Consider the following 56,768-nt stretch of genomic DNA (forward strand, 5'->3'; position numbering starts at 1 on the left):
CCCTGCTGCAGGTGTGTGTCGTCATCACCGCCGCGGCGCTCCTCGGCGCTCTCTTCGGCATCCTTCTGGTTCCGATCGGCGGGCTGCTCGGATGGGCCGGCTGCCGCCTCTTCCTCTCGATCCGACGTTCCCGACGCGAAGCGAAGTTCCTGGAGCAGATCCCCGACACCCTGCAGCTCATTGCCGGCTCATTGCGCGCCGGGTTCTCGTTGCCTCAGGCTTTGGGCACCGTGGTCCGCGAGGGCACCGAACCGACGTCGAGCGAGCTCAGCCGCGCACTCACCGAAGCCCGTCTCGGCGCCACCCTCGAGGACTCGCTCGACGGAGTCGCCACGCGGATGAACTGCATGGACCTCGCGTGGGTCGTCATCGGAGTGCGCATCTCGCGCGAAGTGGGCGGCAATCTTGCTGAGATCATGGGTACGACGGTGACGACGATGCGCGAACGCGCCGAGCTTCGAGGGACCGTGCGGGTCCTTTCGGCTGAGGGCCGCCTCTCGGCGTGGATCCTGAGTGGCCTGCCGTTCCTGGTGGCGGGATTCCTGGTCGTGACTCGGCCGGGATACTTCGACCCCATGACGCACTCGCTGACCGGCTGGATCATGTTCGCCGCGGGCGGGCTGCTTCTCGCGTTCGGCATCTTCTGGCTCAGCAAGCTCGTGAAGATCAAGGTGTGAACCGATGACGATTCTGCTGATAGGTGCCTCGGCCATCGGGCTGGCCATAGCCCTGGCGGTCTACCTCGTGACAGCGCGCGTACCGGCTTCCCCGGCGACATCGACCGCTCCCGCGCCCGCTCCGACCAAGAGCTCGCTGGGTCCGCAGGAGATCCCGCCGCTGTATGAGCGATTCGCCTCGATCGCGCGCCGACTCACGCCCGCCGACTACACACGGCGCCTGCAACGTCGCCTCGACATCGCCGGCAACCCGGCAGGTTGGCTTCCCGAGAGGGTCCTGGCCCTGAAGGGCATCGGACTGACGGCCGGCATTCTGCTGGGCTTCTACCTAGGGTTGCAATACGGACCTCTCAGCACGTTGTTCTTTCCTGTCGTCGGAGCGGCTGCGGGCTTCTACCTGCCCGACATCTGGATTCGCAACCTGGGCGAGCGGCGCCAGGTCGAGATGCGCTCTGATCTGCCCGACGCCATCGACATGCTGACCGTGTGCGTGGAGGCCGGGCTCGGGTTTGACGCCGCGCTCGGGCGAGTGGCACAGACCATGGACGGCCCCGCCGCAACGGAGTTCGCGCGCGTGATCCAGGAGATGCAGTTCGGCAGCTCCCGCGTCGACGCGCTGCGCGCGGCCGCCGACCGCACCGACATCCCGGAGCTGCGCACCTTCATCTCCTCGATCGTCCAGTCGACCGAGCTTGGCATCTCGATCGGTGACGTCCTTCGCGCGCAGTCCGGTCAGATGCGGGTGGTGAGACGGCAACGCGCCGAGGAACAGGCACAGCGGCTGCCGGTCAAGATCCTTCTCCCGCTGATCTTCTGCATCCTGCCGGCTCTGTTCGTCGTCGTCCTCGGGCCGGCAGTCTTGAACATCATGGACCTGTTCTCCGGGTTCTAGTGCCCTGTGGCTGGATCTGTCGGGTCAGCTCGGGCGCTACTGTCGAGGCACGATGTCAAGGACCTCGAGCAGCGATCCGGCAAACCGTGCGCGATGGCGTACGGCGTGGGACAAGCAGGCGTCAACGTACGACCGGCAGATGCGCTTCTTCGACCGCAAGCTGTTCAAGGACAGCCGTCACTGGGTGTGCAGCCAGGCCGGCGGAGACGTCCTCGAAGTTGCGATCGGCACGGGCCTCAACCTCGAGCACTACCCGGCCGACGTACGCCTCACCGGCATCGAGCTCAGCCCCGCGATGCTCGACCTGGCGCGCACGCGGGCGATCGACCTCCCCCGCGAGGTCGACCTGCGCGAGGGAGATGCGCACCGGCTCGACTTCGCCGACGCGTCGTTCGACACCGTGGTCGCGACGTTCTCGATGTGCGCGATCCCCGATGACCGTCAGGCCGTGGCGGAGATGCACCGCGTGCTGCGGCCGGGAGGGCTCCTGCTCCTCGCCGACCACGTGGCCAGCCCGAACGTCGTCGGGCGCGCCATCCAACGTCTGGCCGAAGCGGTGACGGTCCGCGTGGCCGGCGAGCACTTCCGCCGTCGACCACTGACCAACGTGCTCGAGCTCGGCATGGTGATCGAGCGGCGCGAGCGGTTCGGCATGGGGCTCGTCGAGCGGTTGGCTGCGCGCAAGACCAACTGACCGTAGCGTTGTCGCACCATGGTCCGCCTGCGTCGTACGTCCCCCGGCTCAGCTGGCTGGTCACGCATCAAGCACGGGCGCGGTTTCCGCTATCTGGACCAGGACGGCGTACCGCTCGACGAGATCGATGTCGAGCGCTGCAAGAGGCTGGGGATCCCGCCCGCGTGGACCGCGGTGTGGATCTGCCCGGTGGAGAACGGTCATCTGCAGGCTGTGGGCACCGACGCGGCGGGGCGCCGGCAGTACCTGTATCACCCCGAGTGGCGCATCAGGAGAGACCTCGAGAAGTTCGAAAAGATGGAGGGCTTCGCCGCCTCCCTGCTCAAGCATCGAGCCGAGTCGCGTCGCGACCTGCGCGAGGATGACATGACTCGTGAGCGGGTGGTCGCGACTGCGTTCAGCCTGCTCGACCTGGGCATGTTCCGGATCGGCTCGGACAGATATGCCGAGGAGAACGGCAGCTACGGACTCACCACGCTGGAGAAGCAGCACGTGCACCTCGACGGCTCGGCGGTGTCGTTCGCGTACGCGGCCAAGTCCGGCCAGGAGGTCGAGGTCACGGTGCGCGATGAGGTCGTCTGCGGCGTGCTACGCGAGCTGCGCCAGCGCCGCAGCGGCGGCACCCGGCTGCTGGCGTACAAGGACGGCGGCAGGTGGAAGGAGATCGGCGCCGACGACGTCAACAGCTACATCAAGGAGTTGCTCGGCGAGGACTACTCCGCCAAGGACTTCCGTACGTGGCGCGGCACCGCGATCGCCGCGCTGGCACTGGCTCGCGCGAAGGCGGACACACCCACCGCGCGCAAGCGTGCCGTCACCCGGGCCATGGAGACGGTGTCACAACACCTCGGCAACACCGCAGCGATCGCCCGTACGTCCTACGTCGACCCGCGCGTCGTTGACCTGTTCCACGACGGTGTGACGGTGAAGGCAGGCCACAGCAGGGCCGCGCCGGGAGCGACGATCAGCCGAACGCTCGAGCGTCAGGTGCTGAGGATGCTGAAGCGCGCCTAGACACCCGTGATCGAGATGCTGGCGTGTGTCTTGTAGCGACGGTTGATCGCGATCAGGTTGGCGGTCAGCGCCTCGACCTGGAACGCGTTGCGCAGGCGTCCGCCGAACACACCTCGTGCACCGGCGATCCGCGCGGTCAGGGCGATGATCGTGTCGACCGCTTCACGATCCTCACCGAGCACCAGCACATCGGAGCCGACCGACTCGATCGACTCGTCGAGCAGGATGACCGCCGAGACATTGTGGAACGCGCCGACCACGGTGCTCTCGGTCAGGATCGCGGCGGCCTCTTCGCAGGCGCTGCGGTCGGGCACCCGAATCGGGAACGGGCCCTGCTTGTCGAAGCCGAGCGGGTTGACGCAGTCGACGACGATCTTGCCCCGAAGCTGCGGCTCCAGCTCGGCGAGCAGCTCGCGGTGACCTTCGTACGGCACGGCAACGATCACGATCGTGGCCTGTTCGGCGCAGGAGGCGTTGTCCGTGCCGGTCACCGCTGGGTGCAGTGCCGCCGCAGCTTCGCCGGCACGGCCCGCATCGCGGGAGCCGAGCACCACGGACATCCCACCCTGGGCCAGTCTCAGGGCAAGGCCGCGGCCTTGTGCGCCGGTGCCGCCGAGCACGCCGATGACCTGGTCGTCGAGGCCGTCTGTAGTCATGTCACCTCAGAATGGAAGGGGAAACGAGAGTGAAGCACGGTCACGGTAGCGGAGCACGGCAGTGTGACGCACAGCACGTCGATGAACGGCGCAAGGACCCATCAGGCAAAATCATCGTGTGCCCAATGACGGTGTGCCCAACGAGCGGGAGATCGCCCGAGCAGTTCGACGCGCCACGGCCGGCAAGTCGATCGACGCGAGAGAGGCCGCCGGCCTGCTGAGCGCGCGCGGCGACATGTTGCGCGAGCTGATGACCGCAGCCGTACGCGTACGGGATGCCGGCCTCGAGGCAGCCGGTCGGCCCGGTGTCGTGACGTACAGCAAGAAGGTCTTCATCCCGCTGACCCGGCTGTGCCGCGACCGGTGCCACTACTGCACTTTTGCGACGACACCCAACCGGCTGCCGGCACCGTTCCTGTCGCCCGACGAGGTGCTCGACATCGCCCGCAAGGGCGCCGCGATGGGCTGCAAGGAAGCGCTCTTCACCCTCGGCGACCGTCCCGAGGACCGCTGGGACGACGCGAAAGAGTGGCTCGAGGCTGCTGGCTACGACAGCACGCTCGAGTACGTCCGGGCGATGGCGATTCGGGTGCTGGAGGAGACCGGGCTGCTGCCGCACCTCAACCCGGGCGTGATGAGCTGGAAGGAGATGTCACGGCTCAAGCCCGTCGCTCCTTCCATGGGCATGATGCTCGAGACCACGAGCCGCCGGCTGTTCGAGGAGAAGGGCCAGGCGCACTACGCCAGCCCCGACAAGGATCCCGCCGTACGCCTGCGCGTGCTCGAGGACGCCGGTCGCCTCAACATCCCGTTCACGACGGGGCTGTTGATCGGCATCGGCGAGACGCTGGAGGACCGCGTCGAGAGCATCTTCGAGCTGCGCCGCATCGCCCGTACGTACGGCTCTATCCAGGAAGTCATCATCCAGAACTTCGTGTCCAAGGACGACACGGCGATGCGCAAGACCCCCGACCTGCAGGTCGACGAATACCTCGCAGCGATTGCCACGACCCGCATCCTGATGGGTCCGTCGATGCGGGTGCAGGCGCCGCCCAACCTCGTCGACCTCGACGACTGTCGCTCCCTGCTGGACGCCGGCGTCGACGACTTCGGCGGCATCAGCCCGCTGACCCCCGACCACGTCAACCCCGAACGCCCGTGGCCTGAGCTCACGGCCCTGGCCGAGCTGTGCGCGTCTCACGGGTTCACGCTGACCGAGCGCCTCACGGCCCACCCGCCGTACCTGTCCGAGCCATGGCTCGACCCCCGCCTGCTGCCGCACGTCGATGCGCTGGTCGGGCCCGATGGCCTGGCGCGTCCGGGCGCGCGTGCCGAGGGGCTGCCGTGGCAGGAGCCGGACGGCGGCTGGTCGCCGGCGGGCTGGTTGTCGCAGGGTCGTACCGAACTGCACAGCGAGATCGACACGGTGGGCCGTACGACCGACCGGCGCTCCGACTTCGAGGACGTCTACGGCGACTGGTCGGTGCTCCGCGACGGTCAGGTGCTGCGTGAGTCTGCTGGTGTCGTGGGCGTCGGCGACGGCGGTTTCAGCGCCGCGATGAAGGCGGCTGAGCGCGATCCGGCCGGCCTGTCGGACGCCGATGCGCTGGTGCTGATGACGGCCGAAGGCTCGAACCTCGACGCCCTGGCGGCCTACGCCGACGAGCTCCGCAAGCAGGCGGTGGGCGACGAGATCACCTACATCGTCAACCGCAACATCAACTTCACCAATGTCTGCTACACCGGCTGCCGGTTCTGCGCCTTCGCCCAACGACGAACCGACGCCGACGCCTACACGCTCTCGCTCGACGAGATCGGCAAGCGCGCGACCGAGGCCGTCGAGCTCGGCGCGACCGAGGTCTGCATGCAGGGCGGCATCCATCCCGACCTGCCCGGCACGGCGTACTTCGACATCGCCGCCGAGGTGAAGCGTGTCGAGCCGAGCCTCCACGTCCACGCGTTCAGCCCGATGGAGATCATGAACGGCGTCACCCGTACGGGCCTGTCGGTCCGCGACTTCCTGATCAAGGCCAAGGAGTCGGGAGTCGACTCGCTCCCCGGCACCGCCGCCGAGATCCTCGACGACGACGTCCGCTGGATCCTCACCAAGGGCAAGCTGCCGACGTCGGAGTGGATCGACGTCATCCGTACCGCTCACGACGTGGGCCTGCCCACGACGTCGACGATGATGTACGGCCACGTCGACCACCCCGGCCACTGGGTCGCCCACCTGCGCACTTTGGCCAACCTGCAGCGCGAGACCGGCGGGTTCACCGAGTTCGTGCCGCTGCCCTTCGTGCACCAGTCGTCGCCGATCTACCTCGCCGGCGTCGCCCGCCCCGGACCGTCCGTGCGCGACAACCGCGCCGTCCACGCGATGTCGCGCATCATGCTGCACGGGCTGATCGACAACATCCAGTGCTCATGGGTCAAGCTCGGCCCCGAGACGTGCACCGACGTCCTCAACGGCGGCGTCAACGACCTCGGCGGCACGTTGATGGAGGAGACCATCAGCCGCATGGCCGGCAGCACCAACGGATCGCGCAAGTCGATCGAGGAGCTCGAGCAGATGGCGGCCCTCGCCGGTCGTCCCGCCGTGCAACGCACCACGTTGTATGGGCGCGTGTCAGCGGTGCCGGCATGAGCGAGCGCCAGCGAGCTCACGACGGGGTCGCCTGGACGGTGATCATGCCGATCAAGCCGTGGGACGGCGCCAAGTCGCGCCTTCACGTCGATGCCTCTGCCCGTCGCTCCCTCGCGAGAGCCTTCGCACAGGACGCACTCGACGCGGTGCTGGCTTGCGCTGACGTCGCCGACGTCGTTGTCGTGACTCGCAGTGCCGAGGTCGCCGACCTCGTACGCCGAGCAGGCGCACACGTCGTCGACGAGCCCGCTCACTCCGGACCGGACCCGCTCGGCGCCGCCGTCCGTCAGGGCACGGATTGGGCGATCGCGCATCGTCCGGACAACCCTCTCGCGGTCGTCCCGTCGGACCTGCCAGTGCTCACCGCTGATGAGCTGGGCACCGTGCTCCGAGATGCTGCGACGCACGAGCTCTCGTTCGTGCCGGATGCCAACGGCGACGGCACCACGATCCTGATGAGCCGTCGACCTGATCTCCTTCGAGCCGGCTACGGCGTTGGCTCGGCCGAACGCCACCGCTCGTACGGCGGCGTCGAGATGCAGGCACCGGCTGGTCTGCGCCGCGATGTCGACGAGTTCGACGAGCTGCTCGAAGCGCAAGCGATCGGCCTCGGTCCCAACAGCGCAGCCACCTTCACCCAGCTCAGCACCCGCGCCACCGCCTAAGCGTTCGGCTTGCACGTCTGGTCCTTTGCTGGGCACAGAAGACCGCACGTGATTCGAGTCGCTGGAAGACCTTGAGCGGCCTACCCTTCGTGGTTCCACAGCTCCGATGCGACCTGCGAGTTATCCACAGGTTTTCGCTCCAATTTCAGGAAAATAGTCGAAACATCCTCTTGTGTCGGGTGGTCGTTTCTGGGTAGAATCGAACATACGTTCCAAGGATTGACCGGGGGGTCGAAGATGCTGATCGAGCAGCTTGAGTCGTTGACCGACGACCTCGCCGCGTTCGATGCCTGGCGGCTTCCCAGCAATGAGCTGCGTGAGGCCGCGATGGCCTTTCAGAAGGCCCGGACCACCATGGACGCGGCCCTGGCCCGTATCGCTGGTGCCGCCGACGACATGGGGCTGGCCAAGGATGACGGTGCGACCTCGACCACCGCATGGTTGGCCAACCTCACCGGCATCCACAAAGGTGAAGCAGCCAAGCTCGTCGGCCTTGCCCGTGTCACCACCGACGTGACCGGTAAGGCGTGGATGCGTGGCGACGTCACCACCGATCAGGCGTCGGTGATCATGAAAGCCATCCACGGCTTGCCCGACTGGGTCGGCGACACCGAACGTGCCGACGCCGAGAAGCACCTGATTGCTTTGGCTGCTGACCACAATCTCGACGACCTCAAACGGCTCGCCAACCATGTCATGGAGGTCATCGACCCCGACGGTGCTGACGAGGTCCTGGGCAAGAAGCTCCAAGATGAAGAAGCCCGCGCCTGGGATGCCACCCGGTTGACGATGCGTCGTTGTGGTGATGGCACCACGGACGGCAAGTTCAAGCTTCCCGACGCTGACTACGACGTGTTGCGGGCGGCGATCGAGGGGATCATCGCCCCACGCCGCTCTTCGTTGAATGAGGTGCGCCATGGTGTCGACGACTTCAACGCGTTGCCCCGTGCCCAGCGGATGGGTCTCGCGTTCGTCGAGCTGCTCAACCACCTGCCCACCGAGTCCCTGCCCAAAGCTGGTGGTCTCGCCGCCACCGTTGCTGTGACGGTCGACATCGACGACCTCCGCACCGGCCAAGGTGTTGCGACCAACACCTCCAACACCACCATCTCCGCAACCAAGGCGCAGCGACTGGCCTGCAACGCCCACCTCGTGGCCCTCTACCTCGACTCAGAATCGAGGGTGCTGGATCACGGCATGACCAAGCGGCTCTTCGACCGTCACCAACGCCTCGCGCTCGCCGTCCGCGACGGCGGCTGTGTCTGGGCCGGTTGCGACCGACCTCCGGCCTGGTGCGAAGCCCACCATCTCGACTACTGGTCCGAAGGTGGACCCACCGACCTCGACAAGGGCGCATTGTTCTGCCACTTCCACCACTTCAAGCTCCACGAAGGCGAATGGTCAGCGCGAATGGCCGACGACGGAGTTGTTGAAGTCATCCCACCCCAACGCGTCGACCCCAACCAAACCCCCAGACGCCACGCCAGATTCACCACACAACAACCAAGAGCCGCCTAAAAGTCGGCGGAGCAGGTGAACACAAGCCAGCTTGCCACCAAGGGCGGCCCTACGCAGCCGCGTCGCAGTCGGTCCTAGAACAGGACTTACTCGACGATTGCAATCGTCGTTTCCTGGCCCAAGGCTCTGGACAGGATGCGCAGGCGCTCGGCGAGCACTCCGCTCGCGACATGAGCCTCCGGCGACCCTGACTTTGCGCTGACTTCGATGGCGCCATTCACCAGCTCGACATCCGCCAGTGCGAGGTCGACACCCTCACGCGCGAGGGCAATCAGGTCGTGGTCATCGTCCGGCGCCGGGAAGCCGCGGGTGTCGCCGTTGCCGGCCGCGACCAGCACGGCGTCACGGGCGCCGAGGCCGAACATGTCACCGTCCTCGTCGCGGATCAACGCCGACGCACCCGGAGCATCAATGGCGAACCACTCGGAGGGCAGGCCGCGGACGACGACGACCGGGACTCCACCGAGCTTGCCGGCGACCAGGTCGGCGGCACCCGCGATCTCGTCGGCGACGGCCGGCGCCGTCACGGCGAGGACGTTGCCGTACGAGTCCTCGACGCCCTCGAACGACAAGACGGGCCGGATGCCGGCGGCACCGATGGCGATGTCGGTCTGGCCGATGCGCCAGGCCCGGCCGGCCGTGTCGGTGATGATCACACCAAGGCGTACGCCGGTCAGCTCCTGCAGGTGAGCAAGCAGGTCTCTGGCTGACTGATCGGGATCAGGCGGGAGCGGGATGACACTCCCCGCCTCGAGGTTCGACGCGTCGATCCCGGCGGCCGCCAACGTGAGTCCGGCATGCGTACGGACGATCCGGGTCTGTCCACGCCGGGCAACCACACGATCGGTCTCGGCCTCGATCAGCGAATCACGGTCGGCGGTGGTCGCAAGCCCCGCAGCCTTGCTGACGACCTTGCTCGTCACGACGACGACATCGCCGTCGGCGAGTGGCTCGTCGAGATGCTCGACGATGATCGCGGCCAAGTCGTCGCCGGGCACGATCTCCCCGATGCCGTCAACGGGCCAGACGCTGAGCGTCACGCGAAGGCCAGGGTGTCGCGGGCCAGCTGGGCGGTGGTCTCGTCGTCGTTCATGTAGAGCGGTACGGCCTTGGCCCGGATGCCGGCAGCCTCGATCGACGCCACCGCTGCGGCGTCCGAGGTGTCGACGAGCCACGCGTCGAGCACTCCCCGGGCTCCCCGGGCGCCGAGGTGGCGCGCCACGGCGCCGGCGCTGATCTCGATGCCGAGCCCTTCCAGCAGCTGGTCGGCCATGCCCCGCACGGCCGCGGTGCCGATGATCGGCGAGACACCGACGACCGGCGCTGCCGTCGTACGAACGGCGTCGGCGATCTCCTCGACCGACAGGATCGCGCCGACCGAGACGATCGGGTTGGACGGCGGCAGGATCACCACGTCCGCATCGCGGATCGCCTCGACGACGCCCGGACCGGCCGTGGCGGTCGCGGCGCCCCGAAACTCCAGCGAGCGGACAGGCACCTTGGCGCCGAGCCGGATCCAGTACTCCTGGAAGTGGATCATCTCGTCTGCATCGTCGATGCCGATGTGCGTCTCGACCTCGTCCTCGGTCATCGGGAGCAGCCGTACGCCGGGCTGCCAGCGCTCACACAACCGAGCCGTGATCTCTGCGAGCCCGACTCCCTCGTGCAGCAGCTTGGTCCGGATCAGGTGCGTCGCCAGATCTCGGTCGCCGAGGCCGAACCAGGTCTCCTCGCCGTATGCTCCGAGCTCGTCCTTGGCGTTCCACGTCTCGTCGGTACGTCCCCAGCGACGTTCAGGATCGATGCCGTTGCCGAGCGTGTACATGACGGTGTCGAGGTCGGGGCACACACGCATGCCGAACAGCCAGATGTCGTCGGCGGTGTTGCCCACGACCGTGATCTCGTCGTCGGGAGCCTTCGCCGCGAGCAGGCCCTGGAGGAACCTGGCACCGCCGACCCCACCTGACAGCACGGTGATTCGCATGGGCTCATTGTGCCCGTGGGCTCACAACGCCGATTCGATGGCCCGGTAGAACGTCGGGTAGGCGTAGATCGTGTTCCTGAGCGTCGACACCGGGATCTCGGCCCGCACCGCGAACGCCAGCGCCGACAGCGTCTCGCCGCCGGTCGGTCCAGCGCTGGTGGCGCCGACGATCACGCCGCGATCGTCGTCGATGACGAGCTTGATCAAACCTTCGTTGCCCACCGAGTGGATCCAGCCGCGACTGCTGGACGGGATCTCGGAGGTGCCCACGCGAACGTTGATGCCGTTGTCTCGAGCCTGCTTCTCGGTCAGGCCGACACCGCCGACCTCGGGATCGGTGAACGTGACGCGCGGGAAGCTGGTGTCGTACGGTCCAGGGTCCTCCCCGAGGATCGCCTTGGACACCCGCTCGGCGTGATACATCGACACGTGGGTGAATGCGCCACGGCCGACGATGTCACCGATCGCCCAGAGACCATCAGCGACCTGCATCGAGTCGTCGACGGTGAGGAACCGATCGACGGCGACGCCGACCGTCTCCAGGCCGATGTCATCGAGCCGAGACTTCCGGCCCGCCGCGACGAGGAGCTGATCCGACTCGTACGTGGCGTCGCCGCACGTGACGGTGAAGCGCGAGCCATCGTGGTCCACCCGGTCGATCGTGATTCCGGCGTGCACCGAGATGCCCTCGGCCTCGAACACCTTCGCCAGGATCTCCGACGACTCCGGCTCCTCAGGGGCGAGGATCCGGGGCGCAACCTCGAGCACCGTGACCTGAGAGTCGAATCGCGAGAACGCCTGGGCAAGCTCGAGGCCGATCGCGCCGCCGCCGATCACGATCAGCGATGCCGGGATCGATTCGGTGGCCAGCGCCTCGCGGTTGGTCCAGTAGGGCGTGTCGGCGAGTCCGGCGATCGGGGGCACGGCGGCGGTGGTGCCGGTGTTGAGCACGACGCCCTTGGAGGCGACGTACGTCTCCCGGTCGACCTCGACCGTACGATCGCCGACCAGGCGACCGTGACCGCGTACGAGGGTGGCTCCGGCGTCCGTCACGCGCTTCGCGGCGACGGTGTCGTCCCAGTTGTCGGTGGCCTCGTCGCGAATGCGCCTCGCCACAGGCGCGAAGTCAGGGATGACGGAGACACCGCCCGCGAGCTTCTCGACCCGGCGGGCCTCGGCGAGAGCGTTGGCGGCACGAATGAACATCTTCGACGGGATGCAGCCCCAGTAGGGACACTCACCGCCGACCAGCTCCGCCTCGACCGCCACGACCTTGAGACCGCCCTGGGCGAGCCGTGCCACCACCGCCTCTCCGCCCGGTCCGAGTCCCACGACGACGACATCGCATGCAACAGTCATGACGCCATACTCCGCCATGAGCGCCGGTGGTGCACTACCTACCGGCGAGCAGTCGGCTGGGATTGATCAGACCGTAGCCATAGCTGTTGTCGCGGCCGATCCGGCCGAGATCGGTTGCTCCCCTCTGCAGGCGGGACACGATCGACGCCTGGCTGAAGCGCTTGCTGAGCCGGGCGATCTCGAGCGCTGCGGTTGCCGCGACGTACGGCGTGGCCATTGAGGTTCCTGACAGCGTGCAGTACATCGTGCCGCGCGGGCAGCCGAGCCCCGGGCTCGGCGAGGCGATCGTCGTCGAGACGATGCCGCTGCCGGGAGCAACGACGTCCACCCAGCTGCCGCAGCTCGAGTAGCTGGCGATCTTGCGGTTGGACGAGATGGCGCCGACACCCAGCACCCCGGGGTAGGCCGCGGGGTAGGAGATGCGCGAGCCCAACAAGCCGCACCCGGCATTGCCCGCCGCCGCGACGACCACGATGTTGCGGGACTGCGCGTAGGCAACCGCGGCCCTGATCGCATTGTCGCTGCGATTGGTGCTCAGCGAGAGGTTGATGACATTGGCGCCGTGCTGCGCGGCCCAGACGATGCCCTGGGCGACGCCGGCGCTGTTTCCGGAACCGCTGCTGTTGAGCACCCGCACGGGCAGGATCAGCGCCTGGGGTGCCAGCCCGGCGGTGCCGACCCTGTTGTTGGCGTTGGCGGCGATGATGCCGGCAACGTGGCTGCCGTGGCCGTTCTCGTCGGCCGGACTGGTGCCGGGAGCGATGAAGTCACGGCCCGGCAGGACACGGCCCCTGAGGTCAGGGTGGGTCAGTGCGACGCCGGTGTCGACCACGGCGACAACGACCCCCTTGCCGGTCGACGTCTTCCAGAGCGTCTCGGCGCCGAAGGTCGTCAGGGCCCACTGCGACGAGCGGTAGGGGTCGTTACTGGCGGCGATCCGCACGGGTTGCGCCATGTCGACGCCGATCGTCGACGGCTTCCTGAGTGCCGCCACGACGAGGTTCAGGGCGCCCGCGACGGAGTCGGCCTCGATCGCGCTGATGCTGGGGGCGCCGCTCGTACGCGAGGTGACCACGACCTTGAGCGGTTCACCGCTTGTCGCCGTCGCCACAATGGCCCGCGCCTGGGCCAGCAGGTCGCTGACGGGATCGGCCTGGGCGTTCGTGCCGGTGGCAGCCACCAGGGTCGAGATCAGGACGCCGGTCACTGCGGCGCGTCGGAACGCGCGAGGGAGGTGCACACTCCATCAACGACGTGCCGCGGGGCAGGGTTACGCCATCGGGCGATCACCGAGTCTTGCCAGGTGTCCACCGAGTTCACACGTTTGGCGATATCGTGCCTGCCATGGCGGGAACCCGGGCGAGTGACGCCGACCGCGAGCTGTGCCTCAACGACATCGAGTCTGCCTTCGCCGACGGCCGCATCGACGACGCCGAGCGGGAGGCCCGTACGCAGTCCGCCCTCCAGGCCAAGACGCTCGACGAGCTCGCCCGGCTGACGGCCGATCTGAGACCTCCGGGCGCGCAGCGGCCCACGACGTTCACGCCCACGGTCCCCAAGGGGCTGATGCCCAAGATCCTCGTCGCGGCGATCATCCCGGCCGTCGCCGCGATCATCATCGTGATCGCCGCGTCGAACGGCAATGACTCGACGCCGCCGTCGACCGACACGAGCCAGCCCAATCTCGGCAGCCAGCCCAAGGGCACCCTGAAGCTGCACACCGCCGCGGGCTTCGAGAAGTTCGTCGCCGCCACCAGGTCGGCGTTCGGCACCACGACGGTCGAGTCAGCCGCGATCTACCCCGACTACGCGAGCGTCAACGTCGTGGTCAAGGACAACCCCCGGCGTACCGAGAGATGGTCGTTCCGTGAGGGCTACGACGGCGATCCGAGCAAGTCGACCCGCGCCGCAGACGACATCGTCGTCGACATGGCGGCGGTCAACGTTCCCGCACTGATGGAAGCGGTCAGGCGGGCGCCGACCGAGCTCAACGTCAAGGAGGTGAAGTCGATCTACATCATCCTGGACGAGCGCGACGAGCTCCCGGCGATGTCGGTCTATGTCTCCAACGAGTACAACGAGTCGGGCTACTACGTCTTCACGCTCGACGGCAAGGAGACCAACCGCTACCCGTTCGCGTAGCGCGTGTTCAGACGCTCGAGCCCTCACGTGGCACTTCTGGCTCACCGGCCACGTGGGGTTCGCGCCAGCGGATGACGCTGTAGGCCAGCAACCCCCACGCCGCGAGCGCCGAGGCCCAGAGGCCGATCGCAGTGGCCCAGCCGTGCGCCGGCAGCTGCGGACCGAATCCGATGCTCAGGATGGAGAACTCGGGGATCTCGGGACTCCGCCACCAGATGAACCCGAGCACGACGAGCCACACACCGCCCAAGAAGCTGAACGCGATGCGCGGCCAGGTCGCGACACCGAATTTCGCCGCCTCGACAGCCCGGCGCTCCAGCGGGCCGAGCAGACGCTGCGCCCAGACATAGCGTCGCGCGAGCAGCGAGATGCCAAACACCAGGACCAGCGTGCCGGGTCCGGGAGCCGGCATGAGGAAGATGCCCAGGGGCACCAGGATCCAGCCGACGATCTCCACCCCGGTGCGTTGGAACCAGCCCTTCAGCCCGGCGGCAACGCTCATGTCACAAGCATGCCAGTCGTGGACAATTTGAGATGGCGCAACCCCGAACCCCACGAAACACTTGTCGGGTGAACAAGGCAGCCGCACTCCTCAACCTCGCCGAAGAGACCCTTGGTCTCTCGCTCCCGATCCGCCTTCGCGCCTGGGACGGCAGCGAGGCCGGTGTGCCCGGCGGACCGGTCGTCGTCATCCGCGACAAGCGCGCCCTGCGGCACGTGATGTGGAAACCCGGTGAGCTCGGGGTCGCCCGCGCGTACGTCCAGGGCCACCTCGACATCGAGGGAGACCTCAGCGAGGGACTCCGTGCGATGTGGGCTGCCGTACGGGACGCCCGAGCCGTCGACGGCAACGCCGGACGACCCAGAATCGGACCGAAGCAGGTCGCCAAGGCGGCAGCCCTCGCCGTACGCCTCGGAGCCGTCGGACGCCGCCCGCCGATCCCGCACGCCGAGTCCAACCTGACCGGCGAGCTGCACAGCAAGGAGCGCGACCGGGCCGCGATCTCGCACCACTACGACCTGTCGAACGACTTCTACGAGCTGATCCTCGACCCCCACATGGCCTACTCCAGCGGCTTCCACGTCACGCCGACAATGCCGCTCGAGGAGGCGCAGACCGCCAAGCTCCACCTGATCTGCAGGAAGCTCGGGCTCGAGCCCGGCATGCGTATGGTCGACATCGGCTCGGGCTGGGGCTCGCTCACGCTCTTCGCCGCCGAGCACTACGGCGTCCACGTCACCGGCGTGACCCTGTCGTCGGAGCAGCGCGACTACGTCATGAAGAAGGCCGCCGAGCGTGGACTCGAGGACCGCGTGGAGGTCAGCCTGCGACACTTCCGCGACCTGCGGGAGTCGGGCGTCGACGACAACGGCATCGACGCCATCGCGTCGATCGAGATGGGCGAGCATGTCGGCGACAAGGAGTACGTCGTGTTCACCGAGTCCATCCACCGCTACCTCCGGCCCGGTGGCCGCGTGCTGATCCAGCAGATGTCGCGCAGCAACGATGCCGTCGGCGACCGTCCGGGCGGAGGTCCGTTCATCGAGACGTACATCGCCCCCGACATGCACATGAAGCCGCTGGCCAAGACGATCGGCCTGATCGCCGGAGCCGGCCTCGAGATCCGGGACGTCCAGGCGATGCGTGAGCACTACCCGCAGACCGTCGCGGGCTGGGCTGAGAACCTCGAGAGCAACTGGTCGACCGCCGTCGCCCTGATCGGTGAGGAGAACGCGCGCGTCTGGCGCCTCTACCTCGTCGGAGGTGCGCTGGCGTTCGAGGAGAACCGTATGGGCGTCGACCAGATCCTGGCGGTGAAGCCCAGCATCAACGGTGTCGCCGGCATGCCGACCTCCCCACTGTCCTGGCTGGCATAGTCGGCGCATGGCCCCCAATGACCTCTCGCAGTCCCTGACGAGTCTCGCCGCTGGCCTGGGGGTCGTCGTCGCGTTCATGGGCGTCGGTCTGGCGATCGCGCAGCACAAGAAGAAGCTGACAGTCGTCGACACGATGTGGGGCATCGGCTTCGTCCTGGTGGCTGCCGAGACCGCCTTGATCGCCTCGGGTGGGGAGGGCGACCCGAAGCTTCGCTGGATCCTGCTCGGAATGACGGCCCTGTGGGGATTGCGCCTCTCGTGGCACCTGCACCGTCGCAACGCCAAGCTGCCCGAGGATCCGCGGTACGCCGAGCTGGCTGCGGCCGAAGGTAGACCGTTCGCCCAGGTCGCACTCTTGCGGGTGTTCGTCCCGCAGGGCGTCGCGATGTGGCTCGTCGCGACGCCGATCATGGTCGGTGCCAACAACGAGGACGTCGTCTGGTGGCTCGTCTTCGTCGGGCTCGCGGTGTGGGCACTGGGCAACGTGTTCGAGGGCGTCGGCGATGCCCAGCTCACGAAGTTCAAGGCCGACCCGGCCAACGAGGGCACGCTCATGGACCGTGGCCTGTGGCGCTACACGCGCCACCCCAACTACTTCGGCGACGCCTGCGTCTGGGCCGGCATCTGGCTCATCGCCGCCAGCTCGTGGGCAGGCCTCGCAACCGTCATCTCACCCATAGCGATGACGATCTTCCTGACCAAGGTCACCGGTGCGGCCCTCAACGAGAAGGGCATGAGGAAGAGCAAGCCCGGCTACGACGAGTACGTACGCCGCACCAGCGGCTTCATCCCGTGGAAGCCGAAGAAGTAGCAATCAGCTGGAGACGAAGATGTGCGTGGCCGACTCGTCGTCGATCTCGGCCGTCTCACCCTGCCGCGCGACGATCACGCCGTCATGGCCCTGCGACACGAGCACGTCGTTGCCGGGAAGCGCGCCGACCCGGCGCAGCACCGACATGACCTCGGTGTCCTTCTGCAGCTCCTCGACGATGCGCCGGATGACGACGCGTACGGGCTCGGACGCTCCGTTGGCGATCTTGGTCATCGGCACCACGCCGTCGAGGAAGTCGGTGTCCTCGTGCGACTCACCGAGCTCGGAGAGTCCCGGGATCGGGTTGCCGTAGGGCGACTCCTGCGGGTGGTCGAGCAGCTCGACGAGGCGACGCTCGACCTGCTCGGACATCACGTGCTCCCAGCGGCAGGCTTCCTCGTGCACGAACTCGATGTCGAGTCCGATGATGTCGATCAGCAGGCGCTCGGCGAGGCGGTGCTTGCGCATCACCCGCGTGGCCAGCTGGCGCCCCTTGGGTGACAGCTCGAGGTGGCGATCACCCTCGACCGTCAGCAATCCGTCGCGTTCCATGCGGGCGACCGTCTGACTGACCGTCGGGCCACTCTGGTGGAGGCGTTCGGCGATGCGCGCACGCAGCGGGACGATGCCCTCCTCCTCCAGCTCGTAGACCGTGCGGAGGTACATCTCGGTGGTGTCGATGAGGTCGCTCACACCCGCCATTCTTCCACGCCGTGCGTGAGGCGCGCGCAGCCACGAGGATCGTCGAGCTACGACGTCATACGCTGACCGTCATGGTGACGATCTCGACACAGTTCAACGGACCCGACCGCACCGGCAATGGCGGCTACGTCGCGGGCCTGCTCGCCGCCGAGCACGGCACGGACGGGCCGGTCACCTCGATGCTGCGCATCCCGCCGCCGCTCGGCGTGCCGCTGGTGTGGGAGAGCCATGACGAGGAGACGCATCTGCTGACGACGGGTGGGGCCGTCGTCGGAGGTGCGAGGGACGGCGAGTTCCTGCGCGATGCCCCGGCGTGCCCGACACCCGAGCAGGCTGCCGCCGGGCGCGCCGCATACCCGGGGTTCCACCACCATCCGTTCGCCCGGTGCTTCACGTGCGGCACCGACCGCGAGGAGGGCGACGGGCTGCGGCTCTTCACCGGACCGTACGGCGAGGGCGTCACCGCCTCTCCGTGGGCGCCGCACCAGGCGTTCGCCCGTGAGGACGGGGCGATCGACACCCCGACCATGTGGGCGGCGCTCGACTGCCCCGGTGGCTGGGCCGCCGACTTCACCACCAACACAATCGTGCTCGGCAAGATGACTGCACGCGTCCACCGTCGCCCCCGGGTCGGCGAGGCCTGTATCTCGGTCGGGCGCCTCGACGAGCACACCGGGCGCAAGTTCCTCACCGACACGGCGCTCTACACCGCCGACGGCGAGCTGCTGGGACACGCCGAGCAGGTCTGGGTCGCGATCGACCTCGCTGCGTTCTCGTGACCCCGTGACGTAGATTCTTGAGACGTGCCCCGGCGTCTCTCTGGTCTGCTCGCTGACACGCGGCCACTGCGCAACGAGCACTACCGACGGTTGTGGACTGCCAACATCATCACGGTGATCGGGGCACAGCTGACCGTGGTCGCCGTGCCCGCGCAGATCTACGCCGACACCGGGTCGTCGGCCTACGTCGGCCTCGCGGGTGTCTTCGGGCTCGTTCCTCTGGTGATCTTCGGCCTGTACGGCGGCGCGTTGGCTGATGTGTTCGACCGGCGCACGCTGCTGATCATCACGACGCTCGGGTTGATCGTCACCAGCGCGCTGTTCTGGGCCCAGGCCGCGGCCGGCAACACCAACGTCTGGCTGCTGCTCTCGCTCTTCTCGGTGCAGCAGGCGTTCTTCGCGGTCAACCAGCCCACCCGTAGCGCGATCATCCCGAGGCTCGTCGAGCCTCACCTGCTCCCGGCGGCCAACTCACTCGGCATGACCGTGACGATGGCAGGTTCGATCGCCGGGCCTCTCCTCGCCGGCGTGCTGATCCCGGTCATCGGCTTCGAATGGCTCTACCTGATCGACACCTTCACCCTGTTCGCCACGCTCAGCGCGGTGATCCGCCTCCCGCCGATGGCGGTCGTCGACGCCGTACGGGAGACTCCCGGCATACGAGCGGTCATCGAGGGTTTCGCCTACCTGCGCACCCAGCCCGCGCTGCTGATGTCGTTCGTCGTCGACCTGATCGCGATGGTCTTCGGCATGCCGCGTGCGCTGTTCCCTGAGATGGCGCACGTCGACTTCGGCGGCCCCGACAACGGCGGCCTGGTCTTCGCGCTGCTGTTCGCGGCCATCCCCGCAGGCGCCGTGGTCGGTGGAGTCCTCAGCGGCTGGGTGTCGCGGATCGAACGACAGGGCTTCGCGGTCGTCGTGTGCATCGTCGTCTGGGGAGTCGCGATGGCCGGTTTCGGGTCGGCTGTGGCGCTCGCCGACCACTGGCACACCACGATGCTGGTCCTGGCCCTCGTGATGTTGGCGATCGGCGGTGCCGCCGACACCGCCTCGGCCGCGTTCCGGTCCAGCATGCTGCAGTCCGCGGCCGACGACGCGATGCGTGGCCGGCTCCAGGGTGTCTTCATCGTCGTGGTTGCGGGTGGACCACGCATCGCCGACACCGTGCACGGCGTCAGCGCCGCGGCGGTCGGCACCGCGGCGGCTGCCGCAGGTGGCGGCGTGCTCGTCGTGGTCGGCGTGGTCGTCGCGTCACTCGCGGTGCCGTCGTTCGTGCGCTACCGCCTCACGAGGTCAGTACCGGGCTGACCTCGCGCGGACGCGCAGACATGCCGAGCGCAGAGACGGCCGAGAGCACCAGCACTGCAGCCGAGACCCACCACGCCACGACGAAGCCGTCCCGCGCCGCGACACCCTGGTCGTTGCCGACGATCGCGAACAGGACGCTGATGCCGACGACGAAACCGATCTGGCGCGACATCGAGACGATGCCGCTGCCGGTTGCGGACTGGTCCGGCGGGAGGTCGCGGGTGGCTCCCGCCAGGAGGTTGGGCATCGCGAACCCGACACCGACGCCGCCCAGTGCCCAGCCCGGCAGGTACGTGGTGAGGTACGCCGGCTCGATGCTCATCGCCAGCGCCAACCACACCAGGCCCAGTGCGCAGATCAGCGAGCCGATCGCGACGAGCCGGGCGGGAGTCATCGCCGGGAGCAACCGGTGGGTCAACGCTGCCGTGACGGGGACGAGCGCTGGGCCGGCGGCGATCGCAAACCCGGTCCGCATCGCCGAGTAGCCCCAGATCTGCTGGAGCCACAAGATGCCGACCAGCAGCATCGAGGCAAATGCGATGTTGAAGGCGAACATCGCCAGGTTGGCGTACCGGAACGACCGCACCCGCAACAGCTCCGCGTGGATGACGGGAGACCGGTGCCGGCTCGACCGCTGGGCGAACACGGCGCCGAGCGCGACGGCTCCCACGAAGGACCACACCGTACGGCCGCTCGCCCAGCCCCAGTCGTGGCTCTTGGTCAGCCCGAGCGCGAGCAGCCCGACCGAACCGGCGAAGACCGCTGCGCCCACGAGGTCCGGCCGCTCGGCTTGGTCATCGGGGCGTACGTCGACCATCACCGCGATCGCCAGCCAGAGCAGCAGGACGCCGACCGGGATGTTGATGATGAAGACCCATCGCCACGAGAGCTCCGTCAGCACGCCGCCGATGGTGGGCCCGATCGCGGCCGCCACCGCGCCGGTCGCGGCCCACAGACGTACGGCACCGACTCGCTTCTCCGCCGGAAGCGCGGCCATCAGGATGCTGAGGCTGGTCGGTGTCATCGCTGCGGCGCCAGCAGCCTGCACCGCGCGGAATCCCACCAGTGACCACACGTCACCGCTCCATGCGCAGGCGCCACTGGCGAGCACGAACACCGCGAGACCCCCGACGAACATTCGCTTGCGGCCATACCGGTCGGCGAGGCGGCCGAACGGGACGAGCAGCGACGCATACACGACGGCGTAGGCGTTGAGGACCCAGCTCAGGTCGCCAGCTGTGGGACCACCTGCGCGCCCGATCCCGAGGTCACGGCCGATGTCGTCGAATGCCACGTTCACGACGAAGAGGTCGAGTCCGGCGACAAAGGCTGCCCCGACGGTGGCGAGCACGATGAGACGGGACGATGTCGCTGGCTGACTTGGCTTCTCCATAGCCAGGAACCTTAGAGGTCTGACTATGGATTTGCCAAGCCAGCAACTATTGTTGCCCCATGCCCGTACGTCTCGAAGGCCGTCTCACCCGTCCCGACCGCCCGGCTGCAGGCGACTACTGCTCCATCGATCGGGCCCTGCAGGTCGTCGGCACTCGCTCGGCGATGCTGCTGCTGCGAGAGGCGTCGTACGGAACGACCCGGTTCGACGACTTCGTCCACCGTGTCGGGATCACCGAGGCCGTGGCGTCGTCGCGACTCCGCGAGCTCGTCGAGGCGGGCCTGCTCGAGCGCCGGCCCTACCGGGAGCCCGGACAACGCACGCGGCACGAATACGTCCTCAGCGAGAGCGGCGAGGACCTCGTGCCGACCCTGCTCGCACTCGCCGACTGGGGTCGGAAGCACGCGCCCAAGAAGGGCACGCCGACGTTCACCCACCACGACTGCGGAGCCGACGTCAGCGTGACGCTGCGGTGCGCTGCCGGACACGACCTCGGCACGGACGAGCTGGTCGTCCGCGGCTGACGTCCGTCCTAGAAACCGTGCACGTCGCCGATCAGCGGCGCGAAGGTCGACCGGTACGGACGTGCACCGGACGCAAGTTCGAGGGACGCAACGTCCGGAGCGGCAGCCACCGGACGTACGCCCACGACGGTGCGAATGATCAGCACCGGGACCACGGCTAGTGCCAGGAGCACCAGCAGCAACCAGGAGGCGCGGCCGAACGTGTCGGTGGTCACCGAGGTGACCATCGCGACGATCGAACCGCCTCCGACGTAAGCCGCTGACCACGTCGCCGAGCCCGCGAGGGAAGCGGGTGCGAAGCGGCGGTACTCAAGGCCCGCCGTTCCTGCGGCGGCCGGGGTCAGCGTTCGGATGATCGGCACCAGGCGGGTGAGGAACACCGCCGATGCGCCGCGACGGCGCAACATTGACGTGGCCCGATCGAAGTTGTTGACGCCGAGACGGCGAATGGCCTTGGTGTCGCGGAGCTTGTCTCCGTACTTGCGGCCCAGGAGATAGCCGACGTGGTCACCCATGCTGGCACCGATCATCACGGCAACGCCGAGCAGGACCATGTCCGTCGTCGAGCGCATGGAGGCCGCCAGGACGACCACCGCGGTCTCTCCCGGCAGCACCATGCCGAGGCCGAGGCCTGACTCAGCGAACGCCAGACCGAGCCCCAGCACCAGCGTCAATGCCACTCCGGTCATGTCTCCACGGTGATCGGGCAAGGCAACACGTTGTGGCCTGCCGGATGGACTGAAGGTGAACAGTGGGCAACGTCGCGAACGACTGGAAGGCACCGGTATCCAACGCAGGTTATGCGGTTTGTGCGATCGTCGGATCGCCGCGAGACGCAGGACGACCACTAGCACGAACCAGGCGGTCGCTGCCTGAGCGAAGCCGCTCCCCACTACTGACACTCAACGCTCGGTAAGAAACACAGCTTCGCGCACCTTGGGTGAGAGTTCGACGACTCGAATTCGCTTGAGGGTGCGTCCAAGTTCGCGCCGAAAGTCCTCAGTCAGAGGATTCAGCGGAACCTCAATTGTTGCCCCGTCTTTAGCGCGAACCACAGGTTGCTGCTGGTGTACGGGACCCAATCGCTACAGCACCTGCGACCACTGCTGCCAACAAACTGAGCCACGGGACAAAGGGCAGTAGAACAAGGGCGCCGAGCACGAGCCAAACAGCCCGGTTCCGAGGCGGCTACGCCCAAGATCCAACTCAAAAGCCAAGGCTCAATCCTTCTTCCTACGAGACGGGATCTGGGCAGTGACATTGTGGCCCCACCAAAGGGTCACAATTAGCCCGCGAGAAAGCGTCTTGTTTCGTGATCGGCCAGCTCGCGTCCACGCAATTCCATACGCCCCGCCAAGTTTTCCGTCCACTCTCCGAGCGATGGCAGTTTGATCTTCTTGGCCAGACACTCTCAATTTGTCAGCATTCGACCGCTTTGAAAGCGCTCGAATCAACGCGTTCGTCCTCACTTGTGAACCATTGATCGCCATCGAGGGAGGGGATCTCGTTCAACTTCCATTCTGACCCGGCGGTGCGGGTAGGACCACCTGCGAACTTCGAGTCGAATTCGAGCTCAAAACGGTCCCCTTGAATCGAGTCGATTACACTATACGGGACGACTGTGACCTGCAGTCCGTCTTTCGCTGGCGCAACGCCTGTGCTCGTCCAAACGGTTTCTCCATCGGCGGACGATAAGACTCTGAACGATGTCAGGCTTTCCCCTTCGCATAGTCGAACCGCATGCTGCAGTTGCCCGCCGGAAATCCGTACGCCGATCACAGGTGCTTCCGGCGAAGTCGGCGCTACGCCGCAGCCCGCTGCGAGAGCGAGGATGAAACCGGCCGCAAGTCGCTTGGCAGCCTCGAAGCGTATGAACCTCCCGGTGATGCTCAGCACTTATAACCTCCATCCCGCAGCCCCGCAGCTATCTCATACTTGTTGTAGCAGGCATTGCCTCCCGCCTTGCGGTACTTCCTTATGAAGGAAAGCCCATGCCTGTCCCATTGCCTTACGTGTTCTCTCTCATGTTTGAGCCGTTTAGACGACCTGTATGCGCGATTGCTACTAGTGGCATAGGTGGTACCAACGGTCGTCCCACCCCGTCCCCATATCTTGAGCTTGGCGCCATAACAGACGTTCATGCGCCCCGACTTATAGCATTTGGCTCCGAGCCTTCTGTTGGCGTACTTGTACAGGCCGCCCAGTGCCGTGGATGCAGCCCTATTGACTTTTCTGGGTGCCCTCTTTTTGACCGCTTTGTACCCCTTCTTTAACCAGTTCCAGGCAGATTCGCCGTTGAGGTCGAATTTGTTGATGGGGTCGGTGGGGTAGGTGTAGGTGTTGTCGTTGCCGCCCTCGACCGGGTCCCTACTCAGGAAGCGACCGGTGGTTGGGTTATACAGTCTGGCGCCCATCAGCGTGAGTCCGCCGATGGCGGTGCTGTCGCGTTGTTTAGCGCCGAGCCACGCGTAGCGTCCGGGGGTTCCGGTTCCGGCGCGTTTGAGTCCGTATTCGGTGTACTCAGACGCCGACTCAATACCAGCGAAGTTCAAGTCGGTGACCATTGCGACGTCGCCGTGAAGGTTCGCGAATTGCAGCTTCACCGACCCATCGGAGGACGCGATCGCCGCCAGATCCCCGCCCAGGCCAGAGACGTTGCGCGCCCACGCTGTGGCCCACGCCGTTGATGCGTCGGGGCGGGTCTTTGTCTCCGTCCACGCCGGAGAATCAGACGAACCGTCGTAATGATCTGTCGACTCTCTCAACGACACCCCCCCGGTGAGATTCTTGGTCACCGACAACCGACCCGACACATCCAGCGTGTAATCCTGCGCCTTCACCACACCCGACACGGTCTGCGACATGGTCGCGACCATGTCGTCCGCGTGATAGCCGACGGTCACGTTCCCACCACCCACCGTGGTGGTGTTGGAACCGGGCAGCGTGGTGGTGCGCCCCAGAGCGTCGTACACATACCCGCCCGTCGTCAGACGGTCAGCGGCGTCGAAGCTGCTCGTGACTGTTGATGCCGCTGTGCTCGTCTGGCACACACCGCCAGATCCTGGCGCATACGTCGCCAGGCTCTCGCGGTTGGAGTCGCCACTGAACCCATACGACCTTGTAGTGCACTGACCAAACAGGTTGTCCTTGGCCTTCACCAACCGGTCCCGGTCGTCGTACTCATACGTCTGGGTCGACCACACCGACGCCAACGTCCTCGCACGACCGTCAGCGTCGTGCGTCTGCACCTCAGCGGTGATACCGACGCCATCGCGGTAGTAGATCTGCGACTTCTCGCTGCCCTCGATGTCAAACGTGCTGAGGGTCTTCCATCCACCCGGAGAGTTCTGCTCAAAGAGGTTTCCGGCCGCATCGTAGGCACCCGTGAACGCCGAATCGTTGTCATTGCCCAGACCCACATCCATAGCGGTCACCAGACCACGGCGTTCGGACTTGCCCGCCGCATCGGTCCCGTTGTACGTGTAGGTGGTGGTGCTCTTCCTCACGGTGTAAACCAGAGTTTCTATTGACCGAACAGTCGCTGATCAGGGGGCGAGGCGTTCGCGGGTCCACGCAGACCCGGCGCGTACGTAGCGCAGCCGGTCGTGGAGGCGGGACTCGCGGCCCTGCCAGAACTCGATCGACTCCAGCTCGATCCGGTAGCCGCCCCAGTACGCCGGGCGCGGCACCTCTCCGTCCCCGTACGCCCTGGCCGCGTCCGCGTAGTAGGCGACCAGTGCGGAACGGTCGGCGATCACGGTCGACTGCGGCGACGCCAGAGCGCCGAGCTGTGAACCGTGAGGACGGGAGTGGAAGTACGCGTCGGAGTCCTCGTCGGCGATCCGGGTGACCGGCCCCTCGACGCGCACCTGCCGCTGCAGCGGGTGCCACAACATCGCCGCCGCAGCGCGCGGATTGGCCTCGAGCTCGTGGCCCTTGCGGGACTCGTAGTTGGTGTAGAACGTCATCCCCGAGTCGTCGATCCCCTTGAGCAGGACGATGCGTACGGACGGCCGCCCGTCCGGCGTCGCCGTCGCCAGCGCCATGGCGTTGGGCTCGTGGATCTGCGAGCTCACCGCGTCGTCGAGCCAGCGGCCGAACAGGTGCAGCGGATCGTCCCCGGCCTGCGACTCGTCGAGGCCGTCGCGGGCGTACGTCTCACGCATTCGAGCCAAATCAGGGGACTCCATGTGACCACGGTATCGGCGCAGGGCAGAATGCAGAGCATGACTGAAGTGCACCACGGACTAGAAGGCGTCGTCGCGTTCGAGAGCGAGATCGCCGAGCCCGACAAGGAAGGATCCGCGCTGCGCTATCGCGGCGTCGACATCGACGACCTGGTCGGCCGTGTGCCGTTCGAGAAGATCTGGGGCCTGCTGGTCGACGGGACGTACGAGCCCGGCCTGCCGCCCGCCGAACCCTTCCCGATCCCGGTCCACTCCGGCGACATCCGCGCCGACGTACAGTCTGCGATCGCACTGACGGCACCCGCCTGGGGCCTCAAGCAGCTCTATGACATCGACGACGTCCAGGCACGTGAGGACCTTGCCCGCACCGCGGTCATGGTCCTTTCCTATGTCGCGCAGGCCGCCCGCGGCGTCGGCAAGCCGATGGTGCCGCAGTCGGAGATCGACAAGAACGACACGATCATCGGCCGCATGCTGACCCGCTGGCGCGGCGAGGTCAACCCCGATCACGCCAAGGCCATCGACGCCTACCTCGTGTCGGCTGCCGAGCACGGCATGAACGCCTCGACGTTCACGGCCCGCGTCATCGCCTCGACGGGCGCCGACGTCGCCGCCGCCTTGTCCGGTGCTGTCGGCGCCATGTCCGGACCCCTGCACGGCGGAGCCCCGGCCCGCGTGCTGACCATGATCGAAGAGGTCGAGAAGTCCGGCGACGCCACGGCGTACGTCAAGAGGCTCCTCGACAGCGGCGAACGTCTCATGGGCTTCGGTCACCGCGTCTACCGTGCCGAGGACCCCCGTGCCCGTACGCTCCGCCGCACCGCCAAGGAGCTCAAGGCGCCACGCGCCGAGGTCGCCGTGGCACTCGAGGAGGCTGCCCTCAAGGAGCTGCGCGAGCGTCGTCCCGACCGCGTGCTCGAGACCAACGTCGAGTTCTGGGCCGCGATCGTCCTCGACTACGCCGAGGTCCCGCCGCCGATGTTCACCGCGATGTTCACCTCAGCCCGCACCGCCGGCTGGAGCGCCCACATCCTCGAGCAGAAGCGCACCGGTCGGCTGATCCGCCCGTCCGCGATCTACACCGGCCCCGCCACCCGCAAGGCCGACGAGGTCGAGGGCTGGAACCCGGCCTGGGCCAACAAGTAGGTCCTGCTCGTCGTCGGGCACGGGTCGCGCGCCCGACGGCTCTGGGCAAGCCGGTGGCCCCGGCTCACCTATGCTGACCCGGTGAGGACCAAGTGGCTGACCGCGTTCGCGGGAGTGGTCACGGCTGTGGTGGTGGTGAGCGTCGCGATGGGTTTCGCGACACCCGACGGCTCGGTCGGAGACGGTCCCACCCCCAGTCGTACGCCCACCGCGACCTCGTCCCCAACGCCGAGTGCCACGCCCACGGCCGACGACAAGCCAGCCGGAGACGTCCTGGCTCCTGCTTCCGTCAGCGGGGTCTGGCCGGGCCGTCCCGCAGCAGCCGCGCTCACCGGGACCTCCGTCAACTGGTGCCCAGCTGTCAAGACCACCGGTTCCGGCGAGGCGCGACGGGTGTTCGGTGACAAGGCCGTCGACGCCGCAGCCTGCGCCGCCGTCCGGTTCGTCTTCGAGAAGCGCTACTCGCCGCTCTCGATCCCCCGGCAGTCCTACAAGCGTTCCAGCTTCGACGTCGTCCTGAAGTCCTTGAGCGCCGAGACCGCATCGGGCGTCTACCGTCCCCGCATCAACGCGTTTGTCGCCAACCCCGGAAGCCTCGCCGCGCGCGATGCCCTTGGCCTGGTCCTGCTGCGCGGCAACGGCACGTCTCACGGTCACACGTCGGCCGGATCCGGCCGGGTCTACTACGGCAAGGCCTACACGACCGACGGCTACCGCGGCCGCGCCGTGTGGATCAACCCGAAATGGTCCAAGGTCGCGATCAGCGTCGACCGGTCGCTCGCCACGCCGCGAATCGCCGCGACACTCACGGCCAAGGCTTCTCTGCCGGTGTTCAACCCGGCGGCCGACCGCGACGACATGCTCACGGTCGCCACCTCGGCGACGTATTACCTGCGTCACGGCGGAGGCAGCACGTGGTCGATCGGCGGGTGGACCGTCACGACCAACACGGTCGGGTTCGCCCCGCTCAAGGTCAACTGATCGCTTGACTTCGCCCTCGGGAGTAGTTACGAAAGACGAGAGGGTCCTGGTTCATTCGAGTTGCTTCCTCGCGTGGTAGGTCCCACTGGGCGGCGCGGGGGCGCTCCCAGCTTCCGCGTCGCCAGCCCAGCCCGGGTCAGACCAGCTGCGCCAGCTGCGTGGTGTCGTCGCGCGGCAGCACGTCCGCCACGGCCATCACCTGCATCGACAGCAGATCGACACGTGCTCCGTACTGCGACAGGAACGCCGTCTCGGCCGCGTCCTGCCCCGTGGCGATGCGCAGCAGGCTCTGGCGGGGCGCCAACGCCGTGGCGTCGACAACGTGCCAGGCGTCCTCGATGTAGGCCTCGGCCACGGCGTGGAAGTCCATCGGGTAGAGCCCGGGCGCGTAGACCGAGGCCAGGCGGGCGGGGACGTCGAGGCCACGCAGCAGGGCGACCACGAGGTGCGCGTAGTCGCGGCACACCCCCTCGCGGGCCAGCATCGTCGCCACGGCTCCGTCGGTGTGCAGGCTCGATCCCGGAACGTACGAGAGGTGCGACGTCACCCAGGAGGTCACGGCGTCGAGGAGCTCCTTGCCGCTGACTCCGGCGAACTCTGCCTGCGCGGTGGAGAACAGGGTGTCCGACTCGCAGTAGCGACTGGGTCGCCGGTATCCGATCAGGTCGAGCTCGTCCACGGGCGCCGGCTGGGCATGTCCTGTCGCCACGGCCGAGTAGTCGATCGTCATCTTGCCGGTCGGACCGGTCAGGCGGTGCAGCCGTGTGCCGTGGCGGCCGATCAGCTCGCGCGCCTCCAGCTCGCCGTTCGCCGACGAGATCGTGAACGACTCCGCCTCCAGCTCTGCACCCTGGGCGACGGCGATCGAGAAGATCAGATCGGCAGGGTCGTGAAGCTCGAGCTCGAGACGGACTGAGACGGATCGCTTCACCGCCTCAGCCTTTCACATTCCTGGCGGTGCCTCGACCAGAGCGGAGTTGACCCGTACGGTGCCCGTGCCGTACTTCGCGTCGAGCTGCTCCTGCAGCCGGCCGCCCTGGTCGACGATGACGTCGACGTCGACCTGATCGTTGCCGGAGGATGAGCCGAGCAGCAGCTTCCCGGCGGCCCTCCCAGCCTCGTCCTGGATTCTCTGCAGCTCGTTGTTCGTGTGCTTGGCCTCGCTGACGCACAGCGCGCCCTTCCAGACGTTGCGCATCGCGGTCTCGGCATCCTTGGCGTCCTTGGTCACCCGGAGGTTGAGGATGGTCTTGTTGGGATCGTTCTCGATGCCCTTGTTGAACTGTTGGTCGAGCCACAGCTCGGAGTAGCCCGGGATCGTCTCGGCGAACGGCGCAGCCCGATCGACGGCGAGCTCGTCGAGCCGGGGCCGATCCTTCGGGAACCACCCTCCGGCCGGCTCCGGGCACGGGGTCGTGAAGTCGCGCATCGGCTCCTCCGGCTGCGCATCCGACTCGTCCCACGCCTTCGGCGGACGGGTCAGGATGAAGTCGCCGCTGACGTACACGCCGTGCACGACGTACAGCCCGTCCTTGCTCTCACCGATCTCCGTCGTCGGCTTCGTCCGGGTCCAGTCCCAGTTGGTGATGTCGGGTCCGCCGCACTGGACGGGGTACGACGTTGCCACGGCGCCGAGGCACAGCTGCGGGCCATGGTCCTTGTTCTCGAGCACAGTTCCGAAGCCTCGGTACTCCTGCTCCTCGCAGGTGCCGACAGGTCGCGGCAATGTCGTGAGCTGGAAGGTGTCACCGACGTCCTTGCCCTCGAAGCAGAAGTCCCCGAACCGTGCACCAGCCTCACCGGCCGCGCCCCAGACCTTGTCCCAGTCCCAGTTGGAGATGACGGGGCCCTCGCACTGCGGTGGCGCCGACTCGCGGACGGGGCCGGTGCACAGGATCGGGCCATCGCCACCGGGCACATCTGTCACGGTGGCGCGCTCGACCGTACGGACCGCTCCTTCGGAGGGATGCGGTTCCGAGCCGCACGCAGCCAGCAGCGTCAGCATCAACACGGCGACGAGAGTGCGCATGCCTGAGTATGTCTGTGGGTGGTCGATCGTCTCGGTCACCGAATGCATGTAGACTGCATGCATGAACCTCGCACTCCAGATTCGAGACGTCCCCGAGGAGATTCGCGACCTGCTCGCGAAGCAGGCGGCGGCCAAGGGGCAATCCATGCAGGCGTACCTGCTGGACATGGTGCGCCGCGAGGCGCAGCTCGCGATCAACGTCGAGATGTTCGAGCGCACTCGTGACATCCGCTTCCCGATTCCGCCAGAGCTCGATCCAGTCGCGATCGTCCGAGAAGGTCGTGACGGCGGCTTCGAGATCGACCGCGACCAGCTCGTCGAGTGATCGTCATCGACGCGTCCGTCTGGGCGACAGCGCTCGCGGACTCCGGCGAGATCGGGCAGGTCTCGCGTGATGCCTTGCGTCGCGATCCGGACTGGTGGATGCCCGCACACGGGCCAACCGAGGTCCTTCGCACCTTGCGACGCTTCGAGCTGGCAGGCCACTTGACCCCTGACGAGGCGACTCGCGCAGCGACCGAGGTGACCACATCCTCAACGCGCTATGCGATCCCGGACACGTCGATGCTGGTCGCCACCTGGAGTCTCCGCCACAACATCAGCCTGTACGACGCGCCGTACGTCGTACTCGCAGCGATGCATGGCTGCCCGCTCGTGACCCGTGACGCAAAACTCGCCACGGCTGCTCGAGCTAAGGGCGTGCAAGTGATCGAGCCCGGCACTCAGCTGTCGTAGGCCTCGAGGATCTTGTCGGCTGCCGTTGCTGCGGGCATCTCGCCGGACAGGACGGCTTCGCGCACCTCCGCACGTACGGCAGCCACCGCCTCGTCGTTGCGGAGGCGCTGGTCGAGCTCGTCGCGTACGAGGGCCCAGGTGAAGTCGAGCTGCTGGGCGGCGCGCTTGGCCTTGAGCCCGTCGTCGCCGAGCGACGCACGGTGCTCGAGGACCCGAGCCCAGACCTTGTCGATGTCGATGCCTTCGAGTGCCGAGCAGGTGAGCACCGGCGGCACCCATTCCTTCGAGCCGCTGAAGACGAGTCGCATCGCTCCGGCGAGGTCCTTGGCGGCTGCGTTGGCCTCCTGAGCCCGGTCACCGTCGGCCTTGTTGACCGCGACGACGTCGACGATCTCGAGAATGCCCTTCTTGATGCCCTGCAGCTGGTCGCCGGAGCGGGCGAGCGTGAGGAACGTGAAGGTGTCGACCATGCCGGCGACCGTGATCTCGGACTGTCCGACCCCCACGGTCTCGATCAGGACGACATCGAAGCCGGCCGCCTCGAGCACGGTCATCGCCTGGCCGGTGGCCCGGGCGACACCGCCGAGGGTGCCGGCGCTCGGCGAAGGGCGGATGAACGCGTCGGGGTTGACCGAGAGCCTGGCCATGCGGGTCTTGTCGCCGAGCACGGAGCCTCCCGTACGTACGCTCGACGGGTCGACGGCGAGCACGCCGACGCGGTGACCCTGCTCGACGAGATACATGCCGAGCGCCTCGATGAATGTCGACTTGCCGACGCCGGGCACACCGGAGATGCCGACGCGTACGGCTCCCCCTGCAGCAGGATTCAGCAGTCCGAGCAGCTCGCGCGCCTCGGCCCGGTGATCCGTGCGGCTCGACTCGACCAGCGTGATGGCCCGCGAGATCGCCGCCCGCTTGCGCGCACGTACGTCCTCGGCGAGCTGGGCGACATCGACCATCTAGTGCGTGAGGTTCTGTCGGAGTCGGTCGAGCAGGTCGAGCGCCGAGTCGGCGATGACGGTGCCCGGCAGGAACACCGCGGCAGCACCCATCTCCTTGAGCGTCTCGACGTCATCGGGCGGGATGACGCCGCCGATCGACACCATGATGTCGGGACGACCGAGATCGGCCAGCGCCTGCTTCAACGCGGGCAGCAGCGTCAGGTGACCGGCGGCGAGGCTGGAGACACCGACGATGTGCACGTCGGCGTCGACCGCCTGCTGGGCGACCTCCTCGGGCGTCGAGAACAGGGGGCCCACGTCGACGTCGAAGCCCATGTCGGCGAACGCCGTGACGACGACCTTCTGGCCGCGGTCGTGTCCGTCCTGCCCCATCTTGGCGACGAGGATACGAGGACGACGGCCCTCGGCCTTCTCGAAGTCCTCGGTGGCCTTGACGACGGCGGCGACGTTGCCGGACTCGCCGGCCTCTGCGCGGTACACACCTGAGATCGTACGGATCACGGCCTGGTGACGCCCGTAGACCTTCTCCAGCGCGTCGGAGATCTCGCCCACCGTCGCCTTGGCGCGTGCGGCGTTGACCGCCAAGGTGAGCAGGTTGTCGTCGAGCGAGCCATCCTTGGCAGAGCCGCGCTCCGCGCTCGCCGTCAGCGCGGCGAGGGCTGCGTCGACATCGTCGGTGTTGCGCTCGGCGCGCAGGCGCTCGAGCTTGGCGATCTGGGACGCGTACACCGCCTTGTTGTCGACCTTGAGCACGTCGAGCGGGTCCTCGTCGGCGAGCCGGTAGGTGTTGACGCCGATGACAGCCTGCTGGCCGGAGTCGATGCGCGCCTGCGTACGGGCGGCGGCCTCCTCGATGCGCATCTTGGGGATGCCGGCCTCGATGGCCTTCGACATGCCGCCGGCCTTCTCGACCTCCTGGATGTGGGCCCAGGCGCGGTTGGCGAGGTCGTGGGTCAGCTTCTCGACGTAGTAGGAGCCACCCCACGGGTCGATGATGTCGGTCGTGCCGGACTCCTGCTGCAGCAGCAGCTGGGTGTTGCGGGCGATGCGGGCGCTGAAGTCGGTCGGCAGCGCGATGGCCTCGTCGAGCGCGTTGGTGTGCAGCGACTGCGTATGCCCCTGCGTCGCCGCCATCGCCTCGATCGCGGTGCGGCCGACGTTGTTGAACACGTCCTGCGCCGTCAGCGACCACCCGGAGGTCTGGCTGTGCGTACGCAGGCTGAGCGACTTGGCGTTCTTGGGGTTGAAGTCCGAGACGAGCTTGGCCCACAGCGCACGGGCCGCACGCATCTTGGCGATCTCCATGTAGAAGTTCATCCCGATCGCCCAGAAGAAGCTCAGCCGCGGGGCGAACGCGTCGATGTCGAGGCCGACGTCAAGGCCCGCGCGGATGTACTCGACACCGTCGGCCAGCGTGTAGGCGAGCTCGAGGTCGTTCGTCGCTCCGGCTTCCTGGATGTGATAGCCCGAGATCGAGATCGAGTTGAAGCGCGGCATCCTCTGCGCGGTGTAGGCGAAGATGTCGGAGATGATCCGCATCGACGGTGCCGGCGGATAGATGTAGGTGTTGCGCACCATGAACTCTTTGAGGATGTCGTTCTGGATCGTGCCCGACAGCTTCTCGGGGGGTACGCCCTGCTCCTCCGCGGCGACGATGTAGAGCGCCAGCACCGGAAGCACCGCGCCGTTCATCGTCATCGAGACGCTCATCTCGTCGAGCGGGATGCCCTCGAAGAGCTTGCGAGTGTCATAGATCGAGTCGATCGCGACCCCGGCCATGCCGACGTCGCCGACGACGCGCGGGTTGTCGGAGTCGTAGCCGCGATGCGTCGCCAGGTCGAACGCCACGCTCAGGCCCTTCTGGCCCGCGGCGAGGTTGCGACGATAGAACGCGTTGGACTCCTCGGCGGTGGAGAAGCCGGCGTACTGGCGGATCGTCCAGGGCTGCGTCGTGTACATCGCCGGATAGGGACCGCGCAGGAACGGCGTCAGCCCCGGGTAGGTGTCGAGCGCGTCGAGGCCCTCGAGGTCGGCGGCGGTGTAGAGCCCGTCGACGTCGATGCCCTCCGGCGCTGCCCACGGCTCGGCGCCGTCGGTGGCGCTGGCGTACGCCTTGTCGTCGACCTCGTACGGCTTCTCGGGATCGAGCGGCAGGCCCTTGAAGGTCTTGGGGACGCTCATGCTTCGAGCTCCTGTCGGATCGAGCGGAGGAACGCCAACGCGTCGTCCCCCACGGCAGCGCTGGCGTCGACGTCGAGGCTGTTCTTGCCGGCCACGACGACGTACGTGGCGCCCGCGGCACGCAGGGCGGCAACCAGGTCAGCGCCCCACTCGTCGTACGCGGTGGCGTTGCCCGTGAGGCAGACGACCGGGACGTTGCCGGCCTCGTTGTAAGCCGCGACGACCTGGTCGACGCCCTCGGTCGGCCCGGCCGTGGCGGTGTCGACACCGCCGGCGGCGAACAGGTTGGCGGCAAACGTGGCGCGGGCCGTGTAGGCAGCAACCGTGCCCATCGTCGCGAGGAAGACCGGCGTCGACGCGCGGTCGTCGCGCATCGCCTCGTACTCGCCGGCATAGCGGTGCACGTCGAGCTCCTCGGCGTACGGGCGGCGCTCCGGCAACGTCTCGTGCAGGTTGGGGAACTCCGAGACACCCGTGATCGGACGCGTGCGCGTCGCGATCGCGAGGGCGCGCTGCGATGCTGTCTCCTCGACGTGTGAGCGTACGAGGGCCAGCGCCGCATCGAGGCTGTCCGTCGCGTCGATCTCGCCGAACAGCTCCCAGGCGGCGCGCGCGACGTCATCGGTGAGCTTCTCGACGGCGTACGCGCCACCGGCGGGATCGCTGACCTCGGCGACGTGCGACTCGCTGATCAGCAGGCTGGAGGTGTTGCGGGCGATGCGGCGGCTGAACGCGTCGGGCAGGCCGAGGCGCTCGTCGAACGGCAGCACCGTCACCGACGTGGCACCCCCGACGCCGGCGGCGAAGGCAGCGACGGTCGTGCGGAGCATGTTCACGTACGGGTCGTACTTCGCCATCATCGGGCGCGAGGTGACGGCGTGCTGGAGCTGGCCGGTCGGTGCTCCTCCGCTGAGCTCGACGACCCGGTTCCACAGCCGGCGGGCGGCGCGGAGCTTCGCGATGGTCGGGAACTGCTCGTCGGTCGCCGCGTAGCGGAAGTCGATCAACGCCGCTGCGTCGTCGACGTCGAACCCGGACTCGACGAGCAGGCGGAGGTACTGCGCACCGGCGGCCATCGAGTAGGCGAGCTCCTGCACGTCCGAGGCGCCGGCATCGTGCACCGCCGTCGCGTCGACCGTGAGCGCCCGGGCATCGAGGATGTCGGCCAGCTTGGCGACCTTGGCGATGACGTCGAGGTCGGTGACGCCGCGACCGCGGAACGTCGCCCCGATCGGGTCGACGCCGAAGCTGGTGCCGGGTGCCGCGTCGACCCCTTTGTCGCTGATCACGGCGAACAGGGCGCGCGCTGCCTCCACCGGCTCGTGGGGTGCTTCGAGGACCACGGGTGCGAGGTCGACGAACACCGGCTCGAGGATCGCGGCCAGCGCGTCGATGGGTATGCCGCTGGTACCCACCGACAGCCACAACGAGTTGACGCCGTTCTCCAGGTCGGTGACCACGTCCTGCTTCGTCCGCTCCACGTCGGGGTCGGCGAACCACGCACGTACGTCCCACCCGTCGAGGTCGCGCGTCGCCGTGCTGCCGCGCGTGAACGGGGCCTGGCCGGGGAGCCCCGGATCCGGCAGGCCAGCCGTCAGCGACGGGGTGCCGAGGGGCGAGACCGTGATGCCGTCGAGCGTCGTGGTGGCGAGCACGTCCCACACGTCGGCGTCAGGGGCGTCCTCACCGAGACGGCGGGACTTGCGCAGGACCGCGGCGGTCTCCTTCTCCCACTCGGCGGACGTGTGGGAGGTGCCGTCCGCGAGGTCGACTTCGATGGCTCGTGCGTCCGACATAAGGGGCATCGTACGAGTCGGCGCGCGTGCGCGGCCACCGGATGTGACCAATGTGACCCACGCTGCGAGACTTGCTCCGTGAAGATTCCCGCAGAGCTGCTGCCACGCGACGGGCGATTCGGGTCCGGCCCGTCCAAGGTGCGCACCGAGGCGCTCGACGCCCTGGCCGCGACCGGCTCGTCGCTGATGGGCACCTCGCACCGCCAGGCACCCGTCAAGAACCTCGTGGGCAGCATCCGCGAAGGCATCGCCGACCTGTTCACGCTGCCGGAGGCATACGAGGTCGTGCTCGGTGTCGGCGGCTCGCACGCGTTCTTCGACGCCGCGATGTTCGGCCTGATCCGCGAGCGCAGCCAGCACTTGGTGCACGGCGAGTTCACCGGCAAGTTCGCCAAGGCCGTCGCCGCAGCGCCGTTCCTCGCCGATCCCGACGTACGCGAGAGCGACTTCTCGACCCACCCGGACCCGGTCGCCACCCCCGGTGTCGACACGTACGCCTGGGCCCACAACGAGACCTCGACCGGCGTCATGGTGCCGGTCCAGCGCGTACCGGGAGCCGATGACGGCGCACTCGTCGTCATCGACGCCACCTCGGGTGCCGGCGGCCTGCCGGTCGACATCGCGGCGACCGACGTCTACTACTTCGCGCCGCAGAAGTCGTTCGCCGCCGACGGCGGCCTCTGGATCGCGCTCATGTCTCCCGCCGCGATCGAGCGTGCCGAGTCGATCAAGGCCGGTGGGCGACACATCCCCGGCTTCGTCGACCTGCCGATCGCGATCGACAACTCCCGCAAGAACCAGACCTACAACACCCCTGCCCTCGCCACGCTGCACCTTCTCAACAGCCAGGTGCAGTGGATGCTGGAACAGGGCGGGCTCGACTGGGCTGTCGGTCGTACGACGGACTCGTCGACGCGGCTGTACGAATGGGCCGAGGCGTCGACGTACGCGACACCATTCGTCACCGATCCCGCTGACCGCTCGTTGGTCGTCGGCACGATCGACCTCGACGGCGTCGACGCGTCGGCGATCACCGGCGCCCTGCGCGAGAACGGGATCGTCGACATCGACGGCTACCGCGGACTCAACCGCAACCAGCTGCGCATCGCGATGTTCCCCGCGATCGACCCCGACGACATCAGCGCGTTGACGGCCTGCATCGACCACGCGGTGGAAGCGCTCTAGTCCCAAGATTCCCAGCAGGTGTCAGGAATCTGGCACTCCACCCTTGTTGCAACGAGGGTGGAGTGCTGGTTTTCGAGGACCTGCTGGGAATCTTGGGACTCAGCTGACCACGCCAGCCCGATGGAGGTCGCGGTGGTGCTCGTAGATCTCGGAGTTGTGGTGCAGCGCGGCGACCTCGTCGTCGCTGAGCTCACGGCGCACCTTGCCGGGCACGCCGGCAACGAGTGAACGAGGCGGGATCTCCACGCCCTCGGAGATGAGCGCACCCGCGGCGATGAGCGACTCGGCGCCGATGACGGCACCGTTCATGATGATCGCGCCCATGCCGACGAGCACGTGGTCGCCGACGGTCGCACCGTGGATCACCGCGCCGTGCCCGACCGACACACCCTCGCCCAGCAGCACCGGCTTGCCCTTGTCGACGTGGAACACGCAGTTGTCCTGCACGTTCGACCTCGCGCCGATCGTGATCGGCTCGTTGTCGGCGCGCAGGACGGCTCCGTACCAAACACTTGCTCCCTCACCGATCACGACGGATCCGGCGAGAGTTGCGTTGGGTGCCACCCACGCGCTGTCGGCCACCTGTGGTGCGTTGTCTCCGAGAGCGATGTGCATGGCACCCAACCTATTGCGTCAGCTCACCCAGCGGGTGATCGGATCGATCGCGAAGTACACGACGAACAGGATCCCGATCAGCCACATCAGCGGGTGGATCTCGGCGAGCTTGCCCTTGACCACCTTGATCACGACGTACGCGATGAAGCCGGCGCCGATGCCGGCGGTGATCGAGTACGTGAACGGCATCAGGACGATCGTGAGGAACGCCGGGATGGCGATGTCCGAGTCGTCCCAGCTGATGTTCTTGACCTGGCTCATCATGAGGAACCCGACGAGGACGAGCGCCGGGACGGCCGCCTCGTTCGGGATGTGCTCGACCAGCGGGATCGCCAGCGTCGACAGCAGAAACAGCACACCGGTGACCACCGAGGCGAGGCCCGTACGAGCGCCGTCGCCGACGCCCGACGCCGACTCGATGTACGACGTGTTGCTCGAGATGCCCGCCGCACCGCCGGCCGCGGCGGCGACCGAGTCGACGATCAGGATCTTCTGCGCACCCTCGGGGGTGCCGTCCTTGTCGTTGAGGCCCGCCTCGGCGCCGATCGCCGTCATGGTTCCCATGGTGTCGAAGAAGTCCGCGAGCAGCAGCGTGAAGACCAGCAGGCAGGCCGTCACGGCGCCAGCGCGCTCGAAGCCGTCGAACAGGTTGAAGTCACCCAGCAGGCCGAAGTCGGGCTTGGCGAAGACCTTGTCCGGCCACTCGGGAACGTTGAGGTTCCAGCCCTTCGACTTCGGGTCGCCCAGGCTGCCAGGCGTGTCCGTGATCGCCTGGACGATGCCGGCGATGATCGTCGTCACCACGATGCCGATGAGGATCGCACCGGGGATGCCGCGCGAGTAGAGCGTGATCATGATCAGCAGGCCGATGACGAACACCAGCACGGGCCAGCCGGCGAGATTGCCCCCGATGCCGAGGTTGACCGGCGGGGCGGCGAGACCGCTCGTACGCACGAAGCCCGCATCGACGAGCCCGATGAAGGTGATGAACAGGCCGATGCCGACCGCGATGGCGGTCTTGAGCTGCCTGGGCACGGCGTCGAACACGGCCTTGCGGAATCCGGTCAGCACCAGCACCAGGATGATGAGGCCCTCGAGCACGACGAGGCCCATCGCGTCGGCCCAGGTCATCTGCGACGCGACCGAGAACGCGACGAACGCGTTGAGGCCGAGCCCGGTGGCCAGCGCCAGCGGGAAGTTGGCGACGACGCCCATGAGGATCGTCAGCACGCCGGCGACCAGCGCGGTCACGGCGGCGATCGTCGCGAAGCCGGACCCCGGTTCGGAGCCACCGCCGAGGAAGTTGCCGTCCACGTCGGCGACGTTGGACAGGATGATCGGGTTGAGCACGATGATGTAGGCCATCGTCAGGAAGGTCACGGCACCGCCGCGTACCTCTCGTCCGATGCTCGATCCGCGCTCACTGATCTTGAAGTACTGCTCCAGCGCGTTGCCGCCGCTGGGCTTGGCCTTGCTCGTGGTGCTGGTCATGGCGCCCCTGTCTCGTGGTCTGTCGACAACGGAGCATGCCAGAGGATCAGTCCGGGCGATACGACCTCAGCGGTGGCGTTTCGCGTGGATCGCCACACCAGCACCCAGTACCACTGCAGCCCCCACAGCACCGAACACGAACACCATCGGCGCGATGGTCTGGTCGTCGGTCTCGGCGGCCGCCGGGGAGACGGTCGGGGCGGGTGCCGGCGCCGACGACGGCGTCGTCGCCGGGATCGGCATGCGTACGAGCTCGGAGTCCTTGCCCTCGCTGCCGACCAGAAGCGACGACCTCTCGGCGGTGACCGTCTCGCCCTGCTTCTGGTAGGGCGTCGGCGCGGTCGCGAGCACCGACCAGTCCGACGGGTCGAGCACGAACATCGACGTGTAGCTCCGTACGAACGCCTGCGTGCCGTCCGCGGAGAACGTCGCATCCGTGACCATCGACGGGCCGGCACCGTCCTGGGCGACGGCGAGGTTGGCGCCACCCGTGCGGAGCTTCGGCGGGAGTGCATAGATCGTCCCGCCGAGCAGCCCCTTGCTGATGAGCACCTTGGCCCCCGTGACGGGGTGTACCAGGAGCGCCTCGACGTTGCGCGAGCCGGAGTCATACGAGATCGGATAGCGCCGCGCCGTCACCGTGTGGTCTCCGCGGCCCTGCTCGGGGAACGCGTACAGCGCGGCGTCCGCGCGGCTCTCCCGGTTGTCACCCGTGTCGGCGATCCACAGGGTCCCGTCGCGATCGATCGCCAGCGCCTCGGTGTCGACGAGGTCGCCGCCCTCGACGCGGGTCGTGCCGACCGTACGTCCCGTGGCGACGTCGATCGCGAACACCAGCGGCGCGTTGCCCGAGTCATTGATCGTGTAGGCGATGCCCTCATGGGAGCGACTCAGTGCGAGACCGCTCGACTCGGTGATCCGGCTGTCACCGAGACGGCTGACGACCTCCGGACCGGCTTCAGCGCCCTCGGCCCGGTTGGCCAGGGAGCTGATGAGGGTGATCACCAGGAGCAGCAGGAGCAGCCCCGGGATCAGCAGCCGTCGGTAACGCGGATTCATTGCCGCCAAGCATGACAGGACGCGCCCGCCGTGCGGAGCCCGGCGGGTAGTCTGAAGGCGTGAGCGACGACGAGTGGGTGATCCGTCAGGGCGACGGTCCCGAGACCATCGAGCGCAAGATGGGTCATCGTGAGATCGCCCGGCTCGATCGCGCCGCACGTCGACACGAGTTCGGCCGCCCCGAGATCACCGAGCTCGAGATCGGCAGCAAGACCCACCGGGTCGCCGAGGTCGAGCCGATGGACGTCGACGGCGTACGCACCATGACCGTCGGCACCATCATCTGGGGTGTCGTCGCCGTGGCGCTGCTGCCCTTCCTCGGCACGCTCGACAAGAACGGCCACACCTGGTGGCTGTGGACCGCCGTCGCCGGCTTCGGGCTCGGGCTGATCGGCATCGAGTACTGCCGACGTCGCCGCAACGCGCTGCGCATGCAGCCGGGGCGCCGCCGCAGGGTCGACTAGCTAGAACTCGTCGACGTCGGCACCGACGGTGTCGAACACCGTCGGAGGCAGCTCCTGCGGAGCGGCCGATCGGCTGAGCCGTGCGCCGGAGTGGGCGCCGCAACCGTGGTCGAACGAGACGACCTTGCCGTCGTCGTTGGCCATGCCGTTGGCGCACACCCCGAACCGTTCGGACAGTGGTCCGGCGAGGCTGACCATGAACCCGCACGAGACGCACGCGCCACTGGCCTGCTGGGCGATCGCGGCCTCGGGGCCCTGTTCGCCCTCCTGCCAGCGATCGGCAGCCATCTCGCGGCCCTCGAACGACAGAGCCCATTCGCGGCCCAGGCCGACCTCGCGGGCGAAGAAGCGGTCTGCGGTCTGCTCCTCGCCGTCGCCGGCCGACCAGGTCGGGACCAGTCGTACGTCGTCCTCGTCGGGCGGGAGCACGTCGCCGGGACTCAGGTCACCGGGGCGGATCCGCTCGCGGTAGGGCGTCCATTCGGGCGCGACGATCGCCTCGTCGCCGGGCAGCAGCACGACGTCGTTGATCGTGACCTTGTCGCTGTCGGGCGCCCGGGACAGGCTGACCGACCAGTACCAGCCGACGTAGCCGGGCTTGGTGCAACCGAAGTGGTGCGACACCATGCCGTGGTCGTCCTCGACGACGCGCAGGTGTTCGCCGACGATGCCGGCGTCCGCGACCTCGTCGACGGCAGCGCGCGCCACATCAATCGCGGCAGTGAGCTTCTCGTCGACAGACATGTCGCAATTGTCCCACGACTCGGTACGACGTCGCCTCCCGGTGGGCGCTGTCCCCGCGGTGAGGCAGGATGAAGGGTATGGAGGAGCAGGACGAGCCACAGGCGCCCGGCCAACCCTCTGCGCCGGCCCAACCCACCGAGTCCGGGTGGGCCCGCTCCGCTCGCATCGCCGGCGTTGTCTCCACGCGTACGGCCCGCGCGGTCAAGGTGGGCGGCACCACGGCGTTCACCGGCGCACGACGCTTCACCCACGCCGGCGGCGCCGGCGAGAGCGGCCTCTCCAGGCTGCTCGAGCTCCATGCGTTCAACACCGCCGGTGACGCTGCGATCGCGGTGTCGCTTGCCGGCACGCTCTTCTTCACGGTGCCGACCGACGACGCTGCCGGGCAGGTGGCCCTGTTCCTGGTGCTGACGATGCTGCCCTTTGCGATCGTCGCCCCCCTGATCGGTCCGTTCCTCGACCGGTTCCGTCGCGGACGCCGCTGGGCCATCGGTGCGACCCTCGCCGTACGCGCGTTCTGTTGCTGGGTGCTCGCCGGCGCCGTCGCCGACGAGTCACCGGCGTTCTACTTCGCCGCGCTCGGCTGCCTGGTGGCCTCCAAGGCCTACGGCGTCACCCGCGCCTCGGCGGTCCCCCGCATCCTGCCCGCCGAGTTCACGCTGGTGAAGGCCAACTCGCGCATCTCGCTGACCGGCACCGCAGCCGGCGCCATCTCCGCTCCCATCGCGATCGGTGCCGCGGCGATCGGTGCCGAATGGGCGTTGCGCTACGCCGCGGTGCTGTTCGTGGTCGGCACGGTCCTGGCGATCCTGCTTCCGGCACGGGTCGACTCCAGCGAGGGTGAGAAGCCTGTCGACCTGAGCCAGATCGCAACCAACACCAAGAAGAAGGGCATCGCCATCACCCGCGGCGTCGTCAACGGGCTGCGCAGCAATGCCGGCCTGCGACTGCTCTCCGGCTTCCTGACGATCTTCATGGCGTTCACGCTGCGAGAGCCACCCGAGTCGATGGGGTGGGAGGGCAACGCCACGATCCTGCTCGGCCTCGTCATCGGTGGAGCAGGATTCGGCAACGTACTCGGCGTGCTCATCGGCTCTTCGACCAGATCTCGCAAGCCCCAGAACGTCGTGATCGCCGTGCTGGTGCTCGACGTCGCCGTCGTCAGCGTCGTGGCGGTGCTGTTCACCTGGTGGACCTGCGTGGTTCTCGGCGTCACGATCGGCTTGTGCCAGTCACTGGGCAAGCTGAGCCTCGACGCCCTGATCCAGAACGACGTGCTCGAAGAGGTCCGCACCAGCATGTTCGCTCGTTCCGAGACCCTGCTCCAGCTGTCGTGGGTCATCGGCGGACTGATCGGCATCGGGCTGTTCACCATTGATGCCAGCCCGCGCCAAGGCCTGCTCGGTATCGCCGCCATCGTTCTCGCATGGCTGGCATTCGTCCTCACCCGCGCGCGCAACGAGCCCGCCTCACGCACGCATGAGCCTGAAGAGGCAGAACGCTAGAGCTCGAGCTCGCTGGCGACCGCACGCAGAACCTGGGCCGCCGGCTTCGCGGTCTTGGCGTCGGGGTGCCGGTTGTGGCGGTAGCCCTCGCCGATCTTGTCGAGCATGCGGATGAGGTCCTCGACGATGACCGCCATCGCCTCGGGGTCCTTGCGGCGTGCCTGCGACTGCGACTTGGAGACCGACGGCGCGGGATCGAGCAGGCGCACCTGCAGCGCCTGGTCGCCGCGGCTGCCCTGGACGATGCCGAACTCGACCCGGGTGCCTGCCTTGAGCGTGGTGACTCCAGCAGGCAGGGCGTCGGAGCGGACGTAGACGTCCTCGCCCTCGTCCTGGCTCAGGAACCCGAAGCCCTTTTCGGCGTCATACCACTTCACTTTGCCCGTAGGCATGGCATTTCCTCACGTCGGTCTGTTGTTCCCTACAGCCTAGTCGGCCGGTGGCCGGGACTCGGGTCTGCGGTCCTCGAACGTGACCTCGACCGACTGGAAGCCCTTGTGCCGCTGCGACTTGGCGTACGCAGCATAGGCCTTGCGATCGGCATCGGTGAGGACCACGTTGTCCGTGAACGGGGTCAACAACGCACGCGGATAGAGCTTGCGGGCCGTCACCACGTTGACCTCGAGCCCGATCACCGCCATGACAGCAGCCAGGAAGATGAACGCCATGAGCCCGAGAACCAGGGCGAAGGTCGAGTTCATCTCGTTGGCCTTGTTGATCACGTTCTGGACGAAGCTCTGTCCGCCGAGCTGCAGCAGCTGCCAGAGGATCGCCGTCGTGGTGGCACCGGGCAGCACCGACTTCCAGCTGCCTCTCCCGCCACTGACCAGACGGAACAGGGCTCCGAAGATCAGCACGCTCAGCAGGAAGCCAATGAACTTGATGCCCAGCCCGACCTGGTCGGAGACCCCGACACCGATCTGATCGGGGTTGCTGAACAACGTCGTGACCACCGCGATCAGCAGGATGCCGATGCCGGCCGAGGCGAGGAAGAAGATGCTCCGCAGCCGCAGCAGGAACGGGTTGGCGCGGCTGTTGCGCGGCACCGACCAGGCGATGTTGGCAGCGTTCTGGCTGGCCTGGCCGAGTCCCATCGCGCCGTAGAGCGCGGCCAGTGAACCGACCACGATGGCCGAGGTGCTGCCGCTGAGCTCGCCCGGCTGACCGAGCTTGTCGCCGATGATCGGGAACTGGCTGAGCGCCGTGTCGAGCAGCCGGTCCCTCAGCTCCTGGTCGTCCTGGATGAAGAAGCCCAGGATCGACGACGAGATCAGCAGCAACGGGAAGATCGCGATGAACGCGTAGTAGGAGATGATCGCCGCGAGGTAGGGGCCCTGGTCGTCGAAGTACTTGTAGATCACCGCGATCGGGAACCCGACGATCGGGAACCTGCGTTGGAAGGCATCGATACGGCCGATGCGTGGCTCTTTCACGGCAGGTGGGGTCCGAGCGCAGTCACCAGGGCGTTGAAGCGCGGCTCGTCGAGCACAGAACCCTCACGGCGTACGTCGGCGGGATCCACGACGAGGAAGCGGTCGAGCCGCACCTCGCTCGGCCGTCCCTTCGGGTCCCACGGACCCGGGCCGAGGTTGTACCAGTGGCGGCCCGCCGCGGCTTCCTGCACCATGTCACGGTCGTGGTCGACCGACGTCATCATCAGGCCGACCAGCCGGTCGCCCTGACGTGAGATCAGCAGGACCGGTCGGTCCTTGCCCTGCGTGGGATCGTCCTCGTACGCGACCCAGGTCCAGACGACCTCGCCGGGATCTGGCTGCCCGTCGGGATGCGGGTCGTACGTGATGTCCACGGCGTCAGCCTAGTGGTGGTCACTCGAAGCCGGGCAGCTCTCGCTTCATGACCTTGCCGGTGGGATTGCGGGGAAGCTCGGCGATGAACATCGTCCTGCCGGGTACGGCGAAGCGCGCCACGTGCTCCTTCGCGTACGCCTTGACGTCTTCCTCGGACAGCGACGAGCCATCCTTGACGACAATGTAGGCGGCAAGCACCTGACCGAACTTCGCGTCATCGATGCCGGTCACGACGACATCGGCGATGTCGGGGTGGTCGATCAAGGCATCCTCGAGCTCGCGCGGGAAGACGTTCTCACCGCCGGAGATGATCATGTCGTCGTCGCGACCCGACACGAAGAGCCGGCCGTTCTCGTCGAAGTGCCCGAGGTCGCCCGTGTTCATCAACCCGTCGCTGAACGCCTTGGTGTTGCCGTCGGTGTAGCCGCCGAACGGCATGTCGTTGCCGACATGGATGACCCCGGTCTCGCCACGCGGCACCTCGCTGCCGTCCGCGTCGAGGATCTTGACGGTCGTGCGGAACGGCGGCACACCGGCGGTACCCGGTGCCTCACGAAGATCGGTGGGGCTGGCGATCGTGACCCAGCCCGTCTCGGTCGCGCCGTAGAAGTTGTAGACCGAGTCGGTGAACGTGTCCATGTAGTGGTTGGCCAGCTCGCCGGCGAGTGCGGATCCGCTGCTCGCGGTGATCTTGAGCGACGACACGTCGGCGTTCTTGATCACGTCGGGGTCGGCGTCGACCATGCGCTGCATCATCAGCGGAACCACGACGAGTGCGTCGGCCCTACGCTCCTCGATGTCCTTGATGACGCGGGTCGGATCGAACCGGCGGCGCAGGACGTACGTCGGCGCCAACGACAGGCCGAAGCCGAAGTTGATCAGGCCCCACGAGTGGAACAGCGGCGCTGCGAGGACGATCGTCGAGTTGCCGCGATAGGGAATCGCCCCGAAGAACGCGACGAGCGGCTTGAGGTCGGCGGGCTCCTCGCGACGCGCACCCTTGGGCAGGCCCGTCGTCCCGGAGGTGAAGATGATGATCTGCCCGTGACGTGACGGCTTGGAGTGCGCCTTGGTCGGCTGGTCGGCGCTGATCGATGCGATGGTCGGCACATCAGCGGGCGCGTCGTCATCGGCCCACGCGAGGATCAGCGTGTCCTTGTCGACGTCGGCCGCGACCTCGAGAAACTCCTGGTCGACGATCACCAGGGCAGCCGACTCGCGCTTGGCGAGCTCGCCGAGCTGGGAGCGGCTCGCCATCGTGTTGAGCAGCAGGACGCGGCCACCGGCCTGCATGATCGCGATGATCGCGATGACCATGTAGCGGTGGTTGCGGCACAGCAGGGCGACGGAGTCGCCGGCCTCGACACCACGGTCCTTGAGAGCCTGCGTGACCTGGTTGATCTGGGCGGCGAGCTCGGACCAGGTGATCTCGCCGGCGTCATCGATGATCGCGAGCTGGTGGGGGTAGCGCTTGGCCGCCGCGTTGACGCCTGACGGCAGGCCGGGCCCCCACTTGACCAGCTGGAGCCCCGCGCCGAGCAACTTGTGCGGCAGGATCGGCTTCAGCATGCCGATCTGGCGGAAGACCTTGAGGGTGAATCCCAGCTCGCTCATGTTTGCCAAGGTATCCGACCCGGCGCTGGCATCCCGCCCCCAGGCCACTCCCTAGTCCTTGCTGGCGCCGGCGATGAATGAGCCGATCGGGGTGGTGAAGGACTGCCCGTTGGCTTCGACGAAGAAGAAGTACGAGACCGTCACCCGACGGAACGATGTTCCAGCCGACAGCCAGTCGAAGTGGCATTGCTGCTTGTCGGGATCGCCATCGTCCTGGCTCAGCGGCTCGCACGCATGAGCTGAGTAGTCGGTCTCATCCCCTTGCATGATGTTCACCGTCACCGTGGCATCGGCGGGCTCGATCGCGGTCGCCCGGAATCGATACACATAACCTGCTCCGGCGATTCGGGCGACCTCCCCGACGGCGTCTGGCGGCGAGAGCGTTGGTGGTTCTGTCGTCTCGATCGGCGCTGGTGTTGTCTCTGTCGGGGTCGGCGTCGGTGGTGGTGTCGGCTTCGTCGGCACCTTCGGCCCCTTGGGCGGGCCGTCGACGGCCACCGTGATCGCGTTACCAGCGGTCCAGTCACCACCCGAGTAGAACGACGGGGTCAGCTTGTACGTACCCGGGGCTGCCGCCCAGAGGACGGATGCGAACTGCAGGCCCAGTGGTTCGTACGGCGCGGCTGACTCCTGTTGCTTGCCGCTTCGGGTGATCGCCTCGGTCGACAGCGTCTTCGCACCCCCGGCAGCATTTCTCACCTCGACGCGTACCGCGTGGGCGGTCTGACCCCGGCCGATGTGCACCAGCACGTTGAATCGACCTGGGGGGATGTGCTGCTTGGCGATTGGTTGGTCGATCCAGATCGCATCGTCCTGCGACGGCGGAGGCACGAACCTCGCGACGGCGCCACCCAGACCAGCGACCACGATCGCACCGATCGCGATCTTGGAGACCAGCGCGTTGGCAGCCCCTGAAAACAATCCGAACGCCATGACTACCCCACCTCGTACCAGTACGTGTCGGACGGACGGTCATCGGTGACGAATGCCGGGTTGTCGCCGCCGGTCTTGTCGAACTCAAACGTGAGGTTGGTGTCCTTGAAGCAGGGCGAGTTGACCTGGGCAGTGAGGTACTTCGGGGTGTCCTTCGGATAGGCCGGCGCAACTGTCAGGAGGCTGGCCGGAAACGCGCGGCTGTTCGGCAGCACGGGGAGTCGGAAGGACGCACGCATCTTCTTGGCGCCCGGCACGGTCTTGAGCTCTGAGCGCAACGGCCGCAGCGTGTAGAGCACCTTGTCGCCGTCGACTCCGCCGTCGAGCAACACGCGTACGTTGGCCGTGACGGGGCAGGTCTGGAACGAAGCGAGGAAGGTCGACGGCGTCTCGACGACGATCTCAGGGGTGGTGTCGGTGACGGGCTCGCTTGCCGTTCCCGGCGGCAGTCCGTAGGGCAGCTCCATGGCGGCGCCCACCTTGCTGGAATAGAAGGTGTTCATCTTGTCCGACAACCCTCGGGCGATCGCCTTGGCCAATAGGTTGCAAGCGGAGATTCCACCGCCTTCTGACGTGCTGCGACGCGAGTCGTCGACGAGCTTCTGGACGCCGGTGGCGCCGAGACCGTCAGCCAGACCGCCGGCATTCGACATCGTGTCGACGGTGTCCTCATCGAGGGTCAAGGTGTCACACGCGGCGCCGACGCCCGGGATCTGCTTGAGCGCCGCCTCGACTCCCACCGCGATCCACGCCTCGGCTTCGCCCTTGGCGAGGCCTGCGACCGCTTGCGAGGTCGGCACGGTCGGCGGAAGCCCGGTGTAATACGTGATCACGGCCTGGACCACGGCGGTGACCACCGACGAGCACGCCTTGTATCCGTCATCGCCGCCGGCCTTGATCGCGACACATACCGGATTGAACTTCGCGATCGCTGCGACGAACTCGGTCCGCATCTGGTTGTAGAACTGCGAAATCACGTCGTAGTACGCCAACAGCAGGCTGTTCAGGGCGCCAGTGACGCCCTTGAGGTCATCGGCGAAGTAGTAGCCCGCCGCAGCACCTATCACGGCACCGGCTGGGCCGCCGACCACGAATCCGATGGAAAATCCCCAGAGCACCGCCGAAGCATGGCACGCGAGCCCGCACTCGGCTTCCTTCTTGGCGTTGTAGGCGTCCTGCGATGCTTTGAGCTTCGCGTCGGCGTCGTCTGCCCGGCAGTGCACCACGCTGGTGTCGTCGCCCCAGTCCTTGATCGCGAGAGCTCGATCGCTGACGCTGGCATTGATCTTGTACGCATCGTTCTTGACGATCGTGGTTCCGACCTGCGGCTTGCCGAAGATCTGCTGCTTGACGGGCACCGACACGTACGGCGCCGACCCGGGGAACATCCGGTACGACGAGGCATCCGGGTAGTCGGTGATCACGAAGCATCGACCGCCGTTCGCTCCGGTGGGATGGCTGGTGTCGATGCCCGGCTTGACCGTCGCTGTCGGCTTGACCTGGATCCATTTCTTCTCGTCAGCCAGGTCGATCTTGACGGTGTTGGAGGCTACGCCGGTCGCGTAGACATTGCCTTCGCCGCCCCATGAGTCACATGCGTTGAGGCACTGGTTGTCGGTGGCGACCGCGCGCACATAGATCGTGTTGAGCAGGTTGTGGTCGGCGGCGAGGTTGGCTTTCGCGAGCTCCAGCGCCAGCGCATCGTCGAACGACAGGCCCTGTGCGTCGCCCTTGGTGCCGGGCAGCTGTGCGTCACGCCACTTGTAGGGATTGACCGTGGTGGTGGGGCCCTTGCTCTCGGCTACGAAGAACACGCCCGGCGGGTGAAGCGTCGTCGTGTTGGCGCTGATCGGGAAGATGCTGAACTGATAGCTGATCCGCTTGATCTGACTGGACGCGGTCGCCTCCAGGGTGACCGGCAGGTCACTGCGCAGGTTGACGGTCTGGGTCACCGTCGGGTCGTCGGCGATCGGCTGATCGGAATAACCCGTGACTCCGGCAACGCCAGGGATGCTGTCGACACCGGCCGAGATCGCGTCACCCACGTCGCCGAGCGATCCCAGGCTGGCCTTGAGCGTGAGCGATCCCTTGGTCACGTTGACGGTGTCCTGCGGCAGCGGACCGGGTGATCGACACCCTTCGTTGTTGTCGGTGCCCGACCACGGGTCCGGGTTGGGCATGTTCTTGCGGCAGAACGTGCCGCTGGCTGCCTGCGCGGCCTTCGCGCCGTTGAACGACCACACGCGTACGTCGAGCTGGTTCCACTTCGTGGTCGACATGTAGGCAGTCACCGAGTTGATCGACGCGTTCGGCAGGAAGTTGCCCTGACCAGCCGGGTAGCGTTGCCACTCGCCACGATCGACAGACACGTACGCGTAGGCGCGGTCGACCGGCTTGTCGGTCATCAAGAGGCCGTTGACGATCCTGGCGTCGCCGGTCCAGCCGAGCGACGAGCAGTCGTCGGGGATCGTGATCGAGACCGGGATGGCCGCGGTCAACCCCAGCGACTTCGAGTAGGCCATGAGGGACGTCTTGCCGATCGGCAGGCTCGACGTCGTGAACGGCTTGCCCTTCTCCAACGTGCCGATCTGCAGGTAGCCCGCCTTGTACGGGGTGGTCGCGAACAGTGCGACTTCGCCGTTGCCGGTCGAGTCCTTCAGAGTCACCGTGACAGCGCAGTTCTTGACCGTCGCAGTGATCGGCGCCTTCTCCGCCAGCGTGGTCAGCCGCTTTGCCGCGATCCGGTTGGCGTCGATCGCCTTGGGGAACTTGTAGTCGACAACCGTGCCGGGCGCATACGGAAGTGTCAGGGTCTGGGCGGTCGGAGCCGGGGTCAGGTCCTTGCTGAGGATGTCGAGGCGCGCGGCAAGTGACTCTGGCGTCTCACCCAGGGTCGGTGCGATCGAGTGGCGCTTGAGCCGCTCGGCGCTCGACCGCTCCTCGCCGTCCACATACAGTCCGGGCGGCGTCTCGTACAAGTCCTCCGTACGGTCGAGGGCGGGCACGATGAACGGTGCCGCAACCGAGACCTTGCCGTCGGACGTGGTCATCCGTGCGGTCAGGACGTGCTGCCCCGCTGTCATCGGCACGTAGTCGAACTCCTGCGACGTCACGTCCAGGACCGACGCATCCTTGGCCTGGTCCGCCTTCTCCGGCGACCAGGCCAGGTAGGGACGGGCGTCCTCCCAGACCTCGTACTTCTCCACAGGGACACCGGTGGGCACCTGGAGCTGGAAGGTGACGTTGTCGGCGCGTTGCACCAGCGGCGAGTCGACCGGGGTGAGGCTCGAGGGGAAATCGACCGGCAGCGCCTTCGAGGTGTCGGCGATCGAGTTGTCCGGGAGGAACTTGTTCCTGGCGTTGATCGCGACCGCGACGATCAGCGCGAGGGCGACGACCACTGCGACGACCGTGACAACTGGGCTCGCCAGGAACCCGCCTCGCTTGGGCGCGACGCCAGTCATCCCCATTCCCACCGTCCCTCCCCCGTGCCCACAGGCTAGGGACAGCCACCCGTGGCCAGTAGTAGGGAAATCCCCCATTCGTCGCCGCAAGGACCGCACGGCATACCGTGGGCAGATGAGCGAGTCCTACAGGCCGATCGAGGACGGGGTCGCGACGGATCTGCGCGGCGAGATGACGTACGCGAGCTATCTGCAGCTCCCGACACTGCTCGCGGCGCAGCGGCCAGTGTCGGACCACCACGACGAGATGCTGTTCGTCATCCAGCACCAGGTCACCGAGCTGTGGCTCAAGCAGCTGATCCACGAGCTGCGGTCGGCGATCGCGCTGATCGCCGCCGACGACCTGCCGCCGGCACTCAAGCGGTTGGCACGGGTCAAGGCGATCCAGCGCCAGATGTTCGAGCAGTGGGCCGTGCTGGAGACGCTCACGCCGATCGAGTACGCACAGTTCCGCGACCAGCTCGGCAAGGCGTCGGGCTTCCAGTCGCCGCAGTATCGCACCGTGGAGTTCCTGCTCGGCAACAAGAATCCGCAGATGATCAAGGTCTTCGAGCACGACGAGTCGCTGCGCTCGTCGCTGCAGGCCGACCTCGAGGCGCCGAGCCTGTACGACGAGTTCCTCCGTTTCCTGGCGCGGCGCGGCCACGCTGTTCCGGCCGAGGTGCTGGAGCGCGACGTCAGTCAGCCCTACACCGCAAGTCCCGGCGTCATCGAGGTTCTGCGCCGCATCTACGCCGACCCCGACACCTACTGGGACGCGTACGAGATGAGCGAGGAGCTGGTCGACGTCGAGGGCAGCTTCCAGCTCTGGCGCTTCCGCCACCTCAAGACGGTCGAGCGGATCATCGGCTTCAAGCGCGGGACGGGTGGCTCATCGGGCGTGAGCTTCCTCCAGAAGGCCCTCGAGCTCACATTTTTCCCGGAACTCCTCGACGTACGTACGCACATCGGCGCTCCCTGACCCGCGAGTGGTGCGAATCCGGGATTGTGAGACGGCGTGTCGTCCGGAACTGCACCACTCTCCGACAACTTTGCACCACTCGCAGACTAGGGAGTGTCTTCCTCGGTCCAGCCGACGTTCTCCCGGACAACCCGCGCCGGTATGCCGGCCACCGCTGCATGGTCGGCGATCTTCTGCCCGCGGACCAGGCTGAGCTGGGCGACCACGACGCCGTCACCAACGTCCGTGTGACCCGTGATCACCGCGTCCCGGCCCAGCCACACGTGACTCCCGATGCGGATGTGCGCCCCGAACGGATTGATGCGCTCGCCCGTCGCACGGTCCTCGAGGCGATGCATGTCGTCAGTGGCGACGTAGACGTTGGCCGCCCACAACTGGTCTGCTCCGGCCACGATGCTGCCGCCGTTGCGCGCGTCGATGATGGCGCAACGAGTCGCCGTGACGGGCCCGTGAAGCACCACCGTTGACGCCGCGCCGCAATACACCTCGCCCGCCGTCAGCTTGACGTTCTGATCGATGAAGACAATGGCGTCGTCCCCGCCGATCAGGAGCGACCTGAACAGGTGCATCTCCGAGCCGATCGCGATCAGCACGTTGCGGACGGGAATCATCGTGAGTGTCTCGATGATCTCCTTGGAGAGGTCGGCTTCGTCCGCGAAGTAGAGCACATTGCCGTCCTCGTGCCACCACTCGGGGAGCGGGTCCGTCACCGCTCTCCACTCGGTGGCATCGAGCGACTCGGCTTCGACGCCAGCCGCGCGAAGACGACCGCGGTGCTCAGCGGCCATCAGCTCGCCACGTGTCACGTTCACCGCCGCATCATCGCAGACCACGAGGTCCGGGCACAGCAAGAGGCCCTCACCGGAATGAGGGCCTCTTGGCTGATCTGCTGGGTTCCTAGAACCCCATACCGCCCATGTCACCCATGTCGGGTGCGCCACCGCCAGCCGGAGCGGGCTCCGGCTTGTCGGCGACGACAGCCTCCGTGGTGAGGAACAGCGCGGCGATCGAGGCTGCGTTCTGCAGCGCCGAGCGCGTGACCTTGGCGGGATCGATGATGCCGGCCTTGATCATGTCGACGTACTCGCCCGTGGCCGCGTTGAGTCCGTGGCCCTGCTTGAGGTTGGCGACCTTCTCGGCGACGACTCCACCTTCGAGACCGGCGTTGATCGCGATCTGCTTGAGCGGGGCCGAGGCGGCGACGCGCACGATGTTGGCGCCCGTTGCCTCGTCACCCTCGAGCGAGAGCTTCTCGAACACCGCAGCGGTTGCCTGGACGAGTGCGACGCCACCACCGGCGACGATGCCCTCCTCTACGGCAGCCTTCGCGTTGCGGACAGCGTCCTCGATGCGGTGCTTGCGCTCCTTGAGCTCGACCTCCGTGGCCGCGCCGACCTTGATGACGGCGACGCCGCCGGCCAGCTTGGCGAGACGCTCCTGGAGCTTCTCACGGTCGTAGTCGGAGTCGCTGTTCTCGATCTCGGACTTGATCTGCGCGACACGTCCGGCGATCTGCTCCTCGGAACCGGCGCCCTCCACGATCGTGGTCTCGTCCTTGGTCGTGACGACCTTGCGGGCCGTGCCGAGCAGCGACAGGTCGGCGGTCTCGAGCTTGAGTCCGACTTCCTCGCTGATGACCTCGCCACCGGTGAGGATGGCGATGTCGGCCAGCATGGCCTTGCGGCGGTCACCGAAGCCGGGAGCCTTGATGGCGACCGACTTGAACGTGCCACGCATCTTGTTGACGATCAGGGTCGCGAGGGCTTCACCCTCGACGTCCTCGGCGATGATGACGAGCGGCTTGCCCGACGCCATGACCTTCTCCAGGATCGGGACCATGTCCTTCACCGTGCTGATCTTGCCGTTGTAGATCAGGACGTACGGGTCGTCGAGCACGGTCTCCATGCGCTCGGGGTCCGTCACGAAGTAGCCCGACAGGTGACCCTTGTCGAAGCGCATGCCCTCGGTCAGCTCCAGGTCGATGCCAAACGTGTTGGACTCCTCGACCGTGATGACGCCTTCCTTGCCGACCTTGTCCATGGCCTCGGCGATGATCTCGCCGACCGTGCCGTCAGCCGCGGAGATCGAGGCGGTCGCCGCGATCTGCTCCTTGGTCTCGACGTCCTTGGCCATGCCGAGCAGCTGGGCGCTGATGGCCTCGACTGCGGTCTCGATGCCCTTCTTGAGGCCCATCGGGTTGGCGCCGGCCGCGACGTTGCGCAGGCCTTCGCGTACGAGGGCCTGGGCGAGAACCGTGGCGGTCGTGGTGCCGTCGCCGGCGACGTCGTCAGTCTTCTTGGCGACTTCCTTGACGAGCTCTGCGCCGATCTTCTCGTAGGGATCCTCGAGCTCGATCTCCTTGGCGATGCTGACACCGTCATTGGTGATCGTGGGGGCTCCCCACTTCTTCTCCAGGACGACGTTGCGTCCCTTGGGACCGAGGGTCACCTTGACGGCGTCAGCGAGCTGGTTCATACCGCGCTCGAGGCCGCGACGGGCTTCCTCGTTGAAAGCAATGGTTTTTGCCATGTGTACGTTCTCCGAATGGTTGTCCACGTGGAGGTCAGGCGATGCCCGCGACGGACGACAGTGACGGTCGGCGAACCCTTCTCGCCTCGGTGCACAGCCTCATCGGTCTGACCCGTTGCCAACAGCAAGTGCCATTGGCACTCTCATCATACGAGTGCTAATCAATGCCGCGCAATCAGGTCAGCTCACGGCGTAAACGAGCTCGGCGAACTGGCCGCTCTGCGTCACCGACTCAAGCGTCAGCCGGTCGGATCGGATGTCGCGCGGCAGGAGCGGTGCGCCGGCGCCGAGCGTCACCGGGGCGATGGTCGCGATAATTTTGTCGAGCAGTCCGGCGTCGGCGAACTGGCCCACCAGGTCTCCCCCGCCCATCAGCCAGATGTCCTTGTCGCCGGCAGCGTCGACCATCTCGGCGTGCACCTCACTCACCGGCGCCCGGGTGAACCGGATGTCGGCGCCTTCCACGACCGGAAGGTCGCGGTGGGTGAAGACCCAGGTCGGCCTGTCGCCGTACCACTCGGTCCACTTCTCGGGAGTCTCGAGCAGGGACTCGTGCTCGACGACCCACTCGTAGGTCGTCGATCCCATCGCCATCGGGCCGACGCCGGCCATGAAGTCAGGGATCGAGCTCTCCGCCTCCTCGGCGCCCGGCACCTCGAACAGCCATGCCAAGGAGTTGTCGGTCGTCGCCAGGAAGCCGTCGAGCGTGGTCGCCGTGTAGTAGATCGTCGCCATGACGCCACGGTACGACGGCCGTCTGACAGGTTCAGGCGGAGAAGAGCAGGTACAGCCCGGTGAAGGTGTAGGCCACCATCAGGACCAGCAGGGCCAGCTGGCCCGAGAGCCGGTGTGCCCTGGGCAGCACCGCCAGCGCCCGGTCGTGTGCCGCGATGACCGCGAGCACGTGACCCGTCACCACGAAGCCGACCTTCAGGAACGCGAGGAGGTCGACGTGCTGCGACAGGAAGTAGTTGGTCGCCGGATCCCCGAGCGGCTCCCACCCGCGACCGAGCGGGTCGAACATTGCGATGAACGCCGACTGTCCCTTCTCGAACAAGTAGGTCGCGTAGTGGGCGAAGATGTAGCCCACCACGATCGGCGTCAGCGTGTGCGCCAGCTCGCCCGGCAGGGCCCGGCGGCGCTCGGCCGTCAGGCCACCGCTGGCGCGGGTCGCCAGCGCGAACAGGACACCGACCAGCAGGCAGAAGCCGAACAGCGTCGCGGAGTGCTGCCACGGCGACAGGCTCTTGGCCTGCCAGGACGTCGACGCCGAGAAGCTGTCGTACGCGGTGGAGCCGAGGAGCGTGGCCAGCACCGCGACGAGGCCGGGCGCGACCGGGATCGTCGGCAGCGAGCGCAGCGGGTTGTGCAAGCCGAAGCGGCCATCGCGTACGAACGGCGACAGCTTGGCGACGATCGCGCTGTAGACGTCGAACGGGTCGGCGCGGTCGAACCAGGTGGGACCGAACACCCAACCGCCGAGCAGCATCGCCGCGACGTAGACCCCGATCCAGACACGTACCGTCGTGAGGTCCGCGGGATCGGGCGAGGCGAGCTCCATCCACGCGAACGCCAGCAGCCCGAGCGCGGCCGGCCAGTAGCCGAGCCTCGCGGGGTACGTACGCCGCCCGTCGCCGAGCCACGACTGGATCGTGCGCCACGGCGACAGGTCACGCCAGACGTGCCCGAACAGCAGCGCGATCGGCACGAGACCGACCCACGTGAGGATGTAGAACCAGCCCAGTCCGCTGTTGGTCTCGTCCGACGGCCCGAGGTACAGGGCGACCAGGAACCACCCCGTCAACACCGCTCCGACGATCGCCAGCCAGGTTCTTCGCGGGCGCGGCTCCGTCGCGTGCGGCTCCACGTCCGACCGGGTGAAGCGGGGTTCCTTCCACTGCACGACCAGCATCGCGAACGACAGGGCGAGCGCCCACGACGCTCCCACCATCGCGAACATCAGCGGGATGGGGAGGTCGGTGGCGCCGCCTCCGATGCCGTGCTGCGCGAGTCCGGCGACGATCACGGGCGTGCGACGAGCTCCACGATGGTGACGTCGAGGTGGTGCGCCTCGACGGCGACCTGTCCGGGCGTCTCGATCGTGAACGTGAACGTCTTGTCGTCACCCGCGGAGATCTCGTACTCGTGCTCGGGATCGGAGTGCACGTGCACCTCTTCGTCGGCGTCGCTCACGACGTGGAGGGTGACCGGCTCGCCAACCTTCACATCGACCTTCTTGCCGAGTGGGGTGACCTTGCCACCGGCGACCGTGATGTCGATCGTGACGCCCTGGGTGGCTTCGCTCGACGCGCTGGCCGATGACTCCGTGGTCGGCGTGGGCTCGCTGTCGCTCCCACAGCCGGCAACGGCGAGGAGGAGCGTCAACGCGACAGCGACGGTCTTCATTCGTTCTCCTTGGTGTCGGGCTCGGGTTCGAAGGCCCGCTCGATGAGCTCGCGTTCCGCGCGTTCGTCTAGGCGATCCTTGCGGGCGATGTAGAGCACCACCCCCACCACGACGATTGCGGGGACGATCGCGGGGATCGCCAGCAGGGCTACGTGATGAGCCAGCAGTTGTTCGCCGGCAGGAGTCATGACGTCAGCGTAGGCGTCTTGTCGTTTGCGGCCTCGTGCTCCTCGATCTTGCGGGCGACACGCGAGACCGCGACGCTGATGCCGAGGATGATGCCGAGGCTGCAGAACAGCACGACTCCGTTGGCGATGCCCCACAGCGCGGGCG

General features: G+C 67.2%; 54 protein-coding genes and 1 pseudogene (2 of these 55 only partly in view). 21 read left to right on the forward strand and 34 right to left on the reverse strand.

Annotated features, from left to right (window positions below):
• The 4 genes in view from ABD683_RS04205 to ABD683_RS04220 are tightly spaced (at most 52 nt apart) and all read left to right on the forward strand, a layout consistent with a single transcriptional unit that may run on beyond the window.
• Positions 1 to 677: the 3' end of a type II secretion system F family protein gene (locus ABD683_RS04205; RefSeq protein WP_344767581.1), read on the forward strand. 1,267 nt of this gene lie to the left of the window's left edge; the window shows 677 of its 1,944 coding nt (coding positions 1,268–1,944); the start codon falls outside the window, past its left edge; its stop codon occupies positions 675 to 677.
• Positions 678 to 681: 4 nt separating this feature from the next.
• A complete protein-coding gene (locus tag ABD683_RS04210) occupies positions 682 to 1,569 on the forward strand; it encodes a type II secretion system F family protein (RefSeq protein WP_344767583.1) in 888 nt (295 codons plus the stop codon).
• 52 nt (positions 1,570 to 1,621) lie between these two features.
• Positions 1,622 to 2,263 (forward strand): class I SAM-dependent methyltransferase, encoded by a 642-nt coding sequence (locus ABD683_RS04215; protein ID WP_344767585.1) that lies wholly within the window; start codon positions 1,622 to 1,624, stop codon positions 2,261 to 2,263.
• A gap of 18 nt (positions 2,264 to 2,281) precedes the next feature.
• Positions 2,282 to 3,277 (forward strand): DNA topoisomerase IB, encoded by a 996-nt coding sequence (locus tag ABD683_RS04220; protein WP_344767587.1) that lies wholly within the window; start codon positions 2,282 to 2,284, stop codon positions 3,275 to 3,277.
• On the opposite strand, the gene npdG is transcribed toward ABD683_RS04220, so the two are convergent.
• The gene (npdG, locus tag ABD683_RS04225; RefSeq protein WP_344767589.1) at positions 3,274 to 3,933 is read right to left on the reverse strand and encodes an NADPH-dependent F420 reductase; all 660 of its coding nucleotides are present in this window, start codon (positions 3,931 to 3,933) and stop codon (positions 3,274 to 3,276) included. The two genes, ABD683_RS04220 and npdG, sit on opposite strands and share 4 nt — an antisense overlap.
• A gap of 118 nt (positions 3,934 to 4,051) precedes the next feature.
• On the opposite strand from npdG, the gene ABD683_RS04230 reads away from it, so the two are divergent.
• The 3 genes from ABD683_RS04230 (at position 4,052) to ABD683_RS04240 (ending at position 8,760) form a co-directional block, all read left to right on the forward strand.
• The gene (locus tag ABD683_RS04230) at positions 4,052 to 6,577 is read left to right on the forward strand and encodes a bifunctional FO biosynthesis protein CofGH (protein WP_344767591.1); all 2,526 of its coding nucleotides are present in this window, start codon (positions 4,052 to 4,054) and stop codon (positions 6,575 to 6,577) included.
• Positions 6,574 to 7,242 (forward strand): 2-phospho-L-lactate guanylyltransferase, encoded by a 669-nt coding sequence (gene cofC, locus ABD683_RS04235; RefSeq protein ID WP_344767593.1) that lies wholly within the window; start codon positions 6,574 to 6,576, stop codon positions 7,240 to 7,242. The genes ABD683_RS04230 and cofC overlap by 4 nt, the downstream gene beginning before the upstream one ends.
• Positions 7,243 to 7,479: 237 nt before the next feature.
• A complete protein-coding gene (locus tag ABD683_RS04240; protein WP_344767595.1) occupies positions 7,480 to 8,760 on the forward strand; it encodes a DUF222 domain-containing protein in 1,281 nt (426 codons plus the stop codon).
• A gap of 86 nt (positions 8,761 to 8,846) precedes the next feature.
• On the opposite strand, the gene cofE is transcribed toward ABD683_RS04240, so the two are convergent.
• From cofE to ABD683_RS04260, 4 genes are read right to left on the reverse strand one after another with little or no spacing between them, the layout of a single operon-like run.
• The gene (gene cofE / locus ABD683_RS04245; protein WP_344767597.1) at positions 8,847 to 9,800 is read right to left on the reverse strand and encodes a coenzyme F420-0:L-glutamate ligase; all 954 of its coding nucleotides are present in this window, start codon (positions 9,798 to 9,800) and stop codon (positions 8,847 to 8,849) included.
• On the reverse strand, positions 9,797 to 10,744 hold the full coding sequence (gene cofD / locus ABD683_RS04250) for a 2-phospho-L-lactate transferase (RefSeq protein ID WP_344767599.1): 948 nt from the start codon (positions 10,742 to 10,744) through the stop codon (positions 9,797 to 9,799). Before cofD ends, cofE begins: the two co-directional genes overlap by 4 nt.
• A 21-nt stretch (positions 10,745 to 10,765) precedes the next feature.
• Positions 10,766 to 12,103 (reverse strand): dihydrolipoyl dehydrogenase family protein, encoded by a 1,338-nt coding sequence (locus tag ABD683_RS04255; protein WP_344767601.1) that lies wholly within the window; start codon positions 12,101 to 12,103, stop codon positions 10,766 to 10,768.
• 34 nt (positions 12,104 to 12,137) lie between these two features.
• Positions 12,138 to 13,310, reverse strand: coding sequence for a S8 family serine peptidase (locus ABD683_RS04260; protein WP_344767602.1), 1,173 nt, complete (start codon positions 13,308 to 13,310; stop codon positions 12,138 to 12,140).
• Between the two features lie 137 nt (positions 13,311 to 13,447).
• Here ABD683_RS04260 and ABD683_RS04265 point away from each other — a divergent pair, with 137 nt between their 5' ends.
• Positions 13,448 to 14,245: a DUF1707 SHOCT-like domain-containing protein gene (locus ABD683_RS04265; RefSeq protein ID WP_344767604.1), complete on the forward strand. Its 798-nt coding sequence runs from the start codon at positions 13,448 to 13,450 to the stop codon at positions 14,243 to 14,245.
• A 7-nt stretch (positions 14,246 to 14,252) separates the two neighbouring features.
• Here the strand turns inward: ABD683_RS04265 and ABD683_RS04270 are convergent, their stop codons facing one another.
• Positions 14,253 to 14,747, reverse strand: a complete 495-nt coding sequence (locus tag ABD683_RS04270; protein WP_344767606.1) for a PGPGW domain-containing protein — start codon at positions 14,745 to 14,747, stop codon at positions 14,253 to 14,255.
• Positions 14,748 to 14,815: 68 nt separating this feature from the next.
• Between ABD683_RS04270 and ABD683_RS04275 the strand changes: the two genes are divergently transcribed.
• On the forward strand, positions 14,816 to 16,123 hold the full coding sequence (locus tag ABD683_RS04275; protein WP_344767608.1) for a class I SAM-dependent methyltransferase: 1,308 nt from the start codon (positions 14,816 to 14,818) through the stop codon (positions 16,121 to 16,123).
• A 7-nt stretch (positions 16,124 to 16,130) separates the two neighbouring features.
• Entirely contained in the window at positions 16,131 to 16,934 is an 804-nt protein-coding gene (locus tag ABD683_RS04280; RefSeq protein ID WP_344767610.1) for a DUF1295 domain-containing protein, read from the forward strand.
• Between the two features lie 3 nt (positions 16,935 to 16,937).
• Here ABD683_RS04280 and ABD683_RS04285 read toward each other — a convergent pair whose 3' ends face one another.
• Positions 16,938 to 17,627: an iron-dependent transcriptional repressor DtxR gene (locus tag ABD683_RS04285; RefSeq protein WP_344767612.1), complete on the reverse strand. Its 690-nt coding sequence runs from the start codon at positions 17,625 to 17,627 to the stop codon at positions 16,938 to 16,940.
• A gap of 80 nt (positions 17,628 to 17,707) precedes the next feature.
• On the opposite strand from ABD683_RS04285, the gene ABD683_RS04290 reads away from it, so the two are divergent.
• The gene (locus tag ABD683_RS04290) at positions 17,708 to 18,415 is read left to right on the forward strand and encodes a hotdog family protein (RefSeq protein WP_344767614.1); all 708 of its coding nucleotides are present in this window, start codon (positions 17,708 to 17,710) and stop codon (positions 18,413 to 18,415) included.
• Between the two features lie 24 nt (positions 18,416 to 18,439).
• Positions 18,440 to 19,723, forward strand: a complete 1,284-nt coding sequence (locus ABD683_RS04295) for an MFS transporter (protein WP_344767616.1) — start codon at positions 18,440 to 18,442, stop codon at positions 19,721 to 19,723.
• Here ABD683_RS04295 and ABD683_RS04300 read toward each other — a convergent pair.
• On the reverse strand, positions 19,701 to 21,116 hold the full coding sequence (locus tag ABD683_RS04300) for an MFS transporter (protein WP_344767618.1): 1,416 nt from the start codon (positions 21,114 to 21,116) through the stop codon (positions 19,701 to 19,703). The two genes, ABD683_RS04295 and ABD683_RS04300, sit on opposite strands and share 23 nt — an antisense overlap.
• Positions 21,117 to 21,175: 59 nt before the next feature.
• Here ABD683_RS04300 and ABD683_RS04305 point away from each other — a divergent pair, with 59 nt between their 5' ends.
• Complete coding sequence (locus tag ABD683_RS04305; protein WP_344767620.1) at positions 21,176 to 21,640, forward strand: winged helix-turn-helix transcriptional regulator; 465 nt, start codon at positions 21,176 to 21,178, stop codon at positions 21,638 to 21,640.
• Between the two features lie 8 nt (positions 21,641 to 21,648).
• On the opposite strand, the gene ABD683_RS04310 is transcribed toward ABD683_RS04305, so the two are convergent.
• The 4 genes from ABD683_RS04310 to pdxH form a co-directional block, all read right to left on the reverse strand.
• Positions 21,649 to 22,329: a DedA family protein gene (locus tag ABD683_RS04310; protein WP_344767622.1), complete on the reverse strand. Its 681-nt coding sequence runs from the start codon at positions 22,327 to 22,329 to the stop codon at positions 21,649 to 21,651.
• A gap of 730 nt (positions 22,330 to 23,059) precedes the next feature.
• Positions 23,060 to 23,536 (reverse strand): hypothetical protein, encoded by a 477-nt coding sequence (locus ABD683_RS04315; protein WP_344767624.1) that lies wholly within the window; start codon positions 23,534 to 23,536, stop codon positions 23,060 to 23,062.
• Entirely contained in the window at positions 23,530 to 25,146 is a 1,617-nt protein-coding gene (locus tag ABD683_RS04320) for an RHS repeat-associated core domain-containing protein (protein WP_344767626.1), read from the reverse strand. Before ABD683_RS04320 ends, ABD683_RS04315 begins: the two co-directional genes overlap by 7 nt.
• Before the next feature lie 39 nt (positions 25,147 to 25,185).
• Positions 25,186 to 25,830, reverse strand: coding sequence for a pyridoxamine 5'-phosphate oxidase (pdxH, locus tag ABD683_RS04325; protein ID WP_344767628.1), 645 nt, complete (start codon positions 25,828 to 25,830; stop codon positions 25,186 to 25,188).
• Positions 25,831 to 25,866: 36 nt separating this feature from the next.
• Here pdxH and ABD683_RS04330 point away from each other — a divergent pair, with 36 nt between their 5' ends.
• Both ABD683_RS04330 and ABD683_RS04335 read left to right on the forward strand, forming a co-directional pair.
• A complete protein-coding gene (locus ABD683_RS04330; protein ID WP_344767630.1) occupies positions 25,867 to 26,973 on the forward strand; it encodes a citrate synthase 2 in 1,107 nt (368 codons plus the stop codon).
• An 81-nt stretch (positions 26,974 to 27,054) separates the two neighbouring features.
• Positions 27,055 to 27,954: a hypothetical protein gene (locus ABD683_RS04335; RefSeq protein WP_344767632.1), complete on the forward strand. Its 900-nt coding sequence runs from the start codon at positions 27,055 to 27,057 to the stop codon at positions 27,952 to 27,954.
• Between the two features lie 136 nt (positions 27,955 to 28,090).
• Here the strand turns inward: ABD683_RS04335 and ABD683_RS04340 are convergent, their stop codons facing one another.
• Positions 28,091 to 28,885 carry a transglutaminase-like domain-containing protein gene (locus tag ABD683_RS04340; protein ID WP_344767634.1) on the reverse strand — a complete coding sequence of 265 codons (795 nt, stop codon included), beginning with the start codon at positions 28,883 to 28,885 and terminating at the stop codon, positions 28,091 to 28,093.
• Positions 28,886 to 28,897: 12 nt separating this feature from the next.
• Positions 28,898 to 30,022: a hypothetical protein gene (locus ABD683_RS04345; protein WP_344767636.1), complete on the reverse strand. Its 1,125-nt coding sequence runs from the start codon at positions 30,020 to 30,022 to the stop codon at positions 28,898 to 28,900.
• Between the two features lie 22 nt (positions 30,023 to 30,044).
• Between ABD683_RS04345 and ABD683_RS04350 the strand changes: the two genes are divergently transcribed.
• Both ABD683_RS04350 and ABD683_RS04355 read left to right on the forward strand, forming a co-directional pair.
• On the forward strand, positions 30,045 to 30,308 hold the full coding sequence (locus ABD683_RS04350; protein ID WP_344767638.1) for a FitA-like ribbon-helix-helix domain-containing protein: 264 nt from the start codon (positions 30,045 to 30,047) through the stop codon (positions 30,306 to 30,308).
• Entirely contained in the window at positions 30,305 to 30,718 is a 414-nt protein-coding gene (locus ABD683_RS04355; RefSeq protein ID WP_344767640.1) for a type II toxin-antitoxin system VapC family toxin, read from the forward strand. The genes ABD683_RS04350 and ABD683_RS04355 overlap by 4 nt, the downstream gene beginning before the upstream one ends.
• On the opposite strand, the gene meaB is transcribed toward ABD683_RS04355, so the two are convergent.
• From meaB to ABD683_RS04370, 3 genes and pseudogenes are all read right to left on the reverse strand, one after another.
• The gene (meaB, locus tag ABD683_RS04360; RefSeq protein WP_344767642.1) at positions 30,706 to 31,677 is read right to left on the reverse strand and encodes a methylmalonyl Co-A mutase-associated GTPase MeaB; all 972 of its coding nucleotides are present in this window, start codon (positions 31,675 to 31,677) and stop codon (positions 30,706 to 30,708) included. The two genes, ABD683_RS04355 and meaB, sit on opposite strands and share 13 nt — an antisense overlap.
• Positions 31,678 to 33,771: pseudogene (gene scpA, locus ABD683_RS04365) on the reverse strand (methylmalonyl-CoA mutase); the annotation flags it as partial. It abuts the gene before it with no gap.
• Between the two features lie 86 nt (positions 33,772 to 33,857).
• The gene (locus ABD683_RS04370; RefSeq protein ID WP_344767646.1) at positions 33,858 to 35,657 is read right to left on the reverse strand and encodes a methylmalonyl-CoA mutase family protein; all 1,800 of its coding nucleotides are present in this window, start codon (positions 35,655 to 35,657) and stop codon (positions 33,858 to 33,860) included.
• A gap of 78 nt (positions 35,658 to 35,735) precedes the next feature.
• Here ABD683_RS04370 and serC point away from each other — a divergent pair, with 78 nt between their 5' ends.
• Positions 35,736 to 36,842 carry a phosphoserine transaminase gene (serC, locus tag ABD683_RS04375; protein WP_344767647.1) on the forward strand — a complete coding sequence of 369 codons (1,107 nt, stop codon included), beginning with the start codon at positions 35,736 to 35,738 and terminating at the stop codon, positions 36,840 to 36,842.
• Between the two features lie 99 nt (positions 36,843 to 36,941).
• Here the strand turns inward: serC and ABD683_RS04380 are convergent, their stop codons facing one another.
• From ABD683_RS04380 to ABD683_RS04390, 3 genes are all read right to left on the reverse strand, one after another.
• Entirely contained in the window at positions 36,942 to 37,457 is a 516-nt protein-coding gene (locus ABD683_RS04380) for a gamma carbonic anhydrase family protein (RefSeq protein WP_344767649.1), read from the reverse strand.
• 18 nt (positions 37,458 to 37,475) lie between these two features.
• Positions 37,476 to 38,948, reverse strand: coding sequence for an NCS2 family permease (locus tag ABD683_RS04385; protein WP_344767651.1), 1,473 nt, complete (start codon positions 38,946 to 38,948; stop codon positions 37,476 to 37,478).
• A 66-nt stretch (positions 38,949 to 39,014) separates the two neighbouring features.
• Positions 39,015 to 40,007 carry an NHL repeat-containing protein gene (locus tag ABD683_RS04390; protein ID WP_344767653.1) on the reverse strand — a complete coding sequence of 331 codons (993 nt, stop codon included), beginning with the start codon at positions 40,005 to 40,007 and terminating at the stop codon, positions 39,015 to 39,017.
• A gap of 59 nt (positions 40,008 to 40,066) precedes the next feature.
• On the opposite strand from ABD683_RS04390, the gene ABD683_RS04395 reads away from it, so the two are divergent.
• Entirely contained in the window at positions 40,067 to 40,471 is a 405-nt protein-coding gene (locus ABD683_RS04395; RefSeq protein WP_344767655.1) for a DUF2530 domain-containing protein, read from the forward strand.
• Here the strand turns inward: ABD683_RS04395 and ABD683_RS04400 are convergent, their stop codons facing one another.
• Positions 40,472 to 41,215 (reverse strand): DUF3027 domain-containing protein, encoded by a 744-nt coding sequence (locus ABD683_RS04400; protein ID WP_344767657.1) that lies wholly within the window; start codon positions 41,213 to 41,215, stop codon positions 40,472 to 40,474.
• 77 nt (positions 41,216 to 41,292) lie between these two features.
• Between ABD683_RS04400 and ABD683_RS04405 the strand changes: the two genes are divergently transcribed.
• Positions 41,293 to 42,720 carry an MFS transporter gene (locus ABD683_RS04405; protein ID WP_344767659.1) on the forward strand — a complete coding sequence of 476 codons (1,428 nt, stop codon included), beginning with the start codon at positions 41,293 to 41,295 and terminating at the stop codon, positions 42,718 to 42,720.
• On the opposite strand, the gene ABD683_RS04410 is transcribed toward ABD683_RS04405, so the two are convergent.
• Genes ABD683_RS04410 through ABD683_RS04435 form a run of 6 tightly spaced genes read right to left on the reverse strand, consistent with a single transcriptional unit; the run spans position 42,717 to position 50,539 of the window.
• Positions 42,717 to 43,112, reverse strand: coding sequence for a cold-shock protein (locus ABD683_RS04410; protein WP_344767661.1), 396 nt, complete (start codon positions 43,110 to 43,112; stop codon positions 42,717 to 42,719). The two genes, ABD683_RS04405 and ABD683_RS04410, sit on opposite strands and share 4 nt — an antisense overlap.
• A 36-nt stretch (positions 43,113 to 43,148) precedes the next feature.
• The gene (locus ABD683_RS04415; RefSeq protein ID WP_344767662.1) at positions 43,149 to 44,153 is read right to left on the reverse strand and encodes a YihY/virulence factor BrkB family protein; all 1,005 of its coding nucleotides are present in this window, start codon (positions 44,151 to 44,153) and stop codon (positions 43,149 to 43,151) included.
• The gene (locus ABD683_RS04420; protein ID WP_344767664.1) at positions 44,150 to 44,527 is read right to left on the reverse strand and encodes a type II toxin-antitoxin system PemK/MazF family toxin; all 378 of its coding nucleotides are present in this window, start codon (positions 44,525 to 44,527) and stop codon (positions 44,150 to 44,152) included. The genes ABD683_RS04415 and ABD683_RS04420 overlap by 4 nt, the downstream gene beginning before the upstream one ends.
• A 19-nt stretch (positions 44,528 to 44,546) precedes the next feature.
• Positions 44,547 to 46,142, reverse strand: a complete 1,596-nt coding sequence (locus ABD683_RS04425) for an AMP-binding protein (RefSeq protein WP_344767666.1) — start codon at positions 46,140 to 46,142, stop codon at positions 44,547 to 44,549.
• 51 nt (positions 46,143 to 46,193) lie between these two features.
• Positions 46,194 to 47,075, reverse strand: coding sequence for a hypothetical protein (locus ABD683_RS04430; RefSeq protein WP_344767667.1), 882 nt, complete (start codon positions 47,073 to 47,075; stop codon positions 46,194 to 46,196).
• 2 nt (positions 47,076 to 47,077) lie between these two features.
• Positions 47,078 to 50,539 (reverse strand): hypothetical protein, encoded by a 3,462-nt coding sequence (locus ABD683_RS04435; RefSeq protein WP_344767668.1) that lies wholly within the window; start codon positions 50,537 to 50,539, stop codon positions 47,078 to 47,080.
• Positions 50,540 to 50,654: 115 nt separating this feature from the next.
• On the opposite strand from ABD683_RS04435, the gene kynA reads away from it, so the two are divergent.
• A complete protein-coding gene (gene kynA, locus ABD683_RS04440; protein WP_344767669.1) occupies positions 50,655 to 51,500 on the forward strand; it encodes a tryptophan 2,3-dioxygenase in 846 nt (281 codons plus the stop codon).
• 86 nt (positions 51,501 to 51,586) lie between these two features.
• Here kynA and ABD683_RS04445 read toward each other — a convergent pair whose 3' ends face one another.
• From ABD683_RS04445 to ABD683_RS04475, 7 genes are all read right to left on the reverse strand, one after another.
• On the reverse strand, positions 51,587 to 52,312 hold the full coding sequence (locus ABD683_RS04445; RefSeq protein WP_344767670.1) for an acyltransferase: 726 nt from the start codon (positions 52,310 to 52,312) through the stop codon (positions 51,587 to 51,589).
• Between the two features lie 85 nt (positions 52,313 to 52,397).
• A complete protein-coding gene (groL, locus tag ABD683_RS04450) occupies positions 52,398 to 54,029 on the reverse strand; it encodes a chaperonin GroEL (RefSeq protein WP_344767672.1) in 1,632 nt (543 codons plus the stop codon).
• 180 nt (positions 54,030 to 54,209) lie between these two features.
• The gene (locus ABD683_RS04455; RefSeq protein ID WP_344767674.1) at positions 54,210 to 54,764 is read right to left on the reverse strand and encodes a dihydrofolate reductase family protein; all 555 of its coding nucleotides are present in this window, start codon (positions 54,762 to 54,764) and stop codon (positions 54,210 to 54,212) included.
• A gap of 31 nt (positions 54,765 to 54,795) precedes the next feature.
• Positions 54,796 to 56,055 (reverse strand): hypothetical protein, encoded by a 1,260-nt coding sequence (locus ABD683_RS04460; protein ID WP_344767676.1) that lies wholly within the window; start codon positions 56,053 to 56,055, stop codon positions 54,796 to 54,798.
• The gene (locus ABD683_RS04465; RefSeq protein WP_344767678.1) at positions 56,052 to 56,435 is read right to left on the reverse strand and encodes a hypothetical protein; all 384 of its coding nucleotides are present in this window, start codon (positions 56,433 to 56,435) and stop codon (positions 56,052 to 56,054) included. The genes ABD683_RS04460 and ABD683_RS04465 overlap by 4 nt, the downstream gene beginning before the upstream one ends.
• The gene (locus tag ABD683_RS04470; protein ID WP_344767680.1) at positions 56,432 to 56,623 is read right to left on the reverse strand and encodes a hypothetical protein; all 192 of its coding nucleotides are present in this window, start codon (positions 56,621 to 56,623) and stop codon (positions 56,432 to 56,434) included. Before ABD683_RS04470 ends, ABD683_RS04465 begins: the two co-directional genes overlap by 4 nt.
• Positions 56,620 to 56,768: the 3' portion of a hypothetical protein gene (locus ABD683_RS04475; protein ID WP_344767682.1), read on the reverse strand. The gene runs 1,669 nt beyond the window's last position; only the last 149 of its 1,818 coding nucleotides appear in the window; its start codon lies beyond the right edge, outside the window; the stop codon is at positions 56,620 to 56,622. The genes ABD683_RS04470 and ABD683_RS04475 overlap by 4 nt, the downstream gene beginning before the upstream one ends.

Origin of the sequence: Aeromicrobium panaciterrae, from assembly GCF_039537165.1 — a bacterium.
Taxonomy (GTDB): domain Bacteria; phylum Actinomycetota; class Actinomycetes; order Propionibacteriales; family Nocardioidaceae; genus Aeromicrobium; species Aeromicrobium panaciterrae.

Excerpts from the sequence above, each read along its gene's own strand:
- ABD683_RS04280 (WP_344767610.1), top strand. The coding sequence starts at position 16,131 with ATGGCCCCCAATGACCTCTCGCAGTCCCTGACGAGTCTCGCCGCTGGC.
- ABD683_RS04265 (WP_344767604.1), top strand. The coding sequence starts at position 13,448 with ATGGCGGGAACCCGGGCGAGTGACGCCGACCGCGAGCTGTGCCTCAAC.
- npdG (WP_344767589.1), bottom strand. The coding sequence starts at position 3,933 with ATGACTACAGACGGCCTCGACGACCAGGTCATCGGCGTGCTCGGCGGC.
- ABD683_RS04310 (WP_344767622.1), bottom strand. The coding sequence starts at position 22,329 with ATGACCGGAGTGGCATTGACGCTGGTGCTGGGGCTCGGTCTGGCGTTC.
- ABD683_RS04455 (WP_344767674.1), bottom strand. The coding sequence starts at position 54,764 with ATGGCGACGATCTACTACACGGCGACCACGCTCGACGGCTTCCTGGCG.
- ABD683_RS04425 (WP_344767666.1), bottom strand. The coding sequence starts at position 46,142 with ATGAGCGAGCTGGGATTCACCCTCAAGGTCTTCCGCCAGATCGGCATG.
- ABD683_RS04210 (WP_344767583.1), top strand. The coding sequence starts at position 682 with ATGACGATTCTGCTGATAGGTGCCTCGGCCATCGGGCTGGCCATAGCC.
- cofD (WP_344767599.1), bottom strand. The coding sequence starts at position 10,744 with ATGCGAATCACCGTGCTGTCAGGTGGGGTCGGCGGTGCCAGGTTCCTC.
- ABD683_RS04215 (WP_344767585.1), top strand. The coding sequence starts at position 1,622 with ATGTCAAGGACCTCGAGCAGCGATCCGGCAAACCGTGCGCGATGGCGT.
- meaB (WP_344767642.1), bottom strand. The coding sequence starts at position 31,677 with ATGGTCGATGTCGCCCAGCTCGCCGAGGACGTACGTGCGCGCAAGCGG.
- ABD683_RS04255 (WP_344767601.1), bottom strand. The coding sequence starts at position 12,103 with ATGACTGTTGCATGCGATGTCGTCGTCGTGGGACTCGGACCGGGCGGA.
- ABD683_RS04270 (WP_344767606.1), bottom strand. The coding sequence starts at position 14,747 with ATGAGCGTTGCCGCCGGGCTGAAGGGCTGGTTCCAACGCACCGGGGTG.
- ABD683_RS04410 (WP_344767661.1), bottom strand. The coding sequence starts at position 43,112 with ATGCCTACGGGCAAAGTGAAGTGGTATGACGCCGAAAAGGGCTTCGGG.
- ABD683_RS04305 (WP_344767620.1), top strand. The coding sequence starts at position 21,176 with ATGCCCGTACGTCTCGAAGGCCGTCTCACCCGTCCCGACCGCCCGGCT.
- ABD683_RS04380 (WP_344767649.1), bottom strand. The coding sequence starts at position 37,457 with ATGCACATCGCTCTCGGAGACAACGCACCACAGGTGGCCGACAGCGCG.
- ABD683_RS04350 (WP_344767638.1), top strand. The coding sequence starts at position 30,045 with ATGAACCTCGCACTCCAGATTCGAGACGTCCCCGAGGAGATTCGCGAC.
- ABD683_RS04405 (WP_344767659.1), top strand. The coding sequence starts at position 41,293 with ATGGAGGAGCAGGACGAGCCACAGGCGCCCGGCCAACCCTCTGCGCCG.
- ABD683_RS04240 (WP_344767595.1), top strand. The coding sequence starts at position 7,480 with ATGCTGATCGAGCAGCTTGAGTCGTTGACCGACGACCTCGCCGCGTTC.
- groL (WP_344767672.1), bottom strand. The coding sequence starts at position 54,029 with ATGGCAAAAACCATTGCTTTCAACGAGGAAGCCCGTCGCGGCCTCGAG.
- ABD683_RS04390 (WP_344767653.1), bottom strand. The coding sequence starts at position 40,007 with ATGAATCCGCGTTACCGACGGCTGCTGATCCCGGGGCTGCTCCTGCTG.
- ABD683_RS04220 (WP_344767587.1), top strand. The coding sequence starts at position 2,282 with ATGGTCCGCCTGCGTCGTACGTCCCCCGGCTCAGCTGGCTGGTCACGC.
- ABD683_RS04385 (WP_344767651.1), bottom strand. The coding sequence starts at position 38,948 with ATGACCAGCACCACGAGCAAGGCCAAGCCCAGCGGCGGCAACGCGCTG.
- ABD683_RS04430 (WP_344767667.1), bottom strand. The coding sequence starts at position 47,075 with ATGGCGTTCGGATTGTTTTCAGGGGCTGCCAACGCGCTGGTCTCCAAG.
- ABD683_RS04400 (WP_344767657.1), bottom strand. The coding sequence starts at position 41,215 with ATGTCTGTCGACGAGAAGCTCACTGCCGCGATTGATGTGGCGCGCGCT.
- kynA (WP_344767669.1), top strand. The coding sequence starts at position 50,655 with ATGAGCGAGTCCTACAGGCCGATCGAGGACGGGGTCGCGACGGATCTG.
- cofC (WP_344767593.1), top strand. The coding sequence starts at position 6,574 with ATGAGCGAGCGCCAGCGAGCTCACGACGGGGTCGCCTGGACGGTGATC.
- ABD683_RS04370 (WP_344767646.1), bottom strand. The coding sequence starts at position 35,657 with ATGTCGGACGCACGAGCCATCGAAGTCGACCTCGCGGACGGCACCTCC.
- ABD683_RS04300 (WP_344767618.1), bottom strand. The coding sequence starts at position 21,116 with ATGGAGAAGCCAAGTCAGCCAGCGACATCGTCCCGTCTCATCGTGCTC.
- ABD683_RS04465 (WP_344767678.1), bottom strand. The coding sequence starts at position 56,435 with ATGAAGACCGTCGCTGTCGCGTTGACGCTCCTCCTCGCCGTTGCCGGC.
- ABD683_RS04435 (WP_344767668.1), bottom strand. The coding sequence starts at position 50,539 with ATGACTGGCGTCGCGCCCAAGCGAGGCGGGTTCCTGGCGAGCCCAGTT.
- pdxH (WP_344767628.1), bottom strand. The coding sequence starts at position 25,830 with ATGGAGTCCCCTGATTTGGCTCGAATGCGTGAGACGTACGCCCGCGAC.
- ABD683_RS04290 (WP_344767614.1), top strand. The coding sequence starts at position 17,708 with ATGGTGACGATCTCGACACAGTTCAACGGACCCGACCGCACCGGCAAT.
- ABD683_RS04330 (WP_344767630.1), top strand. The coding sequence starts at position 25,867 with ATGACTGAAGTGCACCACGGACTAGAAGGCGTCGTCGCGTTCGAGAGC.
- ABD683_RS04470 (WP_344767680.1), bottom strand. The coding sequence starts at position 56,623 with ATGACTCCTGCCGGCGAACAACTGCTGGCTCATCACGTAGCCCTGCTG.